Annotated in this window: 34 protein-coding genes and 1 pseudogene (2 of these 35 running past the window's edge); 19 read left to right on the top strand and 16 right to left on the bottom strand. The window is 71.0% G+C overall.

Going from position 1 to position 57671, the window contains the following annotated elements; genetic code table 11:
* Window positions 1-22451: the 3' portion of a non-ribosomal peptide synthase/polyketide synthase gene (locus AB0H88_RS04715; RefSeq protein WP_357641272.1), read on the top strand. The gene continues 1456 nt to the left of window position 1, outside the view; 22451 of the gene's 23907 nt are visible here — the last part of the coding sequence; its start codon lies beyond the left edge, outside the window; its stop codon occupies window positions 22449-22451.
* A 66-nt stretch (window positions 22452-22517) separates the two neighbouring features.
* On the opposite strand, the gene AB0H88_RS04710 is transcribed toward AB0H88_RS04715, so the two are convergent.
* Window positions 22518-23528, bottom strand: coding sequence for an ABC transporter substrate-binding protein (locus AB0H88_RS04710; RefSeq protein WP_357641271.1), 1011 nt, complete (start codon window positions 23526-23528; stop codon window positions 22518-22520).
* 129 nt (window positions 23529-23657) lie between these two features.
* Between AB0H88_RS04710 and panD the strand changes: the two genes are divergently transcribed.
* Window positions 23658-24074 carry an aspartate 1-decarboxylase gene (gene panD, locus AB0H88_RS04705; protein WP_357642002.1) on the top strand — a complete coding sequence of 139 codons (417 nt, stop codon included), beginning with the start codon at window positions 23658-23660 and terminating at the stop codon, window positions 24072-24074.
* A gap of 123 nt (window positions 24075-24197) precedes the next feature.
* Here panD and ugpC read toward each other — a convergent pair whose 3' ends face one another.
* The 6 genes from ugpC to AB0H88_RS04675 all read right to left on the bottom strand — a co-directional run bounded on the left by ugpC (window position 24198) and on the right by AB0H88_RS04675 (window position 31303).
* Window positions 24198-25307, bottom strand: coding sequence for a sn-glycerol-3-phosphate ABC transporter ATP-binding protein UgpC (gene ugpC / locus AB0H88_RS04700; protein ID WP_357641269.1), 1110 nt, complete (start codon window positions 25305-25307; stop codon window positions 24198-24200).
* Between the two features lie 14 nt (window positions 25308-25321).
* Window positions 25322-26335 carry an NAD(P)-dependent alcohol dehydrogenase gene (locus AB0H88_RS04695; RefSeq protein ID WP_357641267.1) on the bottom strand — a complete coding sequence of 338 codons (1014 nt, stop codon included), beginning with the start codon at window positions 26333-26335 and terminating at the stop codon, window positions 25322-25324.
* Window positions 26336-26343: 8 nt separating this feature from the next.
* A complete protein-coding gene (locus AB0H88_RS04690) occupies window positions 26344-27288 on the bottom strand; it encodes a carbohydrate ABC transporter permease (protein WP_357641265.1) in 945 nt (314 codons plus the stop codon).
* On the bottom strand, window positions 27285-28205 hold the full coding sequence (locus AB0H88_RS04685) for a sugar ABC transporter permease (protein ID WP_357641263.1): 921 nt from the start codon (window positions 28203-28205) through the stop codon (window positions 27285-27287). The genes AB0H88_RS04690 and AB0H88_RS04685 overlap by 4 nt, the downstream gene beginning before the upstream one ends.
* Window positions 28206-29618, bottom strand: coding sequence for an extracellular solute-binding protein (locus tag AB0H88_RS04680; protein ID WP_357641261.1), 1413 nt, complete (start codon window positions 29616-29618; stop codon window positions 28206-28208).
* Window positions 29619-29815: 197 nt separating this feature from the next.
* A complete protein-coding gene (locus AB0H88_RS04675; RefSeq protein WP_357641259.1) occupies window positions 29816-31303 on the bottom strand; it encodes a mannitol dehydrogenase family protein in 1488 nt (495 codons plus the stop codon).
* A 314-nt stretch (window positions 31304-31617) separates the two neighbouring features.
* Between AB0H88_RS04675 and AB0H88_RS04670 the strand changes: the two genes are divergently transcribed.
* Window positions 31618-31770 (top strand): hypothetical protein, encoded by a 153-nt coding sequence (locus AB0H88_RS04670; RefSeq protein ID WP_357641257.1) that lies wholly within the window; start codon window positions 31618-31620, stop codon window positions 31768-31770.
* Window positions 31771-31837: 67 nt separating this feature from the next.
* On the opposite strand, the gene AB0H88_RS04665 is transcribed toward AB0H88_RS04670, so the two are convergent.
* The gene (locus tag AB0H88_RS04665; RefSeq protein ID WP_357641255.1) at window positions 31838-33289 is read right to left on the bottom strand and encodes an alkaline phosphatase PhoX; all 1452 of its coding nucleotides are present in this window, start codon (window positions 33287-33289) and stop codon (window positions 31838-31840) included.
* A 201-nt stretch (window positions 33290-33490) separates the two neighbouring features.
* On the opposite strand from AB0H88_RS04665, the gene AB0H88_RS04660 reads away from it, so the two are divergent.
* Entirely contained in the window at window positions 33491-34690 is a 1200-nt protein-coding gene (locus AB0H88_RS04660; protein WP_357641254.1) for an esterase-like activity of phytase family protein, read from the top strand.
* A gap of 55 nt (window positions 34691-34745) precedes the next feature.
* On the opposite strand, the gene AB0H88_RS04655 is transcribed toward AB0H88_RS04660, so the two are convergent.
* Entirely contained in the window at window positions 34746-34913 is a 168-nt protein-coding gene (locus tag AB0H88_RS04655) for a hypothetical protein (protein ID WP_357641252.1), read from the bottom strand.
* A 222-nt stretch (window positions 34914-35135) separates the two neighbouring features.
* On the opposite strand from AB0H88_RS04655, the gene AB0H88_RS04650 reads away from it, so the two are divergent.
* Complete coding sequence (locus tag AB0H88_RS04650) at window positions 35136-35648, top strand: signal peptidase II (protein WP_357641250.1); 513 nt, start codon at window positions 35136-35138, stop codon at window positions 35646-35648.
* Between the two features lie 155 nt (window positions 35649-35803).
* On the opposite strand, the pseudogene AB0H88_RS04645 reads toward AB0H88_RS04650, so the two are convergent.
* From AB0H88_RS04645 to AB0H88_RS04635, 3 genes and pseudogenes are all read right to left on the bottom strand, one after another.
* Window positions 35804-35965: pseudogene (locus AB0H88_RS04645) on the bottom strand (IS1380 family transposase); the annotation flags it as partial.
* 63 nt (window positions 35966-36028) lie between these two features.
* Window positions 36029-37858 (bottom strand): glycoside hydrolase family 15 protein, encoded by a 1830-nt coding sequence (locus AB0H88_RS04640; RefSeq protein WP_357641248.1) that lies wholly within the window; start codon window positions 37856-37858, stop codon window positions 36029-36031.
* 130 nt (window positions 37859-37988) lie between these two features.
* Window positions 37989-39818 (bottom strand): DUF1996 domain-containing protein, encoded by a 1830-nt coding sequence (locus tag AB0H88_RS04635; RefSeq protein ID WP_357641246.1) that lies wholly within the window; start codon window positions 39816-39818, stop codon window positions 37989-37991.
* A 608-nt stretch (window positions 39819-40426) separates the two neighbouring features.
* On the opposite strand from AB0H88_RS04635, the gene AB0H88_RS04630 reads away from it, so the two are divergent.
* The 3 genes from AB0H88_RS04630 to AB0H88_RS04620 all read left to right on the top strand — a co-directional run bounded on the left by AB0H88_RS04630 (window position 40427) and on the right by AB0H88_RS04620 (window position 43713).
* Window positions 40427-41506 (top strand): dihydrodipicolinate reductase, encoded by a 1080-nt coding sequence (locus AB0H88_RS04630; protein ID WP_357641244.1) that lies wholly within the window; start codon window positions 40427-40429, stop codon window positions 41504-41506.
* Window positions 41503-42009, top strand: coding sequence for a carboxymuconolactone decarboxylase family protein (locus tag AB0H88_RS04625; RefSeq protein WP_357641242.1), 507 nt, complete (start codon window positions 41503-41505; stop codon window positions 42007-42009). The genes AB0H88_RS04630 and AB0H88_RS04625 overlap by 4 nt, the downstream gene beginning before the upstream one ends.
* Window positions 42010-42078: 69 nt before the next feature.
* The gene (locus tag AB0H88_RS04620; protein ID WP_357641240.1) at window positions 42079-43713 is read left to right on the top strand and encodes a GMC oxidoreductase; all 1635 of its coding nucleotides are present in this window, start codon (window positions 42079-42081) and stop codon (window positions 43711-43713) included.
* 140 nt (window positions 43714-43853) lie between these two features.
* On the opposite strand, the gene AB0H88_RS04615 is transcribed toward AB0H88_RS04620, so the two are convergent.
* Window positions 43854-44918, bottom strand: a complete 1065-nt coding sequence (locus AB0H88_RS04615) for a peptidase (RefSeq protein ID WP_357641238.1) — start codon at window positions 44916-44918, stop codon at window positions 43854-43856.
* A gap of 148 nt (window positions 44919-45066) precedes the next feature.
* On the opposite strand from AB0H88_RS04615, the gene AB0H88_RS04610 reads away from it, so the two are divergent.
* From AB0H88_RS04610 to AB0H88_RS04580, 7 genes are all read left to right on the top strand, one after another.
* Window positions 45067-46266, top strand: coding sequence for a DUF1266 domain-containing protein (locus AB0H88_RS04610; protein ID WP_357641236.1), 1200 nt, complete (start codon window positions 45067-45069; stop codon window positions 46264-46266).
* A gap of 162 nt (window positions 46267-46428) precedes the next feature.
* Complete coding sequence (locus tag AB0H88_RS04605) at window positions 46429-46935, top strand: histidine kinase (protein ID WP_357641234.1); 507 nt, start codon at window positions 46429-46431, stop codon at window positions 46933-46935.
* A 76-nt stretch (window positions 46936-47011) separates the two neighbouring features.
* A complete protein-coding gene (locus tag AB0H88_RS04600) occupies window positions 47012-47917 on the top strand; it encodes a DUF4097 family beta strand repeat-containing protein (RefSeq protein WP_357641232.1) in 906 nt (301 codons plus the stop codon).
* Window positions 47918-47956: 39 nt separating this feature from the next.
* Window positions 47957-48925 (top strand): ATP-binding cassette domain-containing protein, encoded by a 969-nt coding sequence (locus AB0H88_RS04595; RefSeq protein ID WP_357641230.1) that lies wholly within the window; start codon window positions 47957-47959, stop codon window positions 48923-48925.
* On the top strand, window positions 48922-49725 hold the full coding sequence (locus AB0H88_RS04590; protein WP_357641228.1) for an ABC transporter permease: 804 nt from the start codon (window positions 48922-48924) through the stop codon (window positions 49723-49725). Before AB0H88_RS04595 ends, AB0H88_RS04590 begins: the two co-directional genes overlap by 4 nt.
* Complete coding sequence (locus AB0H88_RS04585) at window positions 49722-50258, top strand: DUF1707 domain-containing protein (RefSeq protein WP_357641226.1); 537 nt, start codon at window positions 49722-49724, stop codon at window positions 50256-50258. The genes AB0H88_RS04590 and AB0H88_RS04585 overlap by 4 nt, the downstream gene beginning before the upstream one ends.
* An 81-nt stretch (window positions 50259-50339) precedes the next feature.
* Window positions 50340-50477, top strand: coding sequence for a hypothetical protein (locus AB0H88_RS04580; RefSeq protein ID WP_357641224.1), 138 nt, complete (start codon window positions 50340-50342; stop codon window positions 50475-50477).
* Window positions 50478-50490: 13 nt separating this feature from the next.
* Here the strand turns inward: AB0H88_RS04580 and AB0H88_RS04575 are convergent, their stop codons facing one another.
* The 3 genes from AB0H88_RS04575 to AB0H88_RS04565 are packed head-to-tail and all read right to left on the bottom strand — an operon-like array spanning window position 50491 to window position 53469.
* The gene (locus tag AB0H88_RS04575) at window positions 50491-50997 is read right to left on the bottom strand and encodes a DUF3830 family protein (RefSeq protein ID WP_357641222.1); all 507 of its coding nucleotides are present in this window, start codon (window positions 50995-50997) and stop codon (window positions 50491-50493) included.
* 18 nt (window positions 50998-51015) lie between these two features.
* Window positions 51016-52425, bottom strand: a complete 1410-nt coding sequence (locus tag AB0H88_RS04570) for an amidase (protein WP_357641220.1) — start codon at window positions 52423-52425, stop codon at window positions 51016-51018.
* A 6-nt stretch (window positions 52426-52431) separates the two neighbouring features.
* On the bottom strand, window positions 52432-53469 hold the full coding sequence (locus AB0H88_RS04565) for a D-2-hydroxyacid dehydrogenase (RefSeq protein WP_357641218.1): 1038 nt from the start codon (window positions 53467-53469) through the stop codon (window positions 52432-52434).
* Between the two features lie 147 nt (window positions 53470-53616).
* Between AB0H88_RS04565 and AB0H88_RS04560 the strand changes: the two genes are divergently transcribed.
* The 4 genes in view from AB0H88_RS04560 to AB0H88_RS04545 are tightly spaced (at most 22 nt apart) and all read left to right on the top strand, a layout consistent with a single transcriptional unit that may run on beyond the window.
* A complete protein-coding gene (locus AB0H88_RS04560; protein ID WP_357641216.1) occupies window positions 53617-54360 on the top strand; it encodes an Asp/Glu/hydantoin racemase in 744 nt (247 codons plus the stop codon).
* Window positions 54361-54382: 22 nt separating this feature from the next.
* Window positions 54383-55576 carry a M24 family metallopeptidase gene (locus tag AB0H88_RS04555; protein ID WP_357641214.1) on the top strand — a complete coding sequence of 398 codons (1194 nt, stop codon included), beginning with the start codon at window positions 54383-54385 and terminating at the stop codon, window positions 55574-55576.
* Window positions 55577-55581: 5 nt separating this feature from the next.
* Entirely contained in the window at window positions 55582-56802 is a 1221-nt protein-coding gene (locus AB0H88_RS04550; RefSeq protein ID WP_357642000.1) for a PLP-dependent aminotransferase family protein, read from the top strand.
* Window positions 56795-57671 carry the 5' portion of a M20 family metallopeptidase gene (locus AB0H88_RS04545; RefSeq protein ID WP_357641212.1) on the top strand. The gene runs 350 nt beyond the window's last position, so only the first 877 of its 1227 coding nucleotides appear in the window; the start codon lies at window positions 56795-56797; its stop codon lies off the right edge, out of view. The genes AB0H88_RS04550 and AB0H88_RS04545 overlap by 8 nt, the downstream gene beginning before the upstream one ends.

Here is a 57671-nt window from a genome sequence, read left to right as displayed (position 1 = left end):
TACGGAGCTGGTGCGCCGACCGGCTGCCCGAGTACATGGTGCCGAGCGCCTTCGTCGTCCTGGACCACTTCCCGCTCACCGCCAACGGCAAGGTGGACCGCCGAGCTCTGCCGGAGCCGGAGGCGGGTCGCCGTGCCCAGTCGGAGTCGCACGGGCATGGCCGCAGCGTGGGCGAGTCGCGGGGCGCGCGGGAACGTGCTCTCCGCGAGATCTTCGCGCGGGTCCTCGGCCTGGAGGAGGTGGGGGCCGAGGAGGACTTCTTCGCGCTGGGCGGTGACAGCATCGTCGCGATCGGCGTGGTCCGGCAGGCGCGGCGGGCGGGACTCGTGGTGCGGGCGCGCGACCTGTTCGCCCATCCCACCCCCGCCGCGCTGGCGGTCACGGTGACCGAGGTGGCCCCGACCACGGGGCCCGCCACCGGCGCCGTCGGGGAGGTGCCCGCGACTCCGATCACTGAGTGGCTCCAGGCCGCCGGCCCATCGATGGACGGGTTCATCCAGTCGATGACGGTCCGCACACCCGCCGGCATGACGGCCGAACAGCTCGAACGCGTCGTCGACGCCGTACTCGCCACCCACGACCTGCTGCGGGCCCGGACCGACGGCGCCTCCCCCTGGACTCTGTCGGTCCAGCCGGCGGGCTCACCCCGGGCGGCACAACTGATCACCCGCGTGGACCTGACCGACAGCAACGCGGCTGTCCCGGAGGTCACACCGGCGGCGCGGCGACTCGACCTCGTGGTGGACCGTGAGATCACGGCGGCGGCGCGGCGGCTGGATCCGGTCGGCGGCCGGATGGTCGATCTGGTGTGGCTGGATGCCGGGCCGCACGCGCAGGGCCGGCTCGTGGTGGTGATCCATCACGTGATCGTGGACGGGGTGTCGCTCCGCGTGCTTCTGGAGGACCTCGGCCACGCCTGGGCGGCGGTACGCGACGGGCAGGCGGTGTCGCTGCCCGGCGTACCCACCTCATTCAGGCAGTGGGCGACCCTGTTGCGCGAACGCACCCGCGCGGGCGCGTTCGCCGGCGACGAGCCGTACTGGCTGCGGGCCGCGGCCACGCCTGACCCGATGCTGGGGGAGCGGGCCCTGGACCCGCGTCGTGACGTGGTGGCCGCCGAGGAGTCGCTGACCGTCGCGACCCCCTCAGCCGTGGCCGCCCGTCTGCTCGGCGCGGTGCCCGCGGCCGTTCACGGTGGCGTGCACGACGTGCTGGTCGCGGCGGCGGCGATCGCCCTGGGCCGGTGGCGGGCCGGGCACCGCCAGGACGCCGGATCCGAGGTGCTGCTGGAGCTGGAGGGGCACGGGCGTGAGGAGGACGCCGTGGGGGAGGTCGATCTGTCCCGTACCTTCGGCTGGTTCACCACGCTCTTCCCGGCCGTACTCGATCCGGGCCCGGCCGACGCCGCGTACGGCGATGCGGTGAAGGCGGTCAAGGAGCAGCTTCGCGCGGTCCCTCGGCGCGGGCTGAGTTACGGCGCTCTGCGTTATCTCGGTGACGAGCCCCGTCCTGACCTGGCTGTGGCGCCGCAGGTGCTGTTCCACTACCTCGGGCGGTTCGCGGCCGGGTCCACCGAGGCGTGGGCGGCCGTCGGCGACAGCGAGATCGTGGTCGAGCGGCGCGACCCGCGGATGCCGCTGCCGCGCGTGCTGGAGATCAACTCGGTCGCCGTGGACACGGCCGGCGGGCCGGTGCTGGAGACGCGGTTCAGCTGGCCCGGCGGTGTGCTCGACGCCGGCCGGGTGCGGGCGCTGGCCGACCTGTGGAGCGAGGTGCTCACCGGCATCGCCACGAGCGAGAGGGTCGCCGGGCACACCCCCTCGGACTTCCCCCTCCTCGCCCTGGAGCCCGGCGACGTGGCTGCCATCGAGGCCGCGGCACCGCAACTGCGGGAAGTGCTTCCCCTGTCGCCGCTGCAGCTCGGCCTCTACTTCCACGCCACCTTCTCCCGCGACGCCGACCCGTACGTCGTCCAGCAGACCATCGAACTGGCCGGCACGCTCGACGGCGACCGGTTGCGGCTGGCGGCGGACCGGCTGATCGACCGGTATCCCAACCTGGGCGCGGCCTTCCGTACCGTCGGCGATGGGCGGGTCGTGTCCGTGATCGCGGGCCGTCCGCGGGTGCCGTGGCGGGTGGAGGATCTCACCGGCACCGACGTGGCAGCCTTAGGGACGGATGACTTCGCCGGCGTTGGTGCCGAGGATGTCGCCGCGCGGGTGGCCGCCATCGCTGAGGTGGAGCGGTCCGTGCCGTTCGATCTGAGCCGGCCTCCGTCCATGAGGTACGCGCTGCTCAGGCTCGGCGAGCGGCGGCATGTGCTGATCCACACCGTGCACCACATCCTGGCCGACGGCTGGTCGGTGCCGCTGCTCCTGCGCGACCTGCTGGCGCTCTACGAGGCCGAGGGGCGGTCCGAGGCACTGCCCGCGCCCACGCAGTACCGGGAATTCCTGCGGATGCTGGCCGTGCGGGACCCTGACGTGGCGATCGAGGCATGGACGGACGTCCTGGCTGACGTCCACGAGCCGACCAGGCTCGCCGACGTGTTGGGCACCCCTCAAGCCGCCGGGCTCGTCGATGCGCTAGGCGTTTCCGGAGGGAGCGGGCTCGTCGATGAGGTTGGCGGGGGGTTCGGGCGGGTCGGGTGGGAGTTGCCGGCGGATGTCGGCGATCGGGTGCGTGACTGGGCGCGGGAGAACGGGTTGACGGTCGGTGCCGTCATCGCCGCCGCTTGGGGGATCCTCGTCGGGCGGTTGGCCGGTCGGTCCGACGTGACGTTCGGCTCGACCGTGTCCGGCCGCGGGGCGGCCGACGTCGCGGGCATCGACTCTATGGTCGGGCTACTGATCAACACGGTTCCGGCGCGACTACGGTGGGTGCCTGGAGACTCGCTCGCCACCGTGGTACGGCGCTTCGTTCGCGAGCGGCGTGAGGTGGTGGAGCACGAACACGTCTCGCTGGCCCGGCTGCAGCGGCGGCTGGGCGTGCCGGAGCTGTTCGACACGCTGGTGGTCATCGAGAACTACCCGGCGGAGCCCACCCCGGCGGGCGAGATACAGATCGCGGCGGTGCACACCGTCGAGGCACCGCACTACCCGGTGACCCTGATGGCCAAGCCGGGTGCGCGCATCGCCGTCACGCTCACCCACGACCGGCGGGTGGTCGGGGCGGACGCCGCTGCCCGGCTGGCCCGCCAGTACGAGATGGTGCTGACCGCCCTCGCCGACGACCCCGAGCGGGCCTGCGAGCGGCTGGAGCTGGTGACCGAGGAGGAGCGCGAGCGGCTGACGGCCGTCGGCTCCGGTGCCCCGGCTCGGGTGGGCACTACGGTGGTGGAGCTGTTCGCGCGGCGGGTGGCCGGGCACCCGGAGCGTACGGCCGTCGTCTGCGGGGAGCGCGTGCTCACCTACGCCGAGCTCGACGATCGCGCCCGGAGGGTCGGCCGGGCGCTGATCCGGGCGGGGGTGCGGCGCGGCGACGTCGTCGCGGTGGCGACGAGCCGCTCGGCGGACATGGCCGTGGCTCTTCTTGCCGTCATGCGCGCCGGGGCCGCCTACCTTCCGGTCGATCCCGGCTATCCGGCGGCCCGGATCGAGTTCATGCTCGGGGACGCGCATCCGGTATGCGTACTCACCGACGAGGCGAGCGCCAGGTCGCTGCCGCCGCACGACCTGCCGACGCTCACCGTACGAGCCGCGGCCGACGCCGTCGCCGACATGGACCCCATCGCCGACATGGACCCCACCGCCGACGTGGGTGCAAGCCCGGGGGATGCCGTTTCGGTTGTTTACACCTCCGGCTCCACGGGTCGGCCGAAGGCGGTCGTCGGGACGCAGGAGGCGCTCGCCAACCGGCTGGTCTGGGCCGCTCAGGAGTGGGGGTCCGGCGTCCGGGTGGCGAAGAGCTCGCTGAGCTTCATCGACGGCACCACGGAGCTGCTCGGCGGCCTGGTCGCCGGGGCCACGACGGTCATCGCCGACGCCACCGAGGCCACCGACGGCGCCGCGCTGGCCAGGCTCGTCGAGCGGTCCGGGGCGACCCAGCTGCTCGCCGTGCCCAGCCTGGCCGGTGCGCTGGCGGACACGGAACCGGTGCGGCTCAGCGCGCTCAGACGCTGGATCTGCAGTGGGGAATCCCTCGATCGGGCCTGCGTGAACGCGCTCCGGCAGGCGTCCCCCGGTGCCCGGATCGTCAACTCGTACGGGTCTTCGGAGGTGGCGGGTGATGTACTCCAGGGAGAGGTCGAACCGGCGGGGCCGGTGACCCTGGGCGCGCCCGTGCCCGGGGCGCGGGTCTACCTGCTGGATGCCGCCCTCGACCTTGTTCCGCCCGGTGCGGTCGGGGAGATTTACCTCGGCGGGGTTCAGCTCGCTCTCGGGTACCTGGGTCAGGGCGGCGTGACGGCCACCCGTTTCGTGGCCGACCCGTACACCGACGGTGCCCGGCTCTACCGCACCGGCGACCTCGGCCGGTGGACGGCTGACGGCCGGGTGGAGTTCCTCGGCCGGGCCGACGACCAGGTGAAGATCACCGGGTATCGGGTGGAACCGGGTGAGCTGGAGGCCGCCCTGATGCGCCGCCCAGGCGTGGCCGACGCCGCGGTCGCCGTACGCGCCACAGGCAAAAGCGCGGGCGAAGGCAACGGCACCGGCGCGGGCGCTGACGGACGCGCGGGCGCAGGTGCGGGCGGTACGCGTTCCCTGCACGCGTACGTCGTGGCCGCCCCGGGTGAGGAGCTCGATCCCAACGCTCTTCGCGCGACCCTGCGTGCCGAGCTGCCCGCCTACCTGGTCCCCGCGACCGTGACCGTCCTGGACCGCCTGCCGACCCTGCCCAACGGCAAGCGGGACCGCCGGGCACTGCCGGACCCCGAGCCCGTCGCCCGAGGCGGACTGCCGCGTACCGCCAGGGAGGCGCTGGTCTGCCGGCACTTCGGTACGGTGCTCGGCCTCGACGGCATCGGTGTCCACGACGACTTCTTCGCCGCCGGGGGAGACAGCATCCTCGCCACCCGCGTCGTCAGCCTGCTCGCCAAGGACGGGATCGAGCTGACCACGCAGGACGTCTTCCGCCTGCGCACCCCCTCCGCCATCGAGGCGCACCTGACAGGCGGCGAACCGGCGGCCCAATCGGTCGCGCCCCAACTGGTCCCGGCCGACCTGACGACCGTGTCGCTCACGCGGGCGGAGATCGACCACGTCGTGGCGGGCAGCCCGGTTCCGGTGGCCGACATCTGGGCGGTGTCGCCCCTCCAGGAGGGCGTCTACTACCAGGCGGCCTACTCCGAGGGCGCCGGCACCTACATCGCGCAGAACGTGTTCGACTTCGACCACCGGCTCGACGTCGAGGCCCTGACCACGGCGTTCGCGGCGCTGCTGCGGCGCCATCCCACGCTGCGGGCCGGTTTCACCGGCGACGGCGTGCCCGGTGTCGTGCAGTACATCGGCGCCGACGTCCCGGCCGAGGTCGCGGTGGTGGACCTGTCGACCGGCTCCAGAACGGATCCGTCCACTGATTCCGGAATCGAGCCGTCCGCCGGTTCCGGGACGGACACGTCGACCGGCTTCGGGACGGACACGTCGACCGGCTTCGGGACGGACACGTCGACCGGTTCCGGGACGGACACATCGACCGGTTCCGGGACGGACCGGTCGGACGCCCTTGCGGAGCTGCTGCGGTCCGACCGGGAGGAGCCGTTCGATCTCGGCCGGCCGCCCTTGGTCCGGTTGACCGTCATCCGCCTTCCCGGCGGCCGGGACCGGTTGCTGCTGACCGCGCACTTCCTGCTCTGGGACGGCTGGTCGCGCGAGCTGGTGCTGCGCGAGCTGTTCGCGCTGTACGAGTCCCGAGGCGAGCGCGGTGCCTTGCCACCGGCCCAGGCGGCGTTCACCGACCACCTCGCCTGGATCGCCGCCCGTGACCGCGACGCCTCCACCGCCGCCTGGGCCGCCGCGCTCGCCGACGTCTCCGAGCCGACCATCCTGGTCCCGGAGGCGGCCGGCCGGGAGCCGATCCCGTCCGAACGCGTCCTGGCGGCGCTCCCGGCCGAGGTGACGACCCGGCTGGGGGAGCAGGCCCGGCGCGCCGGGGTCACGCTCAACTCGCTGCTGACCGCCGCGCTCGGCCTCCTCCTCGGGTACGAGACCGGGCGCACCGACGTCGTGTTCGGCACGACGGTCGCGGGACGGCCAGCGGGACTGCCCGGGATCGAGAACGTGATCGGCCTGTTCCTCAACACCGTCCCGGCCCGGGTGACGGCCTCGCCCGACCTGACGGTGATCGAGCTGGCGCGCCGGGCCCAGGAGGACCGCATCCGGCTGGCGCCGCACGAATACCTGGGGCTCGGCGACATCCAGCGCGCCGCCGGTCAGGAGCAGCTCTTCGACACCCTGTACGTCCTGCAGAACTTCCTGTCCGACACCACCTTCACCGACCTGGAACGCGAGCAGGGCATCATCGGAGTGGAGTACGTCGACACCACCCACTACCCCTGCACCTGGGTGCTGACCCCCGGCGCCAACCTGCGGATCAAGCTCGAATACCGGCCCGACGCGGTGACGGAGGCGGACGCGCGGCGGCTGATCCGGCGCTTCAGGCGGCTGCTGGAGGCGCTCGCCGACGGCCTGTCGGTCCAGGCGGGCGCGCTGGACCCGCTGCTCGACGAGGAGCGGGCCGAACTGGCCGGGCAGTGGGCGGCCACGGAGCACCCGATCGGCGAGGCGACCATCGCCGACCTGCTCGCCGAACGGGCCGGGAGTTGCCCGGACGAGATCGCCCTGGTGTTCGGGGAGCTGTCGCTGACCTACGCCGAGCTGGACGGCCGGATCAACCGCTGCGCCCGGCTGCTGCTGGCCAAGGGCGCGGGACCGGGCCGGATCGTGGCGCTGGGGCTGCCGCGCGGCGTCGAGATGGTGGTCGCGCTGTTCGCCGTCCTGCGTACGGGCGCCGCCTATCTCCCGCTCGACCTCGATCACCCGGTGAACCGGCTCGCCGAGATGCTCGACGACGCGCGGCCGGTGCTGCTGGTGTGCGCCGACGCGGGCACACCGCTGGCCGAACGGCAGCGGCGGCTGGGCGGGGACTGCCTGGTGCTCGACGGCGCGCCGGCCACACCGCCCGCACCTCCGCTGAGCGACGCCGAGCTGGGGGCGTTCGCCGGTACGGTTCCGGGCAGGCTGGAACATCCGGCGTACATCATCTACACCTCCGGCTCCACCGGACGGCCCAAGGGCGTGGTCACGCCGTACCGGGGCCTGACCAACATGCAGCTCAACCACCGGGCCGAGATCTTCGACCCGGCCGTCGCCCGCGCGCGAAGCGCAGGGCGGGAACGGCTGCGCATCGCGCACACGGTGTCGTTCTCCTTCGACATGTCGTGGGAGGAACTGCTGTGGCTCGTCGAGGGCCACGAGGTGCACATCTGCGACGAGGAGCTGCGCCGGGACGCCGCCGCGCTGACCGCCTACTGCCGCGCGAACCGGATCGACGTGATCAACGTGACCCCCACGTACGCCCACCACCTGTTCGAGGAGGGGCTGCTGGACCGGGACGGACACCCGCCCCGCCTGGTGCTGCTGGGCGGCGAGGCGGTCAGCGAAGCCGTCTGGGACAGGCTGAGCGAGCCGGGCGGCGCCGAGGGCTACAACCTGTACGGCCCGACCGAGTACACGATCAACACCCTGGGCGCGGGCACGCGCGACAGCGCCACCCCGACCGTGGGCCGGCCCATCTGGAACACCCGCGCGTACGTGCTGGACGCCTGGCTGCGCCCGGTCCACCCCGGCGTGCTCGGCGAGCTCTACGTGACGGGTGCCGGGCTCGCGCATGGCTACCTGCACGCGCCGGGCCTGACCGCCGCGCGGTTCGTGGCGGATCCGTTCGTGCCGGGCGGGCGCATGTACCGGACCGGGGACCTCGTACGGCAACGCCCGGACGGCAACCTCGACTTCCTCGGCCGGGTCGACGACCAGGTGAAGATCCGCGGCTACCGGGTCGAGCTCGGCGAGGTGGAGTCGGCGCTGGCCGCACTGCCACAGGTCCGGCAGGCCGCGGTCATCGCCCGTACCGACTCGGCGGTGACCGGCCTGAAGAAGCTGGTCGCGTACGTGGTGCCGGCGGACGGACCTGAGCCGGGGAAGGGGTCCAAGCCGTCGGACGGACCTGAGCCGGTGGACGGCTCCAAGCTGTCGGACGGGTCCGACCAGGCCGCCCTGGTCGCGGACCTGCGAGCCGCGCTGGCCGAGCAGCTGCCCGGTTACATGGTCCCCGCGCTGTACGGCGTCGTCGGCGAGCTGCCGCTGACCGTCAACGGCAAGCTCGACGTCACCGCGCTGCCCGAGCCCGTGGCGCCCGTCAGCGGCGGCGGCCAGCCGCGCGACGACCGCGAGCGAACCCTGTGCGGCATCTACGCCGAGGTGCTCGGCCTGCCGGAGGCCGGCATCGACGACGACTTCTTCGCCCTCGGCGGCGACAGCATCTCCTCGATCGCCGTGACCGGCCGCGCGCGCAAGGCGGGACTGCACCTCACCCCGCGCGACGTCTTCCGCCGCCGCACCGTGCGAGCGCTCGCCGCGGCCGCGCCCCAGGCCGCTCCGCGCGGGCCACGGGACAACGGCGAAGGAACGGTCGCGCTCACCCCGATGCTCGTCGAGACCATGCGGGCGGGCACGCCGCTGGAGCACTTCTACCAGTCGATGGTCTTCCGCACCCCGTCCGGCATGACCCGCGCGCAACTGGAACGCGTGCTCCAGGCCGTCGGTGAGCGCCACGACCTGCTGCGGGCCCGGCTCGATCGCCACCGCGACGCCGGATGGGTGCTGTCGGTGCCGCCACCGGAGGCGTTCCGCGCGGCGGACGCGCTCACCCAGTCCGTCCTCGAAGACGTGGAGGAGGCCACCCGGCTAGCGGCCGACCGGCTCGATCCGGATCGCGGGATCATGCTGCGGGCGGTCTGGTTCGCCGACGAGCCGGAGCCGGGTCGCCTGCTGCTGGTCATCCACCACCTGGTGATCGACGGTGTCTCCTGGCGGGTGCTCGCCGACGACCTCGCGCGGGCCTGGGCGGAGGTACGGGCGGGCCGCGAGCCCGTGCCCGACGAGGTGCCGACCTCCTTCCGTACCTGGTCGAAGCTGGTCGAGGAGGCGACCACGCGGGGGACGTTCCGCGACGAGCTCGATCACTGGCGGGCCGTCCTCGCCACCGAGGACCCCCGGCTGGGTAGGCGCCCGCTCGACCCCGCGACCGACACGGCCGCCACCGTGGAGTCGCTGACGGTCTCGCTGCCCGGCGAGGTGAGCACCGCCCTGCTGTCGGCCGTGCCCGCCGCGATGCACGGTGGTGTCAACGACGTCCTGCTGACCGGCTTCGCCGCCGCACTCGCCGAGTGGCGGGGTGGTGAGAGCGCCGTGGTCCTCAGCCTGGAGAGCCACGGCCGCGACGCCCTCGACGGCGTGGACCTGTCCCGTACGGTCGGCTGGTTCACCGCCATCTACCCCGTACGCCTCGACCCCGGACCGCTGCGCTGGGCGGAGGTCACCGAGGCGGGGCCCGCCCTGGCGGCGGCGGCGAAGCGGGTCAAGGAGCAGCTCCGTGCCGTACCTCGGCGGGGCCTGGGCTACGGGGTCCTGCGCTACCTGGACGGCGAGGCGGACCTTCGGGGCGAGCCGCCGCAGATCCTGTTCAACTACCTGGGCCGGTTCGCCGCCGACGAGGGCGGGGACTGGGCGGCGGCCGGCGCGCTGCGCGAAGGCGTCCACCCGAGCAACCCCGCGATGGGACTGGAGATCAACGCGCTGGCCCGTGACGGGCGGGCGGGCACCGTGTTCTCGGCCACGCTGTCCTGGCCGTCGGGCGTCATGACGGCCGCTGACGTGGGCGAACTGGCAGAACTGTGGATGGCCGCGCTGACCGCCCTGACCCGGTGCGCCGAGCTCGCCGGGCGTACTCCCTCCGACTTCCCGCTGGTCGAGCTGACCCAGGGCGACGTGGACCGGCTCGCGCCGGACGGCGTGCGGGATGTCCTCCCGCTGCTGCCGTTGCAGGAGGGCATGTACTTCCACGCGTCCTTCGCCGAGGACCAGACCGACACGTACATCGTGCAGCAGGTGGCCGAGCTGTCCGGCCCGGTCGACCGGGCGGCGTTGCACCGCGCCGTGGAGGCGGTGGTCCACCGCCACGACGCCCTGCGGGCCTGCTTCCGGGAGGTGGCCGACGGCCGGGTGGTCCAGGTGATCGCCGGTGCCGTGGACGTACCGTGGCATGAGGTGGACCTGACCGGTCTCGACGCGGCGGTGGCGAGCGAGCGGCTGGCCGAGGTCACGGCCGCCGAGCTGGCCGAGCCCTTCGACCTGTCGGCCGCGCCCCTGCTGCGCTATGCGCTGGTCTCGCTCGGTCCCACCGACCACCGGCTTGTGGAGACCATGCACCACATCCTCGCCGACGGCTGGTCGTATCCGCTGATGTTCGGCGACCTGCTCGAGTCCTACGAGCGCGGCCGGTCCGGAAGCGGGTACGACCTGCCCGCCCCGGCGGTGACGTTCCGCGACCATGTCGAGGCGGTGGCCGCCCTGGACCGGGTACGGGCCCGCGAGGTGTGGGCCCACGCGCTGTCCGGCATCGACTCCACCACCCGCCTGGTCGGCGCCGCGCAGGGGGAGGCCGTACAGGGACAGAAGGTGTCCCGGCACGACAGCGTTCACGTCGCGTTGCCCGCCGAGCGCACGCGCACCCTCGTCGGGGCCGCCCGCGAGCAGGGGGTGACTCTCAGTACGTTCGTGCACGGCGCCTGGGGTCTGCTGCTCGGCAGGCTGCTCGGGCGGGAGGAGGTGGTCTTCGGCTCCACGGTGTCGGGGCGGGGCGGAGAGCTGCCCGGCGTCGAGTCGATCGTCGGCCTCCTGATCAACACCGTCCCGGTGCCGATGTCCTGGCGTCCCGGCGACACGCTGCGCGAGGTGCTCGCCCGGCTGCAGGAGCAGCAGACGGACCTGCTGGACGTGCAGCAGGTAGGGCTCAGGGAGCTCGCCGGTGTGGCCGGGGTCCGGGAGTTCTTCGACACGATGGTGGTGGTGGAGAACTTCCCCGCCGTACGGGCCGGGGCGCGGGATGGGCTTAGCGTGCTGGGCTTCACCGGCACCGATGCGCCGCACTATCCGGTCTCTCTGGTGGCCTTTCCCGGGGAGCGGCTGACGCTGGAGATCAAGTACGACGTCGAGCTGGTCGGAGAACGGGCGGCCCGCCGGCTGCTCGACCAGGTGGAACGCGTCCTCGACCAGCTGGTCATCGCTCCGGGCACGCCGGTCTCGCGGCTGGAGGTGCTGGGGGTGCCGTCCGAGCCGTCATCCGAGCCGTCATCCGAGCCGTCATCCGAGCCGTCATCCGGGACGGTGTCCGGGGCGCGGTCCGAGTCGTCGTCCGGGGCGTGGTCCGAGCCGCCGTCCGGAGCGGCTGCTTTCCGGGTGGCGGACGGTTTGACGCTCGCTGACGCGTACGCCGCCGCACCGGTCCGGCCGGGCTCCGTAGCCGTCACCTCGGGTGACACGACGCTCACGCACGCGGAGCTGGACGCGGCCGCCAACCGGCTGGCCCGCGCGCTGGCCGCCAGGGGCGTACGGCCGGAGTCGCGGGTCGCCGTCGCGCTGCCCCGCTCGGCGGACCTCGTCGTCGCCCTGCTCGCGGTCGTGAAGGCGGGCGGCTGCTACGTACCGCTGGACATCAGTGCCCCGCCCGGACGGCTGAGCCACATCCTCGCCGACTCGGCCCCCGTATGCCTGCTGAGCGACAGCGCGACGCTGGACTCGCTACCTCCCGTGACGGTGCCGGTCATGCTGCTGGACGACCCGAACATCCTCGCGGGCCACTCCACCGCCCCGCCGCACGGGGTCCAGCCGTCGGCGGACAACGCGGCGTACGTCATCTACACCTCGGGTTCGACGGGGCTGCCCAAGGGGGTCGCGGTGACCCATCGCAACGTGCTGTCGCTGTTCGCGGCGGCCGGTGAGCTGTTCGACTTCGGCCCCTCTGATGTGTGGACCATGTTCCACTCGTACGCGTTCGACTTCTCGGTGTGGGAGCTGTGGGGCGCGCTGCTGCACGGCGGGCGCCTGGTCGTCGTCGGCCGCGACGTGGCTCGCGACCCGCGACGCTTCCTGGCGCTGCTGGAACGGGAGCGCGTGACCGTGCTGAACCAGACGCCGTCCGCGTTCTACCCGCTCATGGAGGCCGAACGGGAGCGGCCGGGCGAGCTCGCGCTGCGGTACGTGGTCTTCGGCGGCGAGGCGCTGGACCTCACGCGGCTGGCGCCCTGGTACCAGGGTCACGCGGACGGAGCGCCGCGCCTGGTGAACATGTATGGGATCACCGAGACCTGTGTACACGTGTCGTTCCGTGCGCTGACCTCGGCCGACGCTGAAGACGCGAGCGGTGACAGCGTCGTCGGCGGGCCGCTGCCCGGCCTCGGCGTACACCTGCTCGACGGCCGTCTCCAGCCCGTCCCGCCGGGGGTCACCGGCGAGATCTACGTCGCGGGCGATCAGCTGGCCCGCGGCTACCTCGATCGCCCCGGCCTGACCGCCGAGCGGTTCGTGGCGCACACCGGCGGCGCCCGCCTCTACCGCAGCGGCGACCTCGCGCGGTGGACTCCCGACGGTGAGCTGGTCTACGTGGGCCGCTCCGACCAGCAGGTCAAGGTACGGGGATACCGCGTCGAACCCGGCGAGATCGAGTCCGCGCTGCTGACGCTGGACGGAGTCGTGAACGCCGCCGTCACCGTGCGGGAGGACGAGCCGGGGCGGCGGCGGCTGGTGGCGTACCTGGTCGTGCGGAGCGGGGCGCGTCTCGGTGCCGCCGAGGCCCACGCCCACCTGGCCGAGCGGCTGCCCGGGTACATGATCCCTGCGGCGTTCGTCCCGCTCGACGCACTGCCACTCACGGTCAACGGCAAGCTCGACCGCACGGCCCTGCCCGCTCCTTCGCCCGCTCGGGCCGCGGTCGTCGGCGACGCCGGGGGAGGGTCGCCCGTGGCTGTGCTGCGGGCGCTGTTCGCGGAGGTGCTGCGTCTGGATGGGGTCGGCCCCGACGACGACTTCTTCGTGCTCGGGGGTGACAGCATCATCGCCATCCAGCTGGTCAACCTGGCCCGGCGCCGGTCATTGCGGCTGTCCCCCCGGGACGTGTTCATCCACCGCACCCCGGCCGCGCTCGCCGGGGCGATCGGCCACGGTAGCGCGGCCGCCGCGGCCAGCCGCCCGGACACCGGGCCTGGTCGGGCGGCGGACGCGGCCTCTGGGCCTGGTCGGGCGCCGGACGAGGTCGTGTCCGACGGGTTGGGCGAGGTCATGCTGATGCCGATCGTGCATCGGCTGGCCGAGTTGGGCGGTCGGATCTCCCGGCTGAACCAGTCCGAGGTGCTCCTTACCCCACCGGGCGCGACCTACGAGCAGGTCGTCGCGCTGATCCGCGCGCTCGTCGGGCGTCACGACGCACTCCGGCTGCGGCTGCGCCGGCCGTCTCCGCTGCTGTGGTCCCTGGAGGTCCGCCCGGCCGCCGACATCCCCGGTCCTGCCGACTTCCCCGGTCCCGCTGGTGTCTCCGATCCCGCCGTGACCTCGGTTGACGCGGTGGGTCTCGACGACGACGCCCTGCGCGCCCTGGTCGCCGCCGAGTCCGACGACGCCGCCGATCGGCTGGACCCCGACAGCGGTCACGTACTGCGGGCGGTGTGGTTCGACCGGGGGCCCGAGCACCAGGGCAGGCTGCTGCTTGTCGCGCACCATCTGGTGGTCGACGGGGTCTCGTGGCGGATCCTGACAGACGACCTGCGGCAGGGCTGGGACGCCGTGAGCACCGGGCGACGCGTCCGGCTGGAACCGGTCGGCACGTCGTTGCGCGCCTTCGCGCGGTCCATCGCCGAGAACGCCACCCAGGCGGCCCGGCTCGCCGAGTTCGAGCACTGGTCGACGACCCTGGCGCCGGGCGGCGAACTCGACCCGTCAACTCCGGCCGTCGGTCTGACAGCAGGTCGAACCCGGGACCACGTCGTGCGCCTGCCCCCGGAGGTGACCGCACCACTGCTGACCACTGTGTCAACCGCCGTGTCGCCCGCCCTCGTGGCCGACATGACCACACCGCCGCTGACCAGCGCCTCGGCCGCCCCCGTCGTCGATGTGACCGCCGTGCTCGTCGCCGCGCTGCACCTCGCCGTGTCGCGCTGGCGTGCGGCGCGTGGCGGTGACCCGGGGGCGCCGCTGGTGATCGACCTGGAGCGCCACGGGCGCGAGCAGATCGCCGATGGAGACGACCTGTCCAGGACTGTGGGATGGTTCACCGCCATCGCCCCCGTACGCCTGCCGGCGGTCACCGGTGACCTCCGAGACGTACTCGGCGACGTGGGCCAGGCGCTGCGAGCCGCCCCGGACCGGGGCCTGGGGTACGGACAGTTGCGTTACTGCAACGCGCGCACCGCGCCCGCGCTCGCCCGGCTGGGAACACCCCAACTGCTCTTCAACTACCTCGGCCGATTCCCCACCGGAGGATCCGGCGACTGGGACTCCGCGCCCGAGGCGACGGCCCTGCGGGTACACCCGGACCCCGAGCTGGGCACCCCGTACCTGCTGGAGATCAACGTCGCCTGCCACGACGCGGCGGCGGGGCCGGAGCTGCACGCCGTGTTCACCTACGCGGACGGCGGTCTCGGCGCGGCCGACGTGGACGCGCTCGCCGACGACTGGGTGACGGCCGCCCGCGAGCTGACCGCCGCGTCATCAGGCTCCACCCTCCCCGGCCCTGCGTCCTCCGACTCCGCGTCACTCGACTCGGCGTCTTCCGGTTCCGCGCCTTCCGGGCCGGGCGGGACGGACCGCCCCGCCCGGCCCACTCCGATCACCCACCCCACTCTCACCCCGGATGAGATCGACCGGGTGCTCGCTGCTGCCTCGATCGGCGTACAGGACATCTGGCCCCTGTCGCCGCTCCAGGAGGGCCTGTTCTTCCAGGCGGGCTACGCGGGTGACGCCGATGTGTACGTGGCGCAGAACGCGTTCGACTTCGCCGGGCAGCTCGACGTCGCGGCCCTCCGCCGCGCCTACGCCACCGTGCTCGACCGGCACGCGGCCATGCGGCTCGGCTTCACCGCAGAGGGTATGACCCGGCCCGTCGCCCTGGTCGGGACCGCGCTGGACAGTCCGATCGACGTGGTTGACCTGTCGGACATGGCCGACGACGACGCAGAAGCGGTCTACGACGGTTCGGAAGGGGCCGACGACGACCGGCTCCGGGTGCTGATGGAGGAGGATCGTCGGCGGTCGTTCGACCTGGCCCGGCCGCCGCTGTGTCGCCTGACCGTGGTCCGGCTGCCCGGCGGGCGCGACCGGCTGCTGCTCACGTACCACCTGCTGCTGTGGGACGGGTGGTCGCGGGAACTGGTGCTGCGCGAGCTGTTCGGCCAGTACGCCCTCGCCCGCGACGACCGCCCGACCCCGGAGACCGTCGAACAGACGGCGACGTCCACCGACCACCCCGCCCCGCCGCCGGCTGGAAAGACGGCGACGTTCACCGACTACCTTGCCTGGCTGGGGCGGCAGGACACGGACGCGTCCGCGCGGGCGTGGGCGCGGGCGCTCGCCGGGGTCGAGGAGCCGACCATCCTGTTTCCGGCCGCTGTGGAGACCGCGCCGGTGCTGGCCACCAGCCTGTCGTTCCGGCTGACCCGGGAGCAGACCGAGCGGGTCACCGACCGGGCGCGCCGTGGCGGGGTGACGCTCAACGCGTTGCTCAGTACGGCACTGGCGATGGTGCTGAGTCATGCCTCGGGCCGTCAGGAGGCCGTGTTCGGGACGACCGTCGCCGGACGGCCGACCGAGCTGGACGGCATCGACTCGGTGATCGGGGTCTTCCTCAACACCGTTCCGGTCCATGTCCGGCTGGCTCCGGGCGAGCCCGCGCTGGAGGTCATGCGGCGGGTCCAGGCCGACCGCGTGGAGATGATGCCGCACGAGTACCTCGGTCTGGGCGACATCCAGCGCGCGGCGGGCCGTGACCAGCTCTTCGACAGCCTGTACGTCCTGCAGAACTTCCTCGACGACGACACCTTCACCGACCTGGAACAGGAGCACGGCATCGTCGGCGTGCAGAGCGTGGACGCCACGCACTACCCGCTCACCTGGGTGGCCACGCCGGGGGCGCGGCTGGCGGTGCGGCTGGAGTTCCGCGCCGACGTGGTCGCGCCGGAGCAGGCGCGGGCGCTGCTGTCCCGGCTCGAGCAGGTCCTGCTCCACCTCTCCGAGCACCCCGCCACGACCGTGGCCGACGTGCCCGTCCTCCTCCCGTACGAACGTGCGGCGCTGGAGGCCGGATGGGAGGCCGTCACCCATCCCATCGGCGCCGAGACCATCGCGGAGCTGATGGAAGCCCAGGCCCGGCGGACACCGGAGGCCGCCGCGCTCACCTCAGGCGCGCGGACGCTGACCTACGCCGAGCTCGACGCGCGGGTGAACCAGGTCGCGCGTCTGCTGCTCGACCGGGGAGCGGGCCCTGAGCGGATCATCGCGCTGGCCGTGCCCCGGTCCATCGACATGGTGGCCGCGCTGTTCGCCGTCCTCCGCACCGGAGCCGCCTACCTTCCCCTCGAACTGGACCATCCCGACGACCGCCTGCTGGCGATGCTGGCCGACGCCGGGCCGGTGCTGCTGGTCACCACCGAAGCGGTGGCGCCCCGGCTCGCCGCCCATCCCGTGCCGGTGCTGTGCCTGGACGGCGCCGACGGGCGTACCGGGTCGGCGGACCCGATTGAGAACCACGAGCTGGGTGACTTCGCGCCTGGCAGTCCGGGACGGCTCGACCACCCGGCGTACGTCATCTACACCTCCGGCTCCACCGGGCGGCCCAAGGGCGTGGTCACGCCGTACCGGGGACTGACGAACATGCAGCTCAACCACCGCGAGGCCATCTTCGCCCCCACGATCGCCGCCGCAGGGAACCGGATCCTCACGATCGCGCACACGGTGTCGTTCTCCTTCGACATGTCCTGGGAGGAGTTGCTGTGGCTGGTCGAGGGTCATCACGTGCACATCTGCGACGAGGAGCTGCGCCGCGACGCCCGCGCGCTCGTCGCGTACTGCGACCGGCACCGCGTCGACGTCGTCAACGTGACCCCGACCTACGCTCAGCACCTGCTCGACCAGGGCCTGCTCGACGGCGCGCGGTATGGGGGGCCGCCCGGTTCGTACCGTCCGGCTCTGGTGCTGCTCGGCGGCGAAGCGGTGCCGCAGGCGTTGTGGACCGCGCTGCGCGAGGCCGAGGGGGTGGCGGGCTACAACCTGTACGGCCCGACCGAGTACACGATCAACACCCTCGGCGCGGGCACCGAGGACAGCGCGGGTACCACGGTCGGCCGGCCCATCTGGAACACCCGCGGCTACGTCCTGGACGCCGCCCTGCGCCTGGTGCCCGTGGGCGTGCCCGGCGAGCTGTACATCAGCGGGGCGGGGCTGGCCCGTGGATACCTCGAACGTGCCGGGCTGACCGCTTCGCGGTTCGTGGCGGATCCGCATCGTCGCGGCGGGCGGATGTACCGTACGGGCGACCTGGTGCGTGCTCGTGCCGACGGGAACCTCGACTTCCTGGGGCGTACCGACGACCAGGTCAAGATCCGTGGCTACCGGGTGGAGCCGGCCGAGGTCGAGGCCGTGGTCACCGCGCGGCCAGGCGTGCGTCAGAGCGCGGTGCTCGCGGTGCCCGGCCCCACGGGCGCCAAGCGGCTGGTGGCCTACGTCGTCCCCGACGCCCTCGGTGATGTCGACCGGCTGCTCGTGGCGGTCCACCGCGACCTGAAGTCGGTGCTCCCCTCGTACATGGTGCCGTCGGCCTACGCGGTCGTGGACGTCTTGCCACTGACGATCAACGGCAAGCTGGACACGGCCGCGCTGCCTGCGCCGCGGTCGCTGCCGTCGAGCTCGAGGGCGCCCGCGGACGAGGTGGAACGGCGGCTGTGCGACCTGTTCGGCAAGGTCCTCGGCGACCCCGGCGACCCCGGCGACCCCGGCGATCCTGGGGATCCCGGGGATCCCGGCGATCCTGGCGGGTTCGGCGCCGAGGACGACTTCTTCGACCGGGGTGGGCACTCCCTGCTCGCCATCCAGCTTTCCGGCCTGGTGCGCGCCACTCTGGGAGCCGACCTGTCGTTGCGTGACCTGTTCGACACGCGCACACCCGCGCGCCTGGCCGCCCACCTGCGTGCCCGCCGCGACGACGAGGTCCGGGCCGAGCGGCCCGAACAGCTTGAGCGTCCCGAGCGTCCCGAGCGTCCCGAGCGTCCCGAGCGTCCCGAGCGGCCCGGGCAAGGGCCCCGTTCGCGGCAGGAGCGCACGCCCCTGTCTGCGGCGCAGGAACGGCTCTGGCTGCTCCAGCAGTTGGACCCCGCTTCAACGGCCTACACCTATCCCTTGCTCGTCCGCCTGCGCGGATCCGTCGACCCCGCCGCCCTCCGGGTGGCGCTCGGCGATGTGGTGGCCCGGCACGAGGTGCTGCGTACGCTGGTCGCGGTCGTCGACGACAAGCCGGTCCAGGACGTACGCGAGCCGTCCCCGATCGAGGTCGCGGTCATCGACTGCCCGGCCGCCGAGACCGGGAACGCGGTGTCCGCGGCGGTGTCCCGGCCCTTCGACCTGGCCACGGACCCGCCACTGCGCGTCACCCTCATCAACGAACAGGACACCGGGGACAGCGTGCTGGCCCTGATCCTGCACCACATCGCCATGGACGAGTGGTCCGACCGGCCGCTGCTGCGCGACCTCGACACCGCCTACGCCGCGCGGCTGGCCGGTCACGCCCCACGGTGGGAGCCGCTGCCGGTGCAGTACGCGGACTACGCTCTGTGGCAGCGCGACCTGCTCGGTGACCCCGGCGACCCCGCCAGCAGGCAGGCCGTCGAGCGCGCCTACTGGCAGGAGCGGCTGCGGGGCCTGCCGGACGAGATCCCTCTTCCTGCCGACCGGCCCCGGCAGGTCCATCACGGTCGCCGCGCCGGTCAGGTGACCGCGCCGCTCCCGCCGGAGCTGATCGACCCGCTGCGGGAGCTCGGCAGGGCCGAGTCGGCGAGCCTGTTCATGGTGCTGCACGCGGCCCTGGCCACCTTGCTGCACCGCCTTGGCGCGGGCACCGACGTGCCGATCGGCAGCCCCACTTCTGGCCGCGCCGACGCGGTGCTCAACGATCTCGTGGGATTCTTCGTCAACACCGTCGTCCTACGCGCCGACCTGTCCGGCTCGCCGTCGTTCACCGACCTGCTGCGCCGGGTGCGCGAGAGGGACCTGGCCGCGTTCGAGCACGCCAATGTGCCGTTCCAGCAGGTCGTCGAGGTGGTCAATCCGGTACGGGCACAGTGGCGCAACCCGCTGTTCCAGGTGATGATCGGCTTCCTGCACCGGCCGGGCGACCAGGACACCGTCCTGGGCCTGCCCACCGGCGAGGCGCCCTCCTACTTCGCCGATCCGAAGGTCGAGCTGAACTTCACCTTCGTCGACGCCGGACCACGACGGCCGCTCGAACTCACCCTGGAGTACGACGCCGGCCGCTTCCACGACCACACCGCCCGGCGCCTGCTCGACCGCCTCCTGGTGCTGCTCGACGCGCTCGCGGCCCGGCCGGACCAGCCGGTCGGCACGGCCCCGATCCTGGCCGCTGGCGACCTCGACGACCTCGCCAGGTGGCGGTCAGGCGGGCCGGTGGAACCGGATGACCTTCCGGGGTACGCGCCGGTTTCCAGCCAAGCCGAACCCGCCGGCCTGTCCTGGTACATGCGGTTCTCCGCACGCGCGAAGGCGGCGCCCGACGCGGACGCCTGTGTGGCGGGCGGGCGGACGATGAGCTACGCCGAGCTCGACGCGGCCTCGAACGCGTTCGCAGCCAGGCTCACCGATCTCGGTGTCGGCCCGGAGAGCCTGGTCGGGTTGGCCCTGCCGCGCTCGGCCGACCTGCTGGCGGCCGTGCTGGGCGTCGCCAAGGCGGGGGCCGCGTACCTGCCGCTAGACCCCGCCTTCCCGGCCGACCGCCTGCGATTCATGATCGACGACGCCCGGCCCGCCGTCATCGTCGCCGACGAGCGATCGCGCGACCTGTTCCCCGCCGTACCCGGCGGCACGATCCTTATCGACCCGGCCCTCATCGACTTCGAGGGCACGGCCGTCATCGACCCGGCTCTCACCGGCTCCGACGGCGCGCCCGCGCGGCCCTTCCACCCCGTCCCGCCCGATCCGGACGCCGCCGCCTACGTCATCTACACCTCGGGGTCCACCGGCAGGCCGAAGGGCGTGGTGGTCACCCATCGCGATCTGGAGACGTTCCTGGCCGCCGTGGCCGTCGCCGCCCCGATCGGCGACTCCGACCGCCTGCTCGCCGTTACGACCCTGTCCTTCGACATCTCCGTACTCGAGCTGATGGCGCCCCTACGCGCCGGTGGATGCGTCGTGATGGCCACGGAGGAGCAGGTACGCGACCCGCGACTGCTCGCCGCGCTGGCCGAGGCCGAACAGGTCACGGTCATGCAGGCCACCCCATCCTTGTGGTCGGCGCTGGCGCAGTCGCCGGGCGCCGACCTCGGCGGCGTGCGGGCGCTGGTCGGCGGCGAGGCGCTCCCGCCGCCGCTGGCCCGGGAGCTGGCGGGCAGAGCCCGGAGCGTGACGAACCTGTACGGACCCACGGAGGCGACCGTCTGGGCGACGTATGCCGCCGTGGACACCGGCTGGTGCGACCGCCCCACGATCGGCCGCCCCCTGCCGGGCACCACGGTCCACCTCCTGGACGCGGCACTGTGCCCGGTGCCTCCCGGTGCCGTCGGTGAGCTGTACCTGGGCGGGGCCCAGGTCACCAGGGGCTACTTGGGCCGCCACGGTCTCACCGCGTCCCGGTTCGTCGCCGACCCGTACACGCACGGCGCCCGCCTCTACCGCACCGGCGACCTCGCCCGCTGGACCGGTGACGGCTCGCTGGAGTTCCTCGGCCGCTCGGACCAGCAGGTCAAGGTGCGCGGCTTCCGGATCGAGCCGGGCGAGATCGAGTCGGTCGCGGCCGAGCATCCCGCCGTACGGCAGGTCGCGGTGGCCGTCCGCCAGGACGCGCAGGGCGAGACCCGCATCCTCGCGTACGTCACCACCGGTGACGCCTCATCGGTACCACCGCTGCGGGAGTACCTCACCACCGGCGACGCCCCATCGGTACCACCGCTGCAGGAGTACCTCGCCGGGCGCCTGCCGTCGTACATGGTGCCCTCGGTCGTGACGGTCCTCGACGAGCTGCCGCTCACACCGAACGGCAAGGTGGACCGCGCGGCCCTGCCGGACGTCGACTTCGCCGAGCTGACCACCCCGGTAGCGCCGCGCTCGCGTACCGAGGCGGCCGTCTGCGCCGTCATCGCGGAGGTGCTGGGACTCGACTCGGTCGGCGTGGACGACGACTTCTTCGTCCTCGGCGGCCACTCCCTGCTGCTGGTACGGCTGGCCGCGGCCCTGCGCCGGGAACTCGGCGCCGACCTCCCGATAGCGCAGCTGTTCACGACGCCCACGGCCGCCACCCTCGCCCAGCGGATCACCGACGCGTCCCCCGCCGGGACCGCCGGGGAGGCCGTGCCCATCGGCGAGGCCGTTCCCGCCGATGGCACCGCGCGTACCAGCGACGCGATGGCCCCGCTGCTGGTCCTACGGGCAGGCGGCACCCGGCCACCGCTGTTCTGCCTGCCGCCCGCCAGCGGCCTGAGCTGGCAGTTCGCCGGGCTCAAGCGCTACCTGCCCGACGACTTCCCGCTCTATGGGCTGCAGTCGCCCCTGCTGAGCCGTACCACCGACCTGCCGGCGACGATGCCCGAGCTGGTCGAGGAGTACGTCGGGCTGATCGGCCGGACCGCGCCCGAAGGTCCCGTCGGCCTGCTCGGCTGGTCGTTCGGCGGGGCGGTGGCCCACCAGGTGGCGGTGCGCCTGGCGGCCGGCGGGCGCGAGGTCACGTTCCTCGGCATGCTCGACACGCGAAAGGACTTCGCCGAGAGGCCCGCGGGCCCAGGGGACCGGCCGGCGGCGATCGCCGCCCTGCTGACCGAGATGGGCTGCCAGGCGCCGGAAGAGCGGCGGGCCACGCTGTCGATCGCCGACGCGGTCGGGTTCGTCCGGGATCTGGGCGGCGGCGTGGCCACGCTGGAGGACGCCCAGATCGCTCGGGTGGTGGAGAACTACCTGGCCGGCGACCGCCTGATGGAGCGGGCCGAGTACGGCGTCTTCCCCGGAGACGTGGTCTTCGTCGACGCGACCGTACCGGAGCAGGGGTTCGCGGGGACGGCCTCCGAGCAGTGGAGCGGGTACGTCGGGGGAGAGCTACGGACGTTCGCCGTCGAGTGCGGGCATTCCGAACTGCTGGACACCCGCACTCTGGAGACCCTGGGCCCGCTGATCGCCCGCCACCTCACCCGGTGAGGCCGTGCGAGGCCGGGTGGGAGCCGACCGAGGTGGGAGCTGAGGTGGGATACGGGTGAGGACCGGTCAGGTGACGTTGGACAGGTCGGTGATCGCGGTCGACGGCTTCATGTCGGCCGCGTTCGCCAGCTGGGGCACGAGCACGTCGAGCGCGTAGAGCAGCGCGTCCGGCCCGCTGTACGACAACGCGCCCCCGAGCGGAGTGGAGAAGTCCGTATAAATGGCCCGGTCGGTCTTGACCACGTTCAGCCGGGAGAAGACCGGCGAGGAGGTCATCTTCGCCTTGGTCGAGCCGTTGACGAACAGCACGTCCTTGTCGAGCAGGTCCAGCCGCTCCTCGCTGATGTCGCCGCTCTGGCTTTGGGCGGCGAAGCCGAGCGCGTCGAACAGCGCCCGCCGCGGGTCGCGGCCCGGGATCAGGTAGTGCTGCCCGTTCTCGGGCCCGTAGTCCACCACCAGAACCTTCCCGGCGAACTCGGGATGCGCCTGCTTCGCCGCGGCGATCTTGCCGTTGACCTTGTCGACGAGGGCCTGCGCCTGCGCGGACTTGCCCAGCGCCTTACCCGTGGTGAGCGTCTGGACGTCCCACGGCGTCTGCTCGTCCGGATACGCGCTGGACTGAATCACCGTCGGGGCGATCTGCGAGAGCTTGTCGTACGTCTGCTTGTTGACCGTCTCGTAGATCGCGATGATCAGGTCGGGCCGCTGCTTGATGATGGCCTCGAAGTTGATCTCCGCCGAGAACGTGGGCAGGGGCTTGCCGCCCAGCGCCGTCCTGACCCACGGATAGGTGAGGTACTCGTCGAACCACTGCCGCGTGCTCACCGGCACGACGCCGAGGGCGAGGGCGTAGTCCTGGTCGTTCCACCCGACGGTGACCACCCGGGCGGGCCGCGACTTGATCGTGGTGGACCCGAACTTGTGGTCGATGGACACGGGGAAGGCCGGATCGGCCGCCGCCGTGGGCTTCGGGGCCTGCGCGGAGCTCGAACACGAGATCAGCGAACTCACCATGAGGACGCACGCCACGGCGATCGCCGTGGCGTTCCAGGGACGGATGGTGCCGGGAGGAGTCATCTGAGTTCCTTGTCTCTGTGTCCTCCGGCGTCTCGGTGACCGCTGGCCGGGGGGTGCACAGGCGGGAGTCGATGGATTTACTTAGGATAGCATTACCTAACTTTTACTGACTCTTGGGAGGGCATGGACATGCAGCGCACCCTGCTCGGCGGAAAGATCCACAGGGCCACCGTGACCCAGGCCGACCTGCACTACGTCGGATCGATCACGATCGACAGAGTCCTCATGGACGCGGCCGACCTCGTGCAGGGCGAGCAGGTCCACGTCGTCGACATCACCAACGGCTCCCGGCTGACGACCTACGTCATCGAAGGGCCGGCGGGTTCGGGCGTGATCGGCATCAACGGCGCCGCCGCCCACCTCGTGTCCCCGGATGACCTCGTCATCATCATGAGCTACCGGCAGGTGGACGAGAGCGAGGTCAAGTCGTACGTCCCGTCCGTCGTCCACGTCGACGGGCGCAACCGGATCGTTGATCTCGGATCCGACCCGTCCGCCCCGGTGCCGGGCGCCACCGACCAGAAGTCCGGCGCGACGATCGGCTGACCGCCCGGCGACCTCGGGCGAGCCGCCGGTCAGCATGGCCGCCGGTCGGCAAGGCCGCCGGTCAGCATGGCCGCGGTCGGCAAGGCCGCCGGTCAGCATGGCCGCGGTCGGCAAAGCCGCCGGTCAGGCGGGCAGTCGCCGGCCGGTGGCCGCCGAGAAGAGGCGTTCCTTGCCCGGCAGGATGCGCAGCCGGACCCGTTCACCTTTGGCCGGGGGCATGTTGGGGTCGACGCGGGCGATGACGGTCTGGGTGAGGCGGGCCGGGTCGGTCGTGTCGGCGTACTGGCCGTAGAGGAAGGCGTCCGAGCCGAGTTCCTCCACGACGGTGACAGTGACGGGGAAGCTGCCCGGCGTGCCCTCGCCCACCACCTCGACGCCCTCCGGCCGGAAGCCCAGGATGACGCGGTCGCCGCCCTCCTCCTTGAGCGCCTGGATCGTCTCGCGGCTCAGCTGCACCCGCGTGTCGTCGAGGATCGCCTCGTCGCCCTGGACCGGGTACTCGGCGAGGTTCATCGACGGCGAGCCGATGAAGCCGGCGACGAAGACGTTGGCCGGGTGCTGGTAGAGCCGCAACGGCGTGTCGACCTGCTGGAGTACCCCGTCCTTGAGTACGGCGACCCGGTCGCCCATGGTCATGGCCTCGACCTGGTCGTGGGTGACATAGACGGTCGTCACGCCGAGCCTGCGCTGCAGGGCGGCGATCTGGGTGCGGGTCTGCACCCGGAGCTTGGCGTCCAGGTTGGACAGCGGCTCGTCCATGAGGAACACCTTCGGCTCGCGGACGATCGCCCGGCCCATGGCCACGCGCTGCCGCTGCCCGCCGGAGAGCGCCTTGGGCTTCCGGTCGAGGAACTCGGTCAGGTCGAGCAGGCCGGCGGCCTCCCGGACCCGGCGGTCGATCTCCTCCTTGGGCGCCTTCATCACCCGCAGCGCGAAGCCCATGTTGTCGGCCACCGACATGTGCGGATAGAGCGCGTAGTTCTGGAACACCATCGCGATGTCCCGGTCACGCGGCGCCAGGTGGGTGACGTCACGGTCACCGATGGCGATGCGCCCGCCGTCGACCCGTTCCAGCCCGGCGAGCATGCGCAAGGAGGTGGACTTCCCGCACCCCGACGGCCCGACGAGGACCAGGAACTCACCGTCATGGATGTCGAGGTCGAGCGCGTCGACCGCGGGCCGCTCGGTTCCGGGATAGACCCTGGTCGCCTCGTCGTAAAGAACTCTGGACATGATCTCCCCTAAACTCACTCCTGCGGCCGGACGACGGCTTTGACCAGCTCGGGGTCACGGGCGCCGGCCGTGAGCGCCTGCTCGACCTCGGCCAGGCCGTAGTGGCCGGTCACCAGCGCGTCCAGCTGGACGCGGCCCGCGGCGGCCAACGCGATGGCCGCCGGCCAGGTGCCGGCGTAGCGGAACGTGCCCGTCACCTCGAGCTCGCGGGTCTGTACGTGGGCCAGCGGCAGCGGGATCTCATCCCCGCCCATGCCGACGAGGACGACCCGCCCGGCCCGTCCGACAGCGCGGATGGCCGGCCCGATCGCGGCCGGCTGACCCGAGCATTCGAGCAGCACGTCGGGCTCGAACCCGGCGTCGGACAGGGGATTCTCGCGCACGTCGAGGGTCTCGCTCGCGCCCAGGTCGCGGGCCACCCTGAGCCGTACGGGATTCACGTCGGTGACCAGGACGTCGGTGGCGCCGAAGGCCAGGGCGGTCTGCATGCACAGCAGCCCCACCGGGCCGGCGCCGGTGACCAGCACGCGGGTGCCCGGCGCGACCCGGGCCTTCCGGCAGGCCCACACGCCCACCGACAGCGGCTCGATCAGGGCGGCGGCGTCATCGGACAGGCTGTCGGGGACCGGGTAGACGAACTCCTCGCGTACGACGACGTACTCGCAGAAGGCGCCGTCGATCGGCGGGGTGCCGAAGAACCGCATGCTCGGGCAGAGGTTGTACCGGCCGGCCCGGCATTGGTGGCAGGTGAAGTCGGGCGTACCCGGCTCCACCGAGACGCGCTGCCCCACCAGCTCACGGCCGACGCCCGGCCCGCTGACGATCACGGTGCCGGCCGGCTCGTGGCCCAGCACCAGCGGCGATTCCACCACGAAGTCGCCGATGCGGCCGTGTTCGTAATAGTGCACGTCGGAGCCACAGGTACCGACCGAAGAGACCCGTACCAGCACCTCCCGGGGACCGGGCTCGGGCCGGGGACGCTCCTCCAGCAGGATCTTGCCGATGCCGTGCAGTACGGCCGCGCGCATAGCCTCACCTACTCCCCGGTGATGGCGCCGAGGGTGAGTCCGGTGACCAGCCAGCGGCGCACGGCGAGCCCGGCGAGCATCATCGGCACGACCACGATCGTGCCGATCGCGGTGAGCTGCCCCCAGTCGATGCCCGTCTGCGTGACCAGCTGGGAGGCGGCGATGGGCAGCGTCTGGGAGTTCGGCCCGGAGAAGACCACGGCGAAGGCGTAGTCGTTCCAGGCGAAGACCAGGCACAGGATGAACGTGGTGACCAGCCCCGACTTGGTGAGCGGCAGGATGACCATCCAGAAGGCCTGCCAGCGGGAGCAGCCGGCGACGAGCGCCGACTCCTCCAGCGACGAGGGCACCTCGGCGAAGAAGGCGCTCATCAGCCAGATGGCGAAGGGCAGGTTGAAGGTCAGGTAGGCCAGGATCAGCCCGGGAATCGAGTCGATGAGGCCGAGCCCGCGGAAGATGAGGAACAGCGGCACCACGACCGCCGCGATGGGCGCCATACGGGTGGAGATGATCCAGAAGGCCAGGTGTTTCTTCCCGCGCATGTGGGTGCGCGCCAGGCCGTACCCGGCCAGCGCGCCCAGGCCGACCGCGAGCAGCGCGGAGATCCCGGCGGCGAGCACGCTGTGCACGATGTACGGCCCGAGGTTGTTGGCACCGGTGAACAGGTTGCGGTAGTTGTCCAGGGTCGGCGAGAAGAAGAACTGCGGCGTGGCCGCCGTCACGGCCTCGGCGTTCTTGAACGACGACATCAGCATCCAGATCAGCGGGACCAGCGTCCAGAGCAGCGCCACCACGATGAGCAGCGTCACCAGCCACCGCGTACGCCGGCTGCTCTCCTCCAGCGGCGACTGGGCCTCGCCGCGCGGGGCGGCGGTGACCGGTGGCCGGGTGTCCTCGCCGGGAAGGGTCTCCGGAGGCATGGGCGACGCCGGCGGTGTCATCGAGGTGCTCATCGGGTCAACCCCCTCACGTCCAGCAGCCGGACGAAGGTACGGGCGATGAAGATCGAGAAGGCCAGCATCGCCAGGCCGATGGCGGCGGCGTAGCCCAGGTCGAAGAAGCGGAACGCGGTCTCGTACAGCCGGACCGGCACGATCTTGGTCGCGTCCGCGGGGCCGCCGTTGGTGGTGACCCAGATGATGTCGAAGTAGCGGATGGCGTCCATGGAGCGGATCAGCAGCGCGACGAGCAGCACATTGGAGATCGCGGGGAAGAGGATGTAGCGCAGCGTCATCCAGCCCCGGGCGCCGTCGACGGCGGCGGCCTCCCGCACCGACTGCGGCACGCTGGACAGCCCGGCCAGGGTGATCAGGGCGATCAGCGGGGTCCACTCCCACACGTCCATGAGCACGACGGCGGCGAAGGCGCTGACCGGGGCGCCGAGGATGTCGCCGCTGTACCCGAGCCCGCGCAGCACCCACGCGTAGAGCCCGAACGTGGAGTCGGTGAGGTAGCGGCCCAGCAGGCCGACGATCGACGGCGCCGCGAACATCGGCAGCAGCAGCAGGCCGAGCAGGATGTTGCGGCCGCGCAGCACACGGAACAGGCACAGGGCGATGCCGATCCCCAGGACCATCTCCAGCCCCACGGTGAGCACGAAGAAGATGATCGTCCGCAGCCAGGACAGCCACATGTCCGCGTCGGTGAAGAAACGCGCCCAGTTGCTGAGGCCCGCCAGGTCGAGCTTGACCCCGCCCAGCAGCCGGACCCGGGAGAAGCTCATCGCGATCAGGGCGATGAAGGGCACGATCGACAGCGCGGCCAGCAGCAGCAGGCCCGGGGCCATCATCCAGCCTTCGAAGCCGACCCGCGGCTCCTTGCGTCCGGCGCTCTTCGGCTGGGCCGAGCCGCGTACCGTTGCCTCCGCCATTTAGGCCACCCACCCTCGCGCCACGATCCGGTCCACCCGGGACTTGATCGAACGCATCGCGTCCGCCGGTGACTCCGCCCCGCTGAGCATCGTGGACAGCTGGGTGAAGATCGCGGTGTTGCACTCGTTCCACATAGGGATCTTGGGCCGCAGACCGATCCGCTCGGGCGTCCAGGCTTCCCGTACCGCGGCGGCCGTGAGCATGTTGGGCATCGACGACGGCCGCTTCTCGGCCGCGCGCACTTCGGGCATCTCGTAGACGGACGTACGCGTGGGGGTGCCGCCACCGGCCTTGCTCTTCAGGTTGGCCAGCTGCGTCTCGGGGGAGGTGGCCCAGACGAGGAACAGCCAGGCGGCGCCGCGCTCGTTGGGCATCGTGTTGGCGCTGATCCCGACCCCGGTGCCGCCGTACATGTTGGCCGTGGCGACCGGGCCCTTGGGCAGCACCGCGTAGCCGACCTTGCCGGGCAGCACCAGCTCGTTGCTGGCCGCGAACTCATGCCAGTTCGGGCACATCGCCAGCCGGCCCGCGCGGAAGGCAGCGCCGACGCCGTCCCAGTCCCACGTCTTGGAGGCCGGGTCGGCGATGGACAGCAGCCGGTTGTAGAACTCCGCGCCCGCGATGGCGGCCTCGGAGTCGAGCCGGCACGGTCCCGGATCCCGCGATCCCAGACGGCCCACTTCCTTGCCGTGGTCGAAGTAGGCGCCGCCGTAGGACCACAGCACGTTGCTGAAGTCGTTCATGAGGGAGTCGTGCTGCCTGGCCTGGTGTCCGGTGCCGTACTTGACGTCGGAGGTGGCGTTCTTGTTGAACCACTGGGCGATTCGGAAGTACTCCTCCCAGGTCCGGTCGCCGCCCGGAGTGGGGTCGAACCCGAGGTCGTGGGCCATGCGGTCGTGGTACTTGGCGAACAGGTCCTGCCGGTACTGCCAGATCATCGTCGGCGCGTCATAGGGCAGGGCGTAGTACGCCGCGGGATCGACGAACCGGCCGGCGGCGTCCATCTGGACGGGGATGAAGTCGCCGATGCCGCCGGGCAGGCGGGGCAGGTTCGGGTTCGCCTCCAGCGTGCGCAGGTCCACCAGCCCGCGCTGGTACGGAGCGAGCACCTGGTAGGGGTCGGCGTAGATCACCTGGTACTGGGCCCGGCCCGAGGCCAGGTCCAGGGCGACCCGCTGGACCAGGGCGGTCAGCTCAAGGGTGACGATGTTGACGTTGATCCCGGTCAGGTCGGTGAACGGCTTGGTGTTGGCGGCGATGGCGGCGGTGGGGGCGGTGTTCTCCGAGATGAAGTTCAGGGTGGCGCCCTGGAACTGGCGCCACTGGTCGCCGGTGCCGGCTCGCGCCACGTCGCCGCGAGATCCACATGCGCTCAGCCCCGCGCCGAGGGTCACCGCCGCCCCGGCGGCCACGGCTCCACGAAGAATGTCGCGCCTGCTCGGTTGAGGTTGAGGTTGAGGTGGATAGTTCACCGCCTCTTCACCCCCTGAACTTAAGAAAAGGGCGATAAGACTAGGTTTATCCCTTATCGACATTGCTTGAAAACTCATATGTGAGATTTTCGCGGAAATAAGGGGATATTTTGGCTTTCATGAGTTAAGTAAAATTGTCAGGTGCGATGCTCCGCGAGCTCCCGAACAGTGGCGCGGGCGCCTTTGGCGCGCAGCGACTCCAGCGCGCGCAGATACGGCCGGACGAACCGCTCGTCATCGATGAGATCACCGAAGAGCTCCCGATTCGCGATGAACGCCGTAGGGTCCTGGCGCTGCGTTCGCGCGATGGCCGTCAACCGGTCCTTCAGGCGATCGACGATCGCGATGGGCGCCCCCGACTCGTCGACGCCCTCGGCATACCGCGCCCAGCTGGCCACCACGGCGGCCGAACGGGTCACCGCGCCGCCCTTGGCCAGCTGCTCGCGCACGACGGGAAGCAGCCACTTCGGGATCCGGTCCGAGGACTCGGCGCACAGCCGCGCGAGCGTGTCGCGTACCTCGGAGTTGGAGAAACGCTCGATCAATGTCCGCTTGTAGAGGTCCAGATCGACGCCCGGCACCGGCCGCAGCGTGGGAGTGGCCTCGATGTCCATGTAGTCGAGCAGGAACGCCGCGATCGCCGGGTCGGCCGCGGCCTCGTGGACGTAGCGGTGGCCGCTGAGGAAGCCGAAGTAGGCCAGCGCCTGGTGCCCGGCGTTGAGCAGGCGCAGCTTCATCAGCTCGTACGGCTCGACATCCGCGACGACCTGCACCCCCACCTCCTCCAGCGGCGGCCGGCCACCGGGGAAGTGCTCCTCCAGCACCCATTGCGTGAACGGCTCGCAGATGACCGGCCACTCGTCCCGCACCCCGAACCGCCGGGCCACGGCCTCGCGATCCTCGTCGGTGGTGGCCGGGGTGATGCGGTCGACCATGGAGTTGGGGAAGGCGACCTCACGCTCCATCCAGGCGGCGAGCTCGGGGTCGGCGAGCCGGGCGAAGGCCGTGAAGGTACGGCGGGCCACGTCGCCGTTCCCCTGGATGTTGTCGCACGACATGACCGTGAACGGCGTCACGCCCCGAGCGCGCCGCCGCCGCAGCGCCTCGGTGACCAGGCCGAACACCGTGGCCGGGCGCGCGCCGGGAGCAAGGTCCGCGCGGATCGCCGGCGACTCCGGGTCGAACTCACCGGTGACGGGGTGGATGTTGTAGCCACCTTCGGTGACGGTGAGCGACACGACACGTACGGCCGGGTCGGCCATCCTCTCGATGACCGCCTCCGGATCGTCCGGGGCGAAGAGATACTCGATGATCGAGCCGATGACGCGGGCTTCGCGCGTTCCGTCAGGGTGCTTCAGTACGAGGGTGTAGAGGCCGTCCTGCGCGGTCAGCGCCTCGCGCATCCGCGCGTCGCCGGGCAGGACCCCGACCCCGCAGATCGCCCAGTCGAACGCCTTGCCCTGGTTCATCAGCCGGTCGAGGTACATCGCCTGATGCGCGCGGTGGAATCCGCCGACCCCGAAGTGCACGATGCCGGTCGTGAGCCGCGACCGGTCGTAGGAGGGGACCGCCACCTGCTCCGACAGGCTCGTCACCGTCGCCTGCGTCAGCGTCGTCACCGCCATGAGTCCCCCTTCGCCCCTACGCTCAGCATGGCCAGCTCCACCGGCTTCAAACTCCTGACCTGCGTGTATGCCCGTGACCACCAGCCGCGGAGGCCCCTGGCTGGCGATCATGCCGGAGAGTTTCCGCTAGGAGCGGTCGCGATCCCTTCATGAGGACGCCGTCCTGTCGCACGAGTCGGCCTGCGGCCTGCACGGGCTGGGCGCCGAGCCGAGCCCCTTGGTGACATTCACCGTGCCGGCGGAGTTCGCGGGTCCCCGGGCGACGAAGATGCTGGGCGCGGGCGGTGATCGTGTAGGCCAGGCAGGTGGCGGTCATGGCGACGAACCCGGCGATCAGCGGCGAGGCCGGCGCCGGGATGAGGAGCTTCTGCAGCACCGTGTCGAAGTGGACGCCGCGCATCCCGGCGCCGACCCAGACCGCGCCGATCAGCGCGTGCGAGGAGCTGGACGTTAGGCGCACGTGGTGAACCGGCCGTGAACTCCCAGCGGAGACCGGGTAACGAAGCCCGGTCTCCGCATCACGGCCGAACTGGTTCAGTCGGTGTTGGACGGACGGCGCCACGGGCCGGTGATCGCCAGGACGTGGCCGGGGCTCTGGATGTTGGCGAACAGGATCCGCCCGTCGGCGCTGAAGGTGGGGCCGGTGAACTCGCTGTCGTTGAGGTCGTTGCGCGCCATCGGGTACGCCTTGCCCTGCGCGGTGACGCCCACCAGGTGCTGGATGCCCTCTCCGTCCTCGGCGAGGATGACTCCTCCGTACGGCGAGACGGTGATGTTGTCCGGCCCGTCGTAGTTCGTGTCCTGGGTGGGGTCGGGGTTGACGCCGAAGATGGTCTTCAGCGTGACCGTCTGGTGGCGCGGGTCGTAGAACCACACCTGGCCGTCGTGCTCGTTGACGCTGCCGTCGGTGTGGCGGGCGTAGCTCGCGACGAAGTAGGCGCCGCCGTCCGCCCACCAGGCGCCCTCCAGCTTGCGGCTGCGGGTGACCTGGTCGTTGGGCAGCTGGGTGCGTACGGACTGGACGCGAGCGTCGCGTTCGGGCACCTCCACCCACCGGACCTGGTAGCGGGTGCCGGGGGAGGTGGCCTCCGACAGGTCGGCGACGTGCGTGCCGTCGCGATAGCAGCTCAGCGCCTCCAGATTGCCCGCGGTCGCACCGCCGTCGGAGAGGGCCAGCTCCCGCAGCGCGCCCTTGCCGCCGTGGAACCCCTTCGGCGGCGTCCAGCGGTAGTAGAGCCCGTTCGGGCCGGAGGCGTCCTCGGTCAGGTAGATCGCCGACGTCTTCGGGTCGACGGCGACGGCCTCGTGCGAGTAACGGCCGAGGAACTTCAGCGGCACCGGGTCCTGGTTGGCCTGCCGGTCGAACGGGTCGACCTCGAAGACGTAGCCGTGGTCCTTCTGGAAGGCGCCACCGGCCCGCTGCTCGGTCTCCTCGCAGGTCAGCCAGGTGTTCCAGGGGGTCTTGCCGCCCGCGCAGTTGTTGTGCGTGCCGGCCAGGCTGACGTATTCGCGGATCCGTACGCCGTGCGCGTCCACGTCGATGTTGGTCGTGCCACCGCCCGCGCCCGGATCGTAGGTGAGGCCGGGCAACGCGGGCACCCGGTACGGCTCGCTGCCGCCGATCTCGTGGTTGTTGACCAGCGTGGCGCCACCTCGGCCACGCCCGAGCTCGGCGTCGCCTTCGCCTTCATGCCCCGCGCCCTTGCCGCGGGTGAAGCTCGCCGTCCCGTCGGCGTCGCTCGGCGTCGGCTCGCCGCTCTCCAGCAGCGTCACCCCCGCCTCCGCGACGATCCGGTACGAGAACCCGGCGGGCAGGGCCAGCACCCCGGCCGGATCGGCGACCAATGGGCCGTAGCCGAGCGGGGGCCGCGTGGCCGCGAACGCGGCGGGCCCGGCGATCGCCTCGATGCTGCCGGCGAACACTATGCCGAGGCCACCAGCGGCGCTGCGGCCGAGGAAGGAACGGCGAGAGACAGGTGCGGACATGGGACATCGCCTCCAACGTTGACGTCTGCAGGGCTGACCCAATTGCGTCGCGGGAAAGGGTGGCACCCCGCACTCCGTCCTTATGGTGAACGCTCAAGGAAGAACCGGCATCCCGATTGATCGTCTTGCTCGCCTGAAAGTGAATGATTCGTACGCACTGCGTTTGGAACCACGTCATGTGACGCTCCTAGCGTGCCGGTCATGAAACGCATCTCCCTCGCGGTGGGCGCGGCCCTGCTGGCCGTGAGCCTCGCCCCCACGACCGGTCCCGCCTCCTACGCCGCCGCACAGGACGGCGCGCGGGACGGCACGGGCCGCGCCACACTGACCGGGTTCGCCGCGCTCCCGGCGCAGACCTTCGTGCCCGGCAGCGAGCCCTCCGGCTCCCAGATCGGCACCACCCCGATCAACGGCGTCACCCCGCCCTTCGCCGGCCAGCCGGTCCAGGGGTTCAGCGGCGTCGTCCGGCGCGGCGACGGCAGCTTCGACGTGCTGTCCGACAACGGGTACGGCGGCAAGAACAACAGCGCCGACTTCCTGCTGCGCGTGCACCGGATCAGGCCGGACTTCAAGGCGGGCACCGTCCAGGTGCTGGGCGGGTTCAACCTGTCAGACCCGCGCGGCCGGGTCTCGTGGCCGCTGACCAGGGCGGACCGGGTGCTCACCGGCGCCGACTTCGACGTGGAGTCGATCGTCCGGGCGGCGGACGGCACGTACTGGATCGGCGATGAATTCGGCCCGTTCCTGCTGCACTTCTCCGCCACCGGCACGCTGCTGGAGGCGCCGATCGAGCTGCCCGGCGTCAAGGCGCCGGAGAACCCGACCCTCAACGGGGCGACGCCGAATCTGGCCGGCAGCAAGGGCTTCGAAGGCATGGCCCGTTCCGCCGACGGCCGGTGGCTCTATCCGCTGCTGGAGGGCACGGTCAGCGGAGACCCGGCCGGTACGCTGCGGCTGAACGAGTTCGACGTCCGGAAGCGGGCGTACACCGGCAAGCGCTGGACGTACAAGCTGGACAGTCCGTCCAACGCGATCGGCGACGCCATCGCGGTGGACGAGCACCGCTTCCTCATCATCGAGCGGGACAACGAGCAGGGCGACGCGGCCAAGCTCAAGCGCGTCTACCTGGCCGACACCCGCGACCGCGACCACGACGGCGCGCTGGACAAGACACTCGCCGCCGACCTGCTGGACCTGGCCAACCCCAAGGGCCTGGGCGGATTCGGGGAGACCTTCCGCTTCCCGTTCCAGACCATCGAGGACGTCGTGATCCTCGACGACCGTACGCTCGGCATCCTCAACGACAACAACTTCCCGTTCTCGTCCGGACGGACGGCGGGGCAGCCGGACAACGACGAGTTCATCACCGTCCGCCTGCCCTTCCGCCTGCACGCCCGCTGACGAAGAGGGGGCGGGCCGCACCGCCCGCCCCACCGTCGTCAGCTGGTCGGGGCTCTCAGGTGAAGTCGAGGGGCCCGTCGTTGAAGAGCTTGAACGGTCCCCCCAAGATCGCCTGCCCCAACGCGTCGTCGTGTTCGCGCAGGTGGCGCTGGTAGCCGGAGCCGTATCCGCCGTCGAGGTAGGTCTCGCGGGCCGCCTGCTCGTGGCCCAGCTGACTCCCCATCTTGTACGCCTCCTGGTTGGCTGGCGGAACAGCCGGGCCGAGCCGAAGACCCGCTTCGCGCCCGAGTCATCGATCCGTCAGTGGACCGAATACCCGGCCAAGGCTGCGTGACAAGCCACGAGCTCAGCCGATTGCCCCACGGCGGCAACGTGCACCTTGCCACGGCGAAGGGGCCGATAGTCTCAGGGAATCTTGGTTCGGATATCGCTACGCACGGAGGCCATGATGATGCGGTTGGCGCGGGGTTCAAGCCGACTGTACAGCGTGATGCTCATACTGGCGGCGGTAATCCTGCTCGCGGACCAGCTCACCAAACTGTGGGCGGTCTCCGCGCTGTCCGACAGCGAGCGCGTCGCCGTGATCCCGCCTCTGATCTACTTCCGGCTGCTGTACAACCCTGGCGCCGCGTTCTCCATAGGCATCGAGGCGACATGGGTGTTCACCCTGGCAACGGCAGCGGCAGTGGTCGGCATTCTCTACACCGCACGCCGACTGGCCTCGGCGGGCTGGGCGCTCGTGCTGGGCGTGCTGCTCGGCGGTGCGGTATCCCACCTGGGCGACCGACTCTTCCGCGAGCCCGGCCTGGGCCGCGGGCATGTTGTGGACTTCATCGACTATGGCCCGTTCGTGGGTAACGTCGCCGACATCGCGCTCGTCTGCGGGTGCGCTGGATTGGTGCTGCTCAGCCTGCGCGGTGTGCAACTCGCTAAGGTGCCGGGCGAAGAATCCGCCTAGCCTCCCTGTTTCGCTTCGAGTGGCTGAGCCGGTCTGAGCTGGTGTGCAGTGGTGGTGCGGTTGCTTTTCGTCGGCGGGCATGGCCGTGGCCCGACGCGCGGATCGGGTGCTCCAGGGTTCCTCGGGTGGTGGGCGGGCAGGGGCGCTGTCATGCTTCAGGTGGCTGGCCGGGGCAGGGCTGTGAGGCCTACGAATGCGCTGGTCAGCTCGTTTCGCCAGGGCCAGGTTGCGGAGATGCGCAGATGGAAGCGGCGACCGCCCCGGGTGATGCGAGCGGCTGCATGCAGCAGCCGGTAGCGGAGCTTCTTCGGCTCGGCGAGATAGTCTGCTGGCCGCCGGGCGGCACGTCGATTACTCGGTCAACGATGCGAGACGAGCCACTAGCCGAGGGCGTGGTCGAGGTTGAAGGCGGCGCTGATGAGCGCGAGATGGGTGATGGCCTGTGGGAAGTTGCCGAGCTGCTCGCCGGTGTGGCCGATCTCTTCCGCGTACAGCCCCAGGTGGTTGGCGTAGGTGAGCATCTTCTCGAAGGCCAGGCGGGCTTCGTCGACGCGGCCGGCGCGGGCCAGGGCTTCGACGTACCAGAACGAGCAGATCGAGAACGTGCCTTCCGGTCCCTCCAGCCCGTCCGGGCTGGCTTCGGGGTCGTAGCGATAGACCAGCGAGTCGGAGACCAGCTCGCGGCCGAGGGCGTCGAGGGTGGACAGCCACTTGGGATCGGTGGGGGAGACGAACTTGGCCAGCGGCATCATCAGGATGGACGCGTCCAGGACGTCGTCGTCGAAGTGCTGGACGAACGCCTGCAGCGAGGTCGACCAGCCGTGTTTCATGATCTGGTGGTAGATGGTGTCGCGGGCTCGCCGCCAGCGCGGTATGTCGGCGGGGAGCCCCCGATGCGCGGCCATGCGCATGGCGCGTTCGATGGCCACCCAGCACATCAGCCGTGAGTAGACGAAGTCCTTGCGCCCGCCGCGGGTCTCCCATATGCCTTCGTCGGGCTGGTCCCAGTTCTCGCAGACCCAGTCCACCAGCGTGCAGACCTGCTCCCAGCGGTCGCTGGAGATGGGGTTGCCCCATTTGTTGTAGAGGTAGATGGAGTCGAGGAGGGCTCCATAGATGTCCAGCTGGAGTTGGTTGACGGCGGCGTTGCCCACGCGTACCGGCGCGGACCCCCGGTAACCCTCCAGATGGTTCAGCTCGGATTCGGGCAGCTCGCTGCGGCCGTCGATGCCGTACATGATCTGCAGCGGGCCCGTATTGCTGACGCCGGTGAGCGGGACGTGCGTGGACAGGAAGCCCATGAAGGCTTCGGCCTCCTCGGTGAAGCCGAGCCTGAGCAGCGCGTACACGCAGAACGCGGCGTCGCGTACCCATACGTAGCGGTAGTCCCAGTTGCGTCCGCCCTTGACCTGCTCGGGCAGGCTGGTCGTGGGCGCGGCGACGATCCCGCCGGTCGGCGCGTAGGTGAGCAGCTTCAGCGTGAGGGCCGAACGGTGGACGACCTCCCGCCATCTGCCCCGGTAGCGGGAGGCGGACAGCCATTTCCGCCAGAACCGTACGGTGGCGGCGAACTGCTCCTCCGCCTCCCCGATCGGGCAGGGCCGTGGGGGGATCCCGTCGCCGATCCGGTCGAGGGCGAACACCGCGTGCTCGCCTTCCTTGAGCTCGAAGCGCGCCCACGCGTCCCGTCCGTCGGTTTCGATGGGCACGCTGGCGGACAGCGCGAGGGACAGGGACTCCGACTCGAACGTCGTCCGGGACCCGTGCTGATGGACCGTGTGGGGCACCCTGGCGTAGTCGAAGCGGGGAGCCACCCGCGCGCGGAACGGGAGAGTGCCTCGAACGCAGGAGACCCGGCGGATCAACCGGTGCCGGTCCACCTCGTCGGAGTCTTCCTCGATCGGCATGAAGTCCTGGATCTCGCCCACCCCGTCGACCGCGAAGAAGCGGGTGATCAGGACATTGGTGTCGGGGAAGTAGAACTGCTTGGTCTTGGCCGGGGTGTCGGCGAACAGCTGGAACGACCCGCCCTTGTCGGCGTCCAGGATCGAGGCGAACACACTGGGGGCGTCGAAGCTCGGGCAGCAGTACCAGTCGATGGTGCCGTTGGTGCCCACGAGCGCGACCGTGCGCAGGTCACCGATCAACCCGTGCTCTCCGATCGGAAGGTACCGCGAGTCCTCGGGGTAGCCGCCTGGTCCGGCCGTCATGTCTGTTCCCTGCCACAATTCCGGCCGAATATGCAGCTCAGAGCGCACTGACCGGGTCGATCAGCGGCCGCTGATCGCGAAGGGCCACCCGAGCAAGTCCTCGAGTGGCCCTTCGCGTTCCTCCTTCCGGTCAGCACCTCCTGCCGCTGTTGATGCATCGCACGACGTTGTTCATGAGCTGCTTCGACATCACCTCGATGGCACCCGCGTGGTCGGTGTTCGGGCTGTTCCCTTCGCTGGGGACGCTGTCCACCGCGAAGGGGACGTTCGTACCGTCGGGCTGGGTGTTGGGCACGTCGTCGTAGACGAGCGTGACGCGCAGCTGCGGCACCGCCTGGGTGTCGGCCGGGCAGGCTCCGTTCTCGTCGGGGAAGACGACGTGGGTACGGTGGTCCGCGCTGTCGAGGTTCTGGCCGTCCCAGCAGCTGGGCATGTCGAAGACACGCATGAGGTTGCTGCCGGACGGGCAGATCGGATACTTGTCGGTCAGCCTGTTGGCGAAGCCGGTGCAGCTCCACGTGGGCCGGGCGTTGGCCGCGTCACCAGCCGCGTCGCCGGCACTGGCACTGGCACTGGCCTTGTCGCTGGCGGTGGCACTGGCCGTGTCAGTGGGCAGGTCGCTCGGCACGTCACTGGCCGTGTCGCTGGGCAGGTCGGTAGGCACGTCAGCGGGCAGGTCGGTGGGCACATCGGTGGGCAGGTCAGTGGGCACATCGCCGGCAGTGTCGCTGGGCGCGTCACTGGCCGCCGTGTCACTGGGCCCGCCGCCGGTCGCCGCCTGCGCGTCGCCGGTGAGCAGCCTGAGGAAGCGGGGCGCCGCCGTGACCTTCGACATCGCGTTGCCACGGAACTGCAGCTGCACCAAGGCCGGCTGCACGGCTGTGCCGGCGTTGTCGTCCGCCCCGCGTACCCGCAGGACCGGCCAGAAGTACGTCGACTTGTCGGCGCTGACGCGGCAGGTGGTGTCCGAGGCGGCCAGGCTCTCGTTGGTGGAGAAGGCGTCAGTGGACACATTGCCCACGTAGTCGTTCAGCTGCTGGGCGCCGTTGGCCACGCCTGGAGCGGTGATGACGTTGTCGCTGTTGGCGTGACCCTCCTGGGGCGTGCCGCACCTGGAGACGAAGGAGCCGCTGGAAGCGGCCCGCTGCGGCTGCTGCACGGGGGAGACCGACTGGATGTCGACGAAGTCGTCGGCCGTCGGCCCGGCCGCCGCCTTCGGGCTCGCGCTCGCGCTCGGCTTCGAGGTCGCGGCGCCGCCGTTGCCGAGCTTGCAGGTGGCCAGGCCGTCCAGTCCGGTGGGCCGGTCGGCGACTCGTCCGATGGCTGTGGCCATGCGGTTGATGGTGGCTGTTCGTTTGTCGGCCAGGGGGCCGAGGATGGCATTCTGTACGAAGTTGGCGCCGCCTTCCCCTGCTGAGGTGACGAGCCGCTTGTTGGCTTCGTCGATCTGTGTTTGCAGGAGTTTGAGGTTACGGTCGACTTCGGCTTGGGCCTGGGCGGGAATGTCCGGCAGCTTGCCCGCCACGTCCGGGCAGGTGATCTTGTCTCCGCCGGTGGCGGGGGGCGTGGTCGCGTCGTCGGACGGCGGCGACGTGGGGGGCTCCGAGGCCTCAGGGTCCTGGGTGGCGGGGGCGGTCGCGCCGCCGCCGTTGCCGAGCTTGCAGGTGGCCAGGCCGTCCAGTCCGGTGGGCCGGTCGGCGACTCGTCCGATGGCTGTGGCCATGCGGTTGATGGTGGCTGTTCGTTTGTCGGCCAGGGGGCCGAGGATGGCGTTCTGTACGAAGTTGGGGCCGCCTTCCCCTGCTGAGGTGACGAGCCGGTTGTTGGCTTCGTCGATCTGTGTTTGCAGGAGTTTGAGGTTACGGTCGACTTCGGCTTGGGCCTGGGCGGGAATGTCCGGCAGTTTGTCGGCCACGTTCGGGCAGGTGATCGTGTCCGAACTGGCGGACAGGTTCACCATGTTCCGCGACTGCCCGGATAACGGGCCACCCGCCAGAACGAGGGCGACACCTCCGACTAGGGAAACGACTCCCAGCCATGGCCTGAATGGCTTGCTCCCCGAGGCATTCGCCATACGGGAACTCCTCCCGGATTGAAGACGTGGGCGGGAAAGCCCGCTTTTCATCAGATACGGGGGCATCGTCATCATGGTTCATCCGGATGGAGAAGTCGCAGGTCAGACCGGCGATTCGACTTGACGGCGGAGTCCTCGCCGGGAGCCCGATCAGCCCGGCAGGTCTTCATGAGCCCATCGATCATAGGGATTTTCGCAGGTGCGGAAGTTGTTGGTCCCCTTATGAACGTTCTGCCCGCCGAACCGATCCGGCTAATGGGAAGGACGCATTTCTGGCGGTGCCGCCGTAGTCCATCTCGCCGGTGAACACAGTCGGTGAACAGCGCTCCGGCGCTTGCGCCGGAGAATGCCACGGCGAACCCTTCGCCGGCCCGGACAATGCGAATTCCGCCCTGAAAGTTTGATTCTTTGTGCAGGGGGTCCGGGCGGTGCCGGGCGCGGCCGGTGTCGTGATGGCCCTATGCACCTAACCAAGCGCTTGCTACGCTCCGCTCATGTTGTCCACGATCGTCTGGGGCACCGGCAATGTCGGCCGTGCGGCCATCCGTGCCGTCGAGGCTCATCCGGCGCTGAGGCTCGCGGCCGTACTCGTCCACGATCCCGGCAAGGTCGGCCGCGACGCGGGCGCGCTCGCCCGGCTCGGCCACGATCTGGGGGTCACGGCGACCGACGACGTCGACGCGGTGCTGGCCGCCGGTCCCCGCGCCGTCGTCTACGCGGCGTCCGGCGACATCCGCCCCGACGAGGCGCTCGCCGACATCATCAGGGCGATCCGCGCCGGCGCCGTGGTCGTCACCCCCTCCTTGTACGCGCTCTATGACCAGCGCGACGCCCCGCCGGAGCTGCGGGAGCCGGTGCTGGCCGCCATCGCGGACGGCGGCGGCTCGCTGTTCGTCTCCGGCATCGATCCGGGCTGGGGCAACGACGTGCTGCCCCTGTTGATCAGCGGACTCGGCGGCACCATCGACGTGATCCGCTGCCAGGAGATCTTCGACTACTCCACCTACGACCAGCCCGACTCGGTCCGGTACCTGGTCGGCATGGGCCAGCCGATGGACTACGAGCCGCCGATGATCGCGCCGACGGTCCCGACCATGGTGTGGGGCGGGCAGGTACGGCTGATGGCCAGAGCCCTCGGCGTCGAACTCGACGAGATCCGCGAGAGCCGCGACCGGCGCCCGCTCGACGCCACGGTGCGTACGGAGACGATGGGCGAGTTCGACGCCGGCACCCAGGGCGCGGTGCGCTTCGAGGTGCAGGGCATCGTCGAGGGCGAGCCCCGCATCGTCATCGAGCACGTCACCCGCATCCACCCGTCCTGCGCGCCGGATTGGCCGACGCCGCCCGACGGCCACGCGGCGCACCGGGTGATCATCGAGGGCCGCCCGCGCATCGAGGTCACGATCGAGGCCACCGACGAGGGCGGCAACCGGGCCGCCGGCGGGAACGCCACCGCGGTCGGCCGGCTGGTCAGCGCCATCGACTGGCTCGTGGAGGCCGGACCCGGGCTCTACGACGCGCTCGACGTCCCACTGCGCCCCGCGATCGGCAAACTCGGGAGGAAACAGCCATGAACCTCGATATCCCCGAGGGAAAGGACGCGATCGAGTACGTCTGGGGTGAGATGGTGCCCGGCATCGGGACCGCCGCCTCGCACTTCTCCCTGTCGGTGTACGCCCACACGACCCTCGGGCTCCGCGAGTTCGAGGCGGCACGGCTGCGGATCGCGCAGATCAACGGGTGCGCCTTCTGCCTGGACTGGCGTACCGAGCGGGACGGGCAGAAGGTCGAGGAGGAGTTCGCCGACGCGGTGACCCGGTGGCGCACCACCGACGCCTTCGACGACCGCACCCGGCTCGCCGCCGAGTACGCCGAGCGGTACGCCCTGGACCACCATGGCCTCGACGACGAGTTCTGGACCCGGATGACCGCGCACTACAGCCAGCTCGAGATCGTCGAGCTGAGCATGAGCATCGGCTCCTGGCTGGCCTTCGGGCGGCTCAACCACGTACTGGGCCTCGACACCGTGTGCCGGCTGCCCAGTGGCCCCTCACCCGCCACGCGGCGGACCCGCTAGATCTTCTCCAGGCAGGCGCGAGCTGCAGCAAGAACCTGTTCTCATCCCACCGAGAGTAAGGAACATCGGATGAGTGACAACACCCCGGGCGAGGCCGGTTCCAGAGGTGTCTCGCGTCGTGGATTCATCGCCGGAAGCGTCGGCGCCCTGGCCCTCGCGGCGCACCCCACCGCGGCCCAGGCCGCGGCTCAGGCCGCGGCCGGTCCGATCGGCAACGGGGCCCATGTCCAAGCCCTGGTGATCGGCACCGGATACGGCGGCTCCGTGGCGGCACTGCGTCTCGCCCAGGCGGGCGTCGACGTCCACATGATCGAGATGGGTATGGCCTGGGACACCCCCGGCTCCGACGGCAAGATCTTCTGCAGCACGCTCGCCCCGGACAACCGCTCCTACTGGTTACGCACCAGGACCAAGGCGCCCCTCAACTACTTCCTCGGCTTCCCGATCGACCGGGACATCTCCCGCTACACCGGGGTCCTGGACGCCGAGGACTTCAGCGGCATCACCGTCTACCAAGGCCGCGGCGTCGGCGGCGGCTCGCTGGTCAACGGCGGCATGGCGGTCACCCCCAAGCGGGAGAACTTCGCCGCCATCCTCCCGTCGGTCAACGCCGACGAGATGTACAACACCTACTACCCGCGGGCCAACGCCGGTCTCGGGGTGGGCACCATCCGTTCTGCCTGGTTCGACTCCACCGACTGGTACCAGTTCGCCCGCGTCGGCCGTAAGCACGCCCAGCGGTCCGGCTTCCCGTTCGTCTTCGTACCCGACGTGTACGACTGGAACTACATGGAGCAGGAAGCAGTCGGCACCGCCACCAAGTCCGCCCTGGCCGGCGAGATCCTCTACGGCAACAACTACGGCAAGAAGTCACTCCAGAAGACCTACCTCGCCCAGGCCAAGGCCACCGGCAAGGTCACCATCTCGCCCCTGCACAAGGTCACCTCGGTCACCCCGGCGGCCGGTGGCGGCTACACGGTCGTCATCCAGCAGATCAACACCACCGGTGACACCACGGCCACCAAGACCGTGACCGCGGACCGGGTGTTCTTCGCCGCCGGCAGCGTCGGCACCAGCAAGCTGCTGGTCAAGCTGAAGGCCACGGGCGCGCTGCCCAACCTCAACAGCGAGGTCGGCAACGGCTGGGGCGACAACGGCAACGTCATGTGCGGCCGCGCCAACCACCTGTGGGACCCGACCGGCGCCTCCCAGTCGACCATCCCCTGCGCCGGCATCGACAACTGGGCGGCCGGTGGCGCGTTCGCCGAGGTCGCGCCGCTGCCCACCGGGATCGAGACCTTCGCCTCCTTCTACCTGTCGATCACCAAGAACCCGAACCGCGCCCGCTTCTCCTGGAACGCCACGACCGGTCAGGTCGATCTGAACTGGCAGACCGCCTGGAAGCAGCCGGCCATCGACATGGCCAAGTCGATCTTCGACAAGATCAACGACAAGGAGGGGACGATCTACCGGACCGACCTCTTCGGCATCTACAAGGTCTGGGGCGACCACCTCACCTACCACCCGCTGGGGGGCGCGGTCCTGAACAAGGCCACCGACAACTACGGACGCCTGGCCGGCTACCCGGGCTTGTACGTCATCGACGGCTCACTGATCCCCGGCAACACCAGCGTCAACCCGTTCGTCACCATCACGGCGCTCGCCGAACGGAACATCGAAAAGATCATCGCCACTGACCTGTAGCGATCGATCGGTCGGTCGATCGACCGGTTGGGAAGGGGCTGCGGCCTGCCCGCCGCGGCCCCATTCCCGGCACGTCGGGGCCGACCCCGCCGTCCGGGTGACGTCATGTACGGGCGGGGTCGGGGGCCGGTTCCGGGACCTCAGGTGGCGTTGGTGTTCTGCGCGGCCTGGTAGACGGCCATCGCCTCGTTCCCGAAGAAGGGGCCGAACATGAAGTCCGGGGCGAAGTCGTACTTGAAGCTGTTGACGGAGTTCAGCCAGCCGAGCCCGGTCGACTCGTTGAACCCCTGGAACCACGGGCCGCCGCTCGCCCCGCCGGTCATGTTGCAGCGCAGACCCTGGTCCCTGGTCATGACGGTGTCGTTGAACGCGCGCCCACTGCAGTAGATCAGCCTGGAGCCGTCGAACGGCGGCGCCGCCGGGTAGCCGAAGGAGAACATCTGCCGCTGCCTCGGCTGGTTGAACGCCACCCCCTGCCCACCCACGACGTCGGTCAACGTCCGCCCCTGCAGCGGCGCGACCACGACCGCCGCGATGTCGAAGTTGATGTCCTCGTTGGCGTTCCACTGCTGCGTGGTCAGCATCCTGGTGGCCACCCAGGTGCCGAACGGCCGCCGGCCGTTGTCGAAGCCCGGGATGAACACCCAGTTGCGGTGGGCCGCACCGTCGATCTTCACGCAGTGCCCGGCGGTCATCACGACGCTCTCGTTGGCGCTGGTCACCGCCGTACCGGAGCAGGAGGCGTTGCCGCCTTCGGCGGTGGTGAAGAAGACGCGTCCGGTGGTACGCACGACGGCGCCGCCGTCCGTCCACCGCAGGCCGGGGCTGTTGGGCACCCGGGCCCCCTGCTGGGCGGTGGAAGCCGAGGCGGTCTGGACGCGCGACGTGCCGCCGCTGGTCCACGGGGTGCGCTGGGTGATGGTGGCCGAGGCGCCGCGGGTCGCCCACGGGGTCCCCTGGGTCGGCCCGCCCGACCGATCACCACGTCGCGGCGCGGGCGTATCCAGCGGCCGCGCCGCCAGTGTGCGCTGCTGCGTCCAGTACTGCAGGACGTTCCTGCGTTCCGACGAGGAGTCCGTGGCGGACCACCTGACGGGCCTGGGGTCGAGGCCGGTGCCGCTCCTGGCCTGGGCGGCGCCCGCTGGGACCAGGGCGCCTGCCACGGTGAGCGCGACGGCGGAGAGCAGGGCGACTCTGCGGTGCATACATACCTCCCGAAACCGGAATCTGCCGTCAGGAGGTACGTATGGAAGCCGCCATCTTCCTCAAGCTATGCGCATTCGGGTATGGCAGCATTTGCCGCATAGGAGCCGGATCAACACCTCCCGCGGTTGTGCTTCACAATGTGATGCCATGGATCTCGCCGCCCCCGAGGCCGTATGGCAGGCGCCCACCGACGTCGAACGTGACCTGTACGCGGCCAAGACGCGCGGAGACTGGGCCGCGTACTTCGACGTCCTCGCGGGCACGGACCTCTATCACGCGATGTCGCGCGCTCAGGCCGACGCCAAGCCGGGCTGGCTTCACTACAACGCCGCATACTGGGGCCCTCAGCCCGGAAGCCCCCTGAGTCTCGCGTTCGTCACCGAGGGGATGCTTCCTGCGCCCGCGCCCGACCCGGTCTTCTTCGAGGTAGACCTGGGAAAGCTGGTCCAGGACTGGCCCCGGGACGACGAGTGGCTGGCCATCAACCCCGGCACCCCGTGCGAGGCGTTCTTCCCCGCGACGGCCGCCCACCGGCAGACGTGGCGCTGGCATGCCGACCGGATATCCAGCACGCGCCGCAACCAGCTGCGCACGCTGTGGGTCGGGGGTCCGCTGCACGGCGACGTCGCTCACGGCCTGGCCTGCGGTGCGCTGCTCTGCGTGAACAACGCCTCGCTCTGGAACGCGATGGGCTGGCACGGCACCGGCTACGTCCGTGAGCGCAGACGTCTGGAGGAGTGGTGGGAGATCACCAGCCGGGAGGGGTGGCAGCATGCCCAGGAGGAGCTGCTCAAGGGCCGGATGAGCAGCTCGGTCTGGGGATTCGTGCTGGGGATACGCGGCACCCTCGCCCGTGACTTCGGCGGCGCGGTCGAGGTGGATCACTGGCGCCAGGTGACGTCACGGGTCATCAGGCACCGCGCCGCCGAGAACGGGACCACCTCTGACTCCGAGACGGAGGCCCAGGTCGCCGGAGCGCAGCGGCTCATCGGACGCATCATCCGCTACGAGGCGCGATTCCGCGCGGACGGGTTGCTTCCCGAGGGCGGGTTCGTCCGCACCGTGGAGGCGTGGGACTACGGGCGGGCTTCGAAGATGGCCCGCTGGGGACTCGGCGCCCGCTACTGCGACCTGGCGGAGGCCGAAACGGCGGTCCTGCGGGCGGGCGCGGTCAGCCGGATCAACTACCGCTCCTGGGAAGAGTTCTCGGCCGCCTACATCCTGGGCCGCTGCCTCCACTTCGATGAGGAGGAGTTCGGCGACTGGTACGGGGAGATGCTCAACGCCCACCGAATCCTGACGACCGATCCGAACAGTCCCTGGCTCAACATCCCCTTCAGACGATGAAGGCGACCTGACACCCCTCCCCATAGCCGCTGGTCACCGAGCGCCGAGCGGACGGCCGCAGAGCCGGTCCGGCCGGCGCTCGGCGCTTTGACGCCTCCATGACATCACAGTGGATGACCCAAGGCGCTTGCAATGACGCCATCATGACGCCATAGTTGCGTCATGGACCTCGCGCCGTATGTAGACCACCTCCGCCGCGAACTCGCGACCACCGCCCGAGCGGGCGACGACGACGCCCGCGCGATCGCCGAGCGTCTCGCCGCGGCACTCGAACCGGCCACCCGGCTCGCCCTGCTGGAGGCGCTGTCCGCCGCCGCGGACGAGATCACCCGCGATCTCGCGCCGGGCTCGGTGGAGGTGCGCCTGCGCGGCCGCGAGCCCGGCTTCATCGTGACGCCACCGCCCGTCGGTCAGTCGTTCGGGGACGCGGGTGATACCGGGCCGGCCAGGGCGACCGACCCGGGTGTCAGAGCGGACGAGGGCGGGACCTCGCGGATCTCGCTCCGCGTCCCCGACCACCTCAAGCCGCGCATCGAGGAGGCGGCCGCCGGAGACGGGCTCTCGGTCAACACCTGGCTGGTCCGCGCGGTCTCCGCCGCGCTCGAACGCGACGGGAGCCGGCACCGGGGCGCCCAGACCGTTCGGAGCCACACCGGCTGGGTGCGCTAGCCGGGGGCTCACGACCACGCGTTCCGGTAAGCGGAACGCCGCCGAATCCAGCCGCTGAATCCGTGAGGGAAACGCCATGCCAACGTTCGACACCCCCGAGCCCATCGTGGCCATCATCGATCTGGCAACCGCCAAAGTCCGGATCAACGCGAGCGACCGCACCGACACCGTCGTCGACGTACGCCCGAGCGACGAGTCCAACGACGCCGACCGGCAGGCCGCCGAGCAGGCCCAGATCGAGTACGCCGGCGGCAGGCTCCGGGTGAAGGTGGGCAAGCCCCGGGCCGCGTCGCTGTCCGGGTGGAGCGGCTCGATCGACATGCTGGTCGAGTCGCCCAAGAACTGGGCCCGTTCACTGCTCGGATGGGATGGTTCGGTCGAGGTGACGATCGACCTGCCGGCCGGCTCCCGCGTCGAAGCGAACGGGGCGGCGGACTTCCGCTGCAGGGGCCGCCTCGGCGACGTGAAGTGCATCGCCTCCTACGGCGACATCCGGCTGGAGCGGGCGGGCCGGCTGCAGGTGAAGACCGGCTCCGGCGACATCTCGGTGACCCGGTCGGTCGGGCACGCCGACATCACCAGCGCCAACGGCACCATCCGGATCGGCGAGATCGACGGCACGGCGGTGGTCAAGACCTCCAACGGCGACCTCGTCCTCGGCGCGGTGACCGGCGAACTGCGGCTGAACACCGCCTATGGCGACATCACCGTCGACCACGCCCTGGCCGGCGTCGCCGCCAAGACCGCCTACGGCAATGTCCGGATCGGCGAGGTGGTGTCCGGCGCGGTCGTCCTGGAGACCGCCGGCGGCCGGCTCGAACTCGGCATCCGGGAGGGCAGCGCCGCCTGGCTGGATGTGAGCTCCCAGTACGGCACCGTGGACGTCGACCTGGACGCCTGCGACGGCCCGGCACAGTCCGACAAGACCGTCGAGGTGCGCGCCCACACCGCCTACGGCGACATCGTGATCCGCCGCTCGTGACACCAAAAACCAGAAGTAACGTCCAAAAGGAGAGATCTCATGTCCCCCGCGATCGTGGCCGAGGGTCTGGTCAAGAAGTACGGCACCGTCACCGCCCTGGACGGCATCGACCTGTCGGTCCCCGAAGGCACGGTCTTCGGATTACTCGGCCCCAACGGCGCCGGCAAGACGACGACCGTGCGGATCCTGACCACCCTGCTGCGGCCGGACGCCGGACACGCCACCGTCGCCGGGCTCGACGTCGTCGCCGACGCCCAGCGCCTGCGCTCCCGCATGGGGGCGTCCGGCCAGTACGCGGCCGTCGACGAGCACCTCACCGGCGCCGAGAACCTGGAGATGGTCGGCCGCCTCTACCACCTGGGCACCAAGCGCAGCAAGCAACGCGCCCGCGAGCTGCTGGAGCGCTTCGACCTGGCCGACGCCGGCGATCGCCCGGTGCAGGGCTACTCCGGCGGGATGCGGCGCCGGCTCGACCTGGCCGGCGCGCTGGTGGCCGATCCGCCGGTGCTGTTCCTGGACGAGCCCACGACCGGCCTGGACCCCCGCGCCAGAGTGGGCCTGTGGGAGGTCATCTCCGAGCTGGTAGCGGGCGGCACGACCGTCCTGCTCACCACCCAATACCTGGAGGAGGCCGACCGGCTCGCCGACCGGATCGCGGTGGTCGACCACGGGCGGGTGATCGCGCTCGGCACCGCCGACCAGCTGAAGGACCAGGTGGGTGGTGACCGGATCGAGCTGACGGTGAGCGACGCCGCCGATCTGGAGACCGTGCGCCGGGTCCTGGCGCCGCTGGCCGTCGCCGACGTCCAGACCGACCCCACCTCCCTCAGCGTCACCATCCCCGTGGCGGGCGGCACCGCCTCGCTCACCACCGCTCTGGGTCACCTGGCCGCCGAGCGCGTCACCGTACGCGACGCCGGGCTGCGGCGCCCGACCCTGGATGAGGTCTTCCTCAGCCTCACCGGCCACCAGGCCGCCACCGACGACACCCGGGAGACGGTCCGATGAGCCCCCTTCAGATGGCGATCGCCGACGGCATGACGATCAGCAAGCGCAACGCGCTCAAGATCAGGCGAGCCCCCGACCTGCTCGGCGGCGTGATCATCCTCCCGGTCGTGTTCGTGCTGCTGTTCGTGTACGTGTTCGGCAGCATGATCGACCTGCCCGGCATCTCCTACACGGAGTATCTGCTCCCCGGGATCTTCGTCCAGACGATCGTCACCAGCGCGCAGATCACCGGCTACACGCTCACCCAGGACCTGCAGAAGGGCATCTTCGACCGGTTCCGCACGCTGCCGATGGCGCCGTCGGCGGTGCTGGTCGGGCAGACCCTCTGCGACATGCTCATGAACATCACGAGCATCGCCACGATGGCCCTGGTGGGACTCCTGGTCGGCTGGCGCGTCCACTCCTCGCCGCTCGAGGCTCTCGGGGGGTTCCTGCTGCTGCTGTTCTTCGCCTACGCCTTCTCGTGGGTGACGGCGACGATCGCGCTGGCCCTGCGCACGCCGGAGGTGTTCAACAACATCGCCACCCTCGTGTCGTTCCCGCTGGTCTTCCTGTCCAACGTCTTCGTCGACAGCTCCCGGCTGCCCGGCCCGCTCAAGCCCGTCGCCGAATGGAACCCGGTCTCCACGTTCGTCCAGGCGGCGCGCGAACTGTTCGGCAACACCACCGCCCTCAGGCCGGTGCCCGACGCGTGGCCGCTCCAGCACGCGGTGGCGGTGTCGGTGGGCTGGTGCGTGCTGATCCTGGCGGTGTTCGTCCCGCTGGCAACGCGGCTGTACAAGAGGGCGGTCTCCCAATGAACCTCCCCGCGGGACGGCACGACGACGTCGAGCGCGACCGGATCGTTCAGCGCGTCCAGCAGGCGTACGCCGACGGACGTCTCGGCTTCGCCGAGATGGAGGAGCGGGTCGAACGAGCCCTCACCGCCGTGACCCAGAGCGATCTGGCGCGGGCGGTCGTCGACCTGCCCGATCCTCCTGACGAGGTGGTCCAGCTGAGGTCCACCGGCGGGCGCGTCAGACGGACGGGCGACTGGCAGGTCCCGCGCGTGCTGCGGATCGAGTCGGAGTACGGCGGTGTGCACCTCGACCTGTCGGGGGCCGTCATCCAGTATCCCGAGATCGGGATCGAGCTCCAGCTCGCGTACGGCTCCGCGACGATCGTCCTGCCTGCCGGCGCGACGGCGAACGTCGACCAGACGCGGACCGAGTGGGGCAGGGTGATCTGCAAGGCGCCTGGCCGTCCCCGTCCGGGAAGGCTGCACGTCCAGATCGCCGGGGAGCTCGCCTACGGCCATCTGCGGGTCCGCCGCCCGCGCGGCCTGGCCAGGTAGACGGGCCTGGAGAGCCGCCGTGCCCGACTCGGACAGGCGTGGCCGAGGGGTCTGAACAGCCGCCGTGCCCGACTCAGACAGGTGCGTCCAATCGGCCGTCAGCCGATCCGCCAAGTGCTCCAGCACGCGGTGCCGGTGTCGGCAGGCTGGTCGGTGCTGATCCTGGTGGTGTTCGTCCCGCTGGCCACGCGCCTGTACAAGAGAGCGGTCAGCCAGTGACGCCCGGCCGTCGTCAGTCCTCGTGGGAACGCGCGTACGTCAGCGTCTCACCCCGGGCGCCGGCCATCCAGATGTCCTGGCAGGCGACGGCCATCTCCTCGAGTCCCTCGACGACGGTGCCGAAGACGTTGCCCGGCACCCAGCCCTGGTCGCCGTTGAGCAGCAGGTTGTTGCGCCCGTAGAACAGCGCCAGGTCGATGATGTGTGACAGGTCCTTGGGACCGCGGCCGCTCTCGTAGCCGTGCGAGGGAGTGGCGAGATCATTGGCGTCGAACGCGAAGTAGCAGAGATCGCCGGGAATGGGAGTGACCGTGGTGTTCTCCTTCCCGGGCTCCACTCGCGCGAACGCCGGCACCAGGTTGTAGATCTCGTTACGGGCGTACTTGCCGTGGAAAACCTGACCGGACAACGGGAGCGCGTCCCAGACGGCGGCCGCGGTGCGCGGCGCCTCGTCATCGAGCAGCCGGGCGGTGCAGGAAACGGTGCGCGATTCCAGCGTGACCGTGATGTAGCGAGCCATGGGGATTCTCCTCAAGGGTTAGGGGCGAGCGAGCGGCGGCCGCGCGGAGGTCCAGTCGGTGGCCGTCTCATAGGCGTGGGCGGCCCGCAGCACGAGCGCGTCGGCGTGCCGGGGGCCGATGATCTGCAGGCCGACGGGCAGTCCGGCGGAGGTGAATCCGCAGGGCACGCTCGCGGCGGGCTGCTGGGTCATGTTGAACGGGTACGTGTAGGGAGTCCAGCTCGTCCAGTCCTCGGAGTGCCAGCCCTTCGGGGCGTCCATTCCCTTGGGGAACGCGGTGATCGGCAGGGTCGGCGTCAGCAGCAGGTCATACGTCTGGTGGAAGCGCCCCATCCGAACCCCGAGGTCCATCCGCACCGCCGTGGCGTCCAGATAGTCCGCGGCACTGGCGGCTCCGGCGCGCTCGATGCCGCGTCGCAGCCCGGGGTCGACCCGCTCCAGGGCGTCGGGACCATAGGCCTCGACGACCTTGGCCGCGCCGGCGAACCACAGGACGTGGAAGGCCTCGACGGGGTCGGCGAAGCCGGGATCGATCTCCTCGACGTCGGCCCCCGCCTCGGCCAGCACGGCCGCGGCGGTACGGACGGCGGCCTCGACCTCGGGGTCGTTACGCACGTACCCGAGAGTGGGGGAGAACGCGACCCGCAGGCCGCGCACGCCGTCGTCGAGTCCGTCGCGGAACGAGGTCGCCGGGGTGGGCAGCGCCGACCAGTCACGTGCGTCGAAACCGGTGAGTATGTCGAGCATCAGGGCGGCGTCGGTGACGGTACGGGTCATGGGCCCGCCGTGTGACAGGGTGCCGAACGGGCTGGCGGGCCACATCGGGATGAGGCCGTACGTCGGTTTGATGGTGACGGTTCCGGTGAACGCGGCGGGGATGCGCACCGATCCGCCGCCGTCGGTGCCGACCGACCAGGCCCCCATGCCCAGCGCGACCGCTGCCGCGCTGCCGCCGCTCGACCCGCCGGCGGTCAGCTCGGCGTTCCACGGATTTCCGGTGGCGCCGTGTCGCGGGGAGTCGGTGACGCCCTTCCACCCGAACTCGGGCGTGGTGGTCTTGCCCAGCAGCACGGCTCCGGTCTCGCGTAGCCGGGCCACGGCCGGGGCGTCCGCCGGCCAGGGGCCCTGCTCGTCGATGAGGTTGGTGCCGCGTAGGGTCGGCCAGCCGCGGGTGTACAGGATGTCCTTGATCGAGGTGGGTACGCCGTCACCGGGTCCCTGGGTGCGGCCGTCGCGCCAGCGGGCCTCGGACTCCACCGCGGCGGCCAGCGCGGCCTCGGCGTCGACCATGACGAAGGCGTTCACTTCGTCATCGGCGGCCTCGATCGCGGCGAGCGCGGCGCGGGTGGCCTCCACCGGGGACACGCTGCGGTCGCGGTAGGCGGCGATCAGTTCGGTGGCGGTCAGCCGGCTCAGGTCGGTCATCATGGCTCCCTACTCGTCTGCGGGACTCGGCAGCGGGCGGCTCGGCTCCGGCCGGCTCGGCCGCACCTGCGCGGGTACGAACCCGAGCCGCTTGTCGACGACGTTGACGAGATCCCCGCCGTCGAGCCAGCGCACGGCGTTGTCGGTGAACTGCCGGGCCAGCGTGTCGAGCCAGCCGACGGTGTCGCCGGACATGTGCGCGGACACGACCACGCCGGGAGCGCTCCACAGCGGATGGTCCCCTGGCAGCGGCTCGGTGGCGAACACGTCCAAGGACGCCCCCGCGATCTGCCCGCCTGCCAGGGCCGCGACCAGGTCGTCTTCGACGACGCAGGGGCCGCGCCCGACGTTGATCAGGTGGGCGGTGGGTTTCATCGCGGCAAGCACGGTGGCGTCGATGAGCCCCCGGGTCGCCTGGGTCAGGGGCGCGACCATGATGACGTGGTCGGCCCAGCCGGCGTGTGCGGCCAGCTCGTCGCTGGCGACGACGGTACCGAAGTCGGGGTCGGCGGCGCGCGCGGTGCGGCCGGCCCCACGTACGTCCATGCCGACGGCACGGAGCAGCCGGGCGATCTCGCGCCCGATGGCTCCGGTGCCCACGATCAACGCCGTGGTGCCGGCCACCGGCAAGGTCTCCCGGTGCTTCCACCTACGGGCGAGTTGCAGATCGTGGCTGCGGTGGAGGTCCTTGGCGAAGGCGAGCACCGAGCCGAGCACGAACTCGGCGATGGGCCGGTCGAAGACGCCACGTGCGTTGGTGACGATGACGTCGGAGTCGATGAGCTCATCGAAGAGGAGCTTGTCCACACCAGCCGCGGCGACGTGGATCCACCGCAGCGCCCCGGCGCGATCCCAGATCTGACGTATGGCGCTGGAGAAGAAGTCCCACAGGAAGAGGGCGTCCGCGTCCGCCACAGCGGCGGCCAAGCCGTCGGCGTCGCAGTAACGGACCGTCGCACGCTCCTCGACGGCCCGCATGTGCGGGGGGCGCGGGCCCCCGGCCGCGCAGAGCACGGCGATGATCGGCTTGCCGTCGGATCCTGCCATGGGCGCCTCCCCGTTCGCTCGCCACCTGGGCCGCGGCCCAACGTAGGAGAGCTACGTATGATTGTCAACAATGCATCGATCCTGCATGATGGCGACACGGCTCCACACTCGCACGGGGTCGGCCCCCACGATCGCAGGAGACCGTCCATGACCACGAACACCAGCACCGCGCCACCCGGACCGCCGGTCCAGACCGGCGTCGGCGTGATCGTCCCGTACGACATGGCGCTGGATCGGGAGCTGTGGCGCTGGACGCCCGACGACGTGGCGCTGTTGTTCACCCGTACCCCGTTCTCGCCGCTGCCGGTGACGGTGGAGATGGCGGAACAGGTCGGTGATGCCGCGGCCGTCAGCCGTTGCACCCGGGACCTGATCACGGTCTCGCCCGCGGTCTACGCCTACGGCTGTACGTCGGGCAGCTTCGTGCGCGGCGTACGGGGAGAGCGGCGACTGGTGGAGGCGATGCGCGCGGCCGGAGCCCCCGCCGCGGTCACGACGTCCGGCGCCCTGCTGGAGTCCCTGAGGCAGTTGGGCGCCGAGCGCGTGGCGATCGCCACGCCGTACGACCCGGACGTGACCGAGCGGCTGCGGCTGTTCCTGCGGGAGGCCGGCGTGGACGTCGTCGGCAGCTCCCACCTGGGGCTGAGCGCCGGCATCTGGAAGGTCCCTTACGCGCGCACCGCCGAACTCGTCGCCCAGGCCGACCACGCCGAGGCCGACGCGATCGTGATCTCGTGCACCAACCTGCCGACCTATGACGTCATCGCCCCGCTCGAGGCGCGGCTCGGCAAGCCGGTGGTCAGCGCGAACCAGGCGACCATGTGGGCGGCGCTGCGGGCCATCGGCCGCCAGGCGACAGGACCGGGACAGCGTCTCCTCGGCGACCACTGAAAGAGAATGCGAGGTTCATGTAGTGCAGCAGTCTTCCCTTGGCCCGGATGCCGCCGAGTACGCGCAACGGCTCACCCGCGTACAGGAGCGCATGGCGGAGCGCTCGTTCGCCGCCCTGCTGGTGACCGATCCGGCCAATATGTACTACCTCACCGGCTATAACGCCTGGTCCTTCTATACGCCGCAGTGTCTGGTGGTGCCGGCCGCCGGACCGCCGGTCCTGTTCGCTCGCGCGATGGACGCCGCCGGAGCCGGTTTCACCGCCTGGCTGCCGCCGGAGCAGATCGAGGGCTACCCGGAGGAACTGGTCCACCGTCCGAAGGTGCACCCGTACGACTGGATCGCCGAACGCCTCCGCGAACGCGGTCTGGCCGGGACCGGCCCGGACGGGTGCGTGGGAATCGAGGGCGACTCCGCGTTCTTCACCGCCCGCGGCTACCTGGCGCTGCGGGCCGGACTTCCGCACGTCCGACTCGAAGACAGCCGGGAGCTGGTCAACTGGGTGCGCGTGGTCAAGTCCGACCACGAGCTCGCCCAGATGCGGATCGCCGGGTCGATCGCGCAGCAGGCCATGGAGGTGGCGCTGGGGGCCGTGGCCCCGGGGCGACGCCAATGTGACGTCGTCGCCGAGATCGCCGCCGCGCAGGCGCGCGGCACGGCTGAGCACGGCGGCGACTACCCGGCGCTCGTGCCGATGCTGCCCACCGGCAAAGGAGCCGGCACGCCGCATCTGACCTGGACCGAGGAGGAGTTCCGCGTCGGTGAGGCCACGACGATCGAGCTCGCGGGCGTGTACCGGCGGTACCACTCGCCGCTGGCCCGCACCATCATGCTCGGCGAGCCGCCCCGCCGGCTCGCCGACACCGCGGCGATCGTGCGCGACGGCATGGCCGAGGTTCTGGCCGCGCTGCGCCCCGGACGGACCGCTCACGAGATCCACGCCGCGTGGAACGCCGTCATCAGCGCGCACGGCCTGACCAAGGAATCCCGGATCGGGTACTCCATCGGTCTGGGATACCCGCCGGACTGGGGTGAGCGCACCGTCAGCCTGCGGCCCGACGAGCACACCGTGCTCGAGGCCGGCATGTGCTTCCACGTCATCCTCGGTATGTGGCAGGACGACTGGGGATACGAGCTGTCGGAACCCATCGCGCTGACCACCGACGGGGTCGAGCGGCTGACCGACCTCACCCAGAACCTCACGATCGGACGGTGAACACGATGACGCGGACCGCCCCGAAGGTGCCGCTCGCGGCACGGGCGGCAGGACTGGTCGGGTCGGTCATCGACTCGAGCACGTCGCTGCTGCAGAAGCAGTCGCACGACATCGTCCGCTTCGCGATGGGCAGCCCCGCCGCCGAAGTGGTACCCACGCAGGTTCTGGCCGCGATCAGCGCCGCCGAACTGGGCTCGGCCCACGCCTACGACTACGCCGCGACCGAGGGCGACCCCCGGCTGCGGGAGGCGGTGCTCGACATGCTGTCGGGCACCGGCGAGGCGACGACCCCCGACCGGCTGACCATCACCAGCGGCGGGATGCAGGGCATCGACCTCGCCTGCAAGCTCTTCGTCGACCCCGGCGACCTGGTCGTCGTCGAGTCGCCGACCTACACCAACGGCAGCGCCACCGTCATGTCGTACGGGGGAGTGGTGCTCGAAGCGCCCGTCGACGACGACGGGCTGGTCGTCGAGGCCCTGCCGGAGCTCGTCGAGCGGGCCGGTCGCCTGCCGAAGGCGATCTACACGATCCCGAACTTCCAGAATCCCTCCGGCACCACCATGTCGCTCGCGCGGCGGATCGCGCTCATCGAACTGGCCCGCGCATGGGGGGCGATCGTCATCGACGACGACCCCTACGGCTGGCTGCGCTTCGCCGGCGAGGACCTGCCCAGCCTGCGCGAACTGGGTGACGGAAGCGCGGAGGTGTTCTCGGTGCGTACCTTCTCGAAGGTGCTGGCGCCGGGTCTGCGGGTGGGCTGGGTCGACGCGGCCCCCGAACTCGGCCAGTTGCTGATCAACGCCAAGCAGGCCATGGACACCTGCGCCAACCTGCCCGCGCAGCTCCTGGTGGCCCGGTTCCTCGAGGACGGCCACCTCACCGAGCACCTGAGCGGCCTGCGCGTGGAGTACCTGCGCCGCAAGATCGGGATGCAGCGGGCACTCACCGAGCACCTCGGCGACATCGCGAGATGGACGAGCCCTGACGGCGGATTCTTCCTGTGGGTGACGCTGCCGGAGGAGGTCGACGCGCAGGAGCTGTTCGAGGTGGGGCTGGCCGAAGGGGTCGCCTTCATCCCCGGCTCGGCCTTCTCGCCCAGCGGCCGATTCCGCAACGCCCTGCGGCTGTGCTTCGCGTCGACCACTCCGGAGCGCACCCGCGAGGGTGTACGCCGGCTGCGCCGCGCGATCGACCTGGTGACGACGGGGGCTAGGCATGGCTGACCGCGAAGCGACCACCGCGGCCGACCGCGAAGCGATCACCGCGGCTGAACATGCGGTCCTCGACCTGATCACGCTGGACGAGATCCGCGAGGTCGCGATGGACCTGGTTCGGGCGGCAGGGCAGAACCCGCCCGGCGAGGAGGGGCCGACCGTGGACGTGCTCGTCGCCGCCTGCGAGGCGCGCGGCCTGGCGGTGACGACCACCGAGGTGGAGCCCGGCCGGTCCAACGTGTCGGCGGTCCTCGCCGGCGGATCCGGGCCCGGGTTGCTGCTGCTCGGGCACACCGACGTGGTGCCCGTCGGCGACAACTGGACGGTGCCGCCCTTCGGCGGCCAGGTCCGCGACGGCCGGCTGTTCGGGCGCGGTTCGGCGGACATGAAGGGCGGTCTCGCCGCGTGCGTGGTGGCGCTGTCCGCGCTGCGCCGGGCCGGTGTCGCCCTCACCGGTCCGGTCGAGCTGGCAGCCGTGGTCGACGAGGAGGAGACCGGCAAGGGCATCCGGGCCTACCTCGCCGACGGTGACCGTTCCGGCTTCGCCGGGTGCGTCGTGGCGGAGCCCACCGACCTGCAGACGATCATCGCGGCGCGCGGTGACTCGTACGTCGAGATCGCGGTCACCGGGCGTGCCGCCCACTCCGGCAAGCCTTCCGACGGGCTCAACGCCATCTATGGTGCCGCCGCGGTGGTGGCCGAGCTCGAACGCTGGCACGGTGAGCTGTCGGACGCGCGGCACCCGCTGGTCGGGGCCGCCACGTGGAGCGTCGGTCAGATCGCCGGCGGCACCGGGACGTCCACCGTTCCGGCCGAGTGCCTGATCACCGCCGACCGGCGCCTGTTGCCCGAGGAGAAGGGGGAGACCATGCTGGCCG

Origin of the sequence: Nonomuraea sp. NPDC050680 (assembly GCF_040654555.1) — a bacterium.
GTDB lineage: Bacteria > Actinomycetota > Actinomycetes > Streptosporangiales > Streptosporangiaceae > Nonomuraea.
This window is presented reverse-complemented; position numbering and strand designations above follow the sequence as displayed.

Coding starts and splice junctions, on each gene's coding strand:
- AB0H88_RS04695 (WP_357641267.1), bottom strand. CDS start 26,335: ATGCGCGCGGCCGTACTGCACGGCATCGGCAAGATCCTGCTGGAGGAG.
- AB0H88_RS04650 (WP_357641250.1), top strand. CDS start 35,136: ATGATGATGCGGTTGGCGCGGGGTTCAAGCCGACTGTACAGCGTGATG.
- AB0H88_RS04670 (WP_357641257.1), top strand. CDS start 31,618: ATGGCGACGAACCCGGCGATCAGCGGCGAGGCCGGCGCCGGGATGAGG.
- AB0H88_RS04585 (WP_357641226.1), top strand. CDS start 49,722: ATGAACCTCCCCGCGGGACGGCACGACGACGTCGAGCGCGACCGGATC.
- AB0H88_RS04690 (WP_357641265.1), bottom strand. CDS start 27,288: ATGAGCACCTCGATGACACCGCCGGCGTCGCCCATGCCTCCGGAGACC.
- AB0H88_RS04660 (WP_357641254.1), top strand. CDS start 33,491: ATGAAACGCATCTCCCTCGCGGTGGGCGCGGCCCTGCTGGCCGTGAGC.
- AB0H88_RS04570 (WP_357641220.1), bottom strand. CDS start 52,425: ATGATGACCGACCTGAGCCGGCTGACCGCCACCGAACTGATCGCCGCC.
- AB0H88_RS04600 (WP_357641232.1), top strand. CDS start 47,012: ATGCCAACGTTCGACACCCCCGAGCCCATCGTGGCCATCATCGATCTG.
- ugpC (WP_357641269.1), bottom strand. CDS start 25,307: ATGTCCAGAGTTCTTTACGACGAGGCGACCAGGGTCTATCCCGGAACC.
- AB0H88_RS04710 (WP_357641271.1), bottom strand. CDS start 23,528: ATGACTCCTCCCGGCACCATCCGTCCCTGGAACGCCACGGCGATCGCC.
- AB0H88_RS04595 (WP_357641230.1), top strand. CDS start 47,957: ATGTCCCCCGCGATCGTGGCCGAGGGTCTGGTCAAGAAGTACGGCACC.
- AB0H88_RS04610 (WP_357641236.1), top strand. CDS start 45,067: ATGGATCTCGCCGCCCCCGAGGCCGTATGGCAGGCGCCCACCGACGTC.
- AB0H88_RS04685 (WP_357641263.1), bottom strand. CDS start 28,205: ATGGCGGAGGCAACGGTACGCGGCTCGGCCCAGCCGAAGAGCGCCGGA.
- AB0H88_RS04565 (WP_357641218.1), bottom strand. CDS start 53,469: ATGGCAGGATCCGACGGCAAGCCGATCATCGCCGTGCTCTGCGCGGCC.
- AB0H88_RS04640 (WP_357641248.1), bottom strand. CDS start 37,858: ATGACGGCCGGACCAGGCGGCTACCCCGAGGACTCGCGGTACCTTCCG.
- AB0H88_RS04605 (WP_357641234.1), top strand. CDS start 46,429: ATGGACCTCGCGCCGTATGTAGACCACCTCCGCCGCGAACTCGCGACC.
- AB0H88_RS04550 (WP_357642000.1), top strand. CDS start 55,582: ATGACGCGGACCGCCCCGAAGGTGCCGCTCGCGGCACGGGCGGCAGGA.
- AB0H88_RS04560 (WP_357641216.1), top strand. CDS start 53,617: ATGACCACGAACACCAGCACCGCGCCACCCGGACCGCCGGTCCAGACC.
- AB0H88_RS04675 (WP_357641259.1), bottom strand. CDS start 31,303: ATGGCGGTGACGACGCTGACGCAGGCGACGGTGACGAGCCTGTCGGAG.
- AB0H88_RS04635 (WP_357641246.1), bottom strand. CDS start 39,818: ATGGTGAACCTGTCCGCCAGTTCGGACACGATCACCTGCCCGAACGTG.
- AB0H88_RS04665 (WP_357641255.1), bottom strand. CDS start 33,289: ATGTCCGCACCTGTCTCTCGCCGTTCCTTCCTCGGCCGCAGCGCCGCT.
- AB0H88_RS04630 (WP_357641244.1), top strand. CDS start 40,427: ATGTTGTCCACGATCGTCTGGGGCACCGGCAATGTCGGCCGTGCGGCC.
- AB0H88_RS04615 (WP_357641238.1), bottom strand. CDS start 44,918: ATGCACCGCAGAGTCGCCCTGCTCTCCGCCGTCGCGCTCACCGTGGCA.
- panD (WP_357642002.1), top strand. CDS start 23,658: ATGCAGCGCACCCTGCTCGGCGGAAAGATCCACAGGGCCACCGTGACC.
- AB0H88_RS04575 (WP_357641222.1), bottom strand. CDS start 50,997: ATGGCTCGCTACATCACGGTCACGCTGGAATCGCGCACCGTTTCCTGC.
- AB0H88_RS04620 (WP_357641240.1), top strand. CDS start 42,079: ATGAGTGACAACACCCCGGGCGAGGCCGGTTCCAGAGGTGTCTCGCGT.
- AB0H88_RS04655 (WP_357641252.1), bottom strand. CDS start 34,913: ATGGGGAGTCAGCTGGGCCACGAGCAGGCGGCCCGCGAGACCTACCTC.
- AB0H88_RS04625 (WP_357641242.1), top strand. CDS start 41,503: ATGAACCTCGATATCCCCGAGGGAAAGGACGCGATCGAGTACGTCTGG.
- AB0H88_RS04590 (WP_357641228.1), top strand. CDS start 48,922: ATGAGCCCCCTTCAGATGGCGATCGCCGACGGCATGACGATCAGCAAG.